Annotated in this window: 54 protein-coding genes and 1 pseudogene (2 of these 55 only partly in view); 18 read left to right on the top strand and 37 right to left on the bottom strand. The window is 60.2% G+C overall.

The features are described 5' to 3' along the window. Positions 1-737 carry the 5' portion of a hypothetical protein gene (locus tag EL217_RS00570; protein WP_126317993.1) on the bottom strand. The gene continues 172 nt to the left of window position 1, outside the view, so only the first 737 of its 909 coding nucleotides appear in the window; the start codon lies at positions 735-737; its stop codon lies beyond the left edge, outside the window. A gap of 9 nt (positions 738-746) precedes the next feature. Beyond that, on the bottom strand, positions 747-1211 hold the full coding sequence (locus EL217_RS00565) for a hypothetical protein (RefSeq protein WP_005280650.1): 465 nt from the start codon (positions 1209-1211) through the stop codon (positions 747-749). 34 nt (positions 1212-1245) lie between these two features. Here EL217_RS00565 and EL217_RS00560 point away from each other — a divergent pair, with 34 nt between their 5' ends. From EL217_RS00560 to EL217_RS00540, 5 genes are all read left to right on the top strand, one after another. Beyond that, positions 1246-1521 carry a hypothetical protein gene (locus tag EL217_RS00560; protein ID WP_005280647.1) on the top strand — a complete coding sequence of 92 codons (276 nt, stop codon included), beginning with the start codon at positions 1246-1248 and terminating at the stop codon, positions 1519-1521. Between the two features lie 127 nt (positions 1522-1648). Beyond that, the gene (locus EL217_RS00555; protein WP_126317991.1) at positions 1649-3064 is read left to right on the top strand and encodes an FAD-binding oxidoreductase; all 1416 of its coding nucleotides are present in this window, start codon (positions 1649-1651) and stop codon (positions 3062-3064) included. Between the two features lie 45 nt (positions 3065-3109). Beyond that, positions 3110-3868: a decaprenylphospho-beta-D-erythro-pentofuranosid-2-ulose 2-reductase gene (locus EL217_RS00550; RefSeq protein WP_005280641.1), complete on the top strand. Its 759-nt coding sequence runs from the start codon at positions 3110-3112 to the stop codon at positions 3866-3868. Positions 3869-4012: 144 nt separating this feature from the next. Further along, entirely contained in the window at positions 4013-5989 is a 1977-nt protein-coding gene (locus tag EL217_RS00545) for a galactan 5-O-arabinofuranosyltransferase (protein WP_126317989.1), read from the top strand. A gap of 74 nt (positions 5990-6063) precedes the next feature. Continuing rightward, entirely contained in the window at positions 6064-9528 is a 3465-nt protein-coding gene (locus EL217_RS00540; protein WP_232018331.1) for an arabinosyltransferase domain-containing protein, read from the top strand. On the opposite strand, the gene EL217_RS00535 is transcribed toward EL217_RS00540, so the two are convergent. The 3 genes from EL217_RS00535 to EL217_RS00525 form a co-directional block, all read right to left on the bottom strand. Next, positions 9467-10888 carry a PepSY-associated TM helix domain-containing protein gene (locus EL217_RS00535; RefSeq protein ID WP_126317987.1) on the bottom strand — a complete coding sequence of 474 codons (1422 nt, stop codon included), beginning with the start codon at positions 10886-10888 and terminating at the stop codon, positions 9467-9469. The two genes, EL217_RS00540 and EL217_RS00535, sit on opposite strands and share 62 nt — an antisense overlap. Positions 10889-10953: 65 nt before the next feature. Further along, on the bottom strand, positions 10954-11832 hold the full coding sequence (locus EL217_RS00530) for an alpha/beta hydrolase (RefSeq protein ID WP_126317985.1): 879 nt from the start codon (positions 11830-11832) through the stop codon (positions 10954-10956). A 58-nt stretch (positions 11833-11890) separates the two neighbouring features. Beyond that, positions 11891-13825, bottom strand: coding sequence for a M13 family metallopeptidase (locus tag EL217_RS00525; RefSeq protein WP_126317983.1), 1935 nt, complete (start codon positions 13823-13825; stop codon positions 11891-11893). Positions 13826-13867: 42 nt separating this feature from the next. Here EL217_RS00525 and EL217_RS00520 point away from each other — a divergent pair, with 42 nt between their 5' ends. The 3 genes and pseudogenes from EL217_RS00520 to EL217_RS00510 all read left to right on the top strand — a co-directional run bounded on the left by EL217_RS00520 (position 13868) and on the right by EL217_RS00510 (position 16861). Further along, positions 13868-14449, top strand: coding sequence for a hypothetical protein (locus EL217_RS00520; RefSeq protein WP_232018329.1), 582 nt, complete (start codon positions 13868-13870; stop codon positions 14447-14449). A gap of 2 nt (positions 14450-14451) precedes the next feature. Next, the gene (locus EL217_RS00515; RefSeq protein WP_126317979.1) at positions 14452-15303 is read left to right on the top strand and encodes a PrsW family intramembrane metalloprotease; all 852 of its coding nucleotides are present in this window, start codon (positions 14452-14454) and stop codon (positions 15301-15303) included. A gap of 225 nt (positions 15304-15528) precedes the next feature. Beyond that, positions 15529-16861: pseudogene (locus EL217_RS00510) on the top strand (septum formation initiator). An 18-nt stretch (positions 16862-16879) separates the two neighbouring features. Here the strand turns inward: EL217_RS00510 and EL217_RS00505 are convergent. The 9 genes from EL217_RS00505 to EL217_RS11285 form a co-directional block, all read right to left on the bottom strand. Continuing rightward, on the bottom strand, positions 16880-17728 hold the full coding sequence (locus EL217_RS00505) for a hypothetical protein (protein ID WP_232018327.1): 849 nt from the start codon (positions 17726-17728) through the stop codon (positions 16880-16882). A 72-nt stretch (positions 17729-17800) separates the two neighbouring features. Continuing rightward, positions 17801-18109, bottom strand: a complete 309-nt coding sequence (locus EL217_RS00500; RefSeq protein WP_005280613.1) for an MGMT family protein — start codon at positions 18107-18109, stop codon at positions 17801-17803. A 20-nt stretch (positions 18110-18129) separates the two neighbouring features. Continuing rightward, positions 18130-18957, bottom strand: coding sequence for a VOC family protein (locus tag EL217_RS00495; RefSeq protein ID WP_005280611.1), 828 nt, complete (start codon positions 18955-18957; stop codon positions 18130-18132). Continuing rightward, complete coding sequence (locus tag EL217_RS00490) at positions 18958-19239, bottom strand: RNA-binding S4 domain-containing protein (protein WP_005280609.1); 282 nt, start codon at positions 19237-19239, stop codon at positions 18958-18960. A 57-nt stretch (positions 19240-19296) separates the two neighbouring features. Continuing rightward, entirely contained in the window at positions 19297-19626 is a 330-nt protein-coding gene (locus EL217_RS00485; protein WP_005276253.1) for a YbjQ family protein, read from the bottom strand. Positions 19627-19635: 9 nt separating this feature from the next. After that, positions 19636-20283, bottom strand: a complete 648-nt coding sequence (locus tag EL217_RS00480; protein WP_005276251.1) for a LysE family translocator — start codon at positions 20281-20283, stop codon at positions 19636-19638. 106 nt (positions 20284-20389) lie between these two features. Continuing rightward, complete coding sequence (locus tag EL217_RS00475) at positions 20390-21073, bottom strand: LysE family translocator (protein ID WP_005276246.1); 684 nt, start codon at positions 21071-21073, stop codon at positions 20390-20392. Positions 21074-21145: 72 nt separating this feature from the next. Beyond that, complete coding sequence (locus EL217_RS11290) at positions 21146-21778, bottom strand: IS3 family transposase (RefSeq protein ID WP_232018325.1); 633 nt, start codon at positions 21776-21778, stop codon at positions 21146-21148. Further along, on the bottom strand, positions 21690-22052 hold the full coding sequence (locus EL217_RS11285) for an IS3 family transposase (RefSeq protein ID WP_232018323.1): 363 nt from the start codon (positions 22050-22052) through the stop codon (positions 21690-21692). Before EL217_RS11285 ends, EL217_RS11290 begins: the two co-directional genes overlap by 89 nt. 413 nt (positions 22053-22465) lie before the next feature. Here EL217_RS11285 and EL217_RS00465 point away from each other — a divergent pair, with 413 nt between their 5' ends. Beyond that, positions 22466-23203 carry an NAD-dependent epimerase/dehydratase family protein gene (locus EL217_RS00465; protein ID WP_232018321.1) on the top strand — a complete coding sequence of 246 codons (738 nt, stop codon included), beginning with the start codon at positions 22466-22468 and terminating at the stop codon, positions 23201-23203. Between the two features lie 83 nt (positions 23204-23286). Further along, positions 23287-24525 carry an IS256 family transposase gene (locus tag EL217_RS00460; RefSeq protein ID WP_172596690.1) on the top strand — a complete coding sequence of 413 codons (1239 nt, stop codon included), beginning with the start codon at positions 23287-23289 and terminating at the stop codon, positions 24523-24525. A gap of 480 nt (positions 24526-25005) precedes the next feature. Here the strand turns inward: EL217_RS00460 and EL217_RS00455 are convergent, their stop codons facing one another. The 5 genes from EL217_RS00455 to betA all read right to left on the bottom strand — a co-directional run bounded on the left by EL217_RS00455 (position 25006) and on the right by betA (position 29925). Beyond that, positions 25006-26898: a heavy metal translocating P-type ATPase gene (locus EL217_RS00455; protein ID WP_005280600.1), complete on the bottom strand. Its 1893-nt coding sequence runs from the start codon at positions 26896-26898 to the stop codon at positions 25006-25008. After that, the gene (cmtR, locus tag EL217_RS00450) at positions 26895-27254 is read right to left on the bottom strand and encodes a Cd(II)/Pb(II)-sensing metalloregulatory transcriptional regulator CmtR (RefSeq protein WP_023016478.1); all 360 of its coding nucleotides are present in this window, start codon (positions 27252-27254) and stop codon (positions 26895-26897) included. Before cmtR ends, EL217_RS00455 begins: the two co-directional genes overlap by 4 nt. 113 nt (positions 27255-27367) lie before the next feature. Then, positions 27368-27577: a hypothetical protein gene (locus tag EL217_RS11435; protein WP_023016477.1), complete on the bottom strand. Its 210-nt coding sequence runs from the start codon at positions 27575-27577 to the stop codon at positions 27368-27370. Between the two features lie 253 nt (positions 27578-27830). Then, positions 27831-27959 (bottom strand): hypothetical protein, encoded by a 129-nt coding sequence (locus EL217_RS00440; RefSeq protein ID WP_005280591.1) that lies wholly within the window; start codon positions 27957-27959, stop codon positions 27831-27833. Positions 27960-28149: 190 nt separating this feature from the next. Further along, positions 28150-29925 carry a choline dehydrogenase gene (betA, locus tag EL217_RS00435; protein ID WP_023016475.1) on the bottom strand — a complete coding sequence of 592 codons (1776 nt, stop codon included), beginning with the start codon at positions 29923-29925 and terminating at the stop codon, positions 28150-28152. Positions 29926-30258: 333 nt separating this feature from the next. Between betA and betT the strand changes: the two genes are divergently transcribed. After that, positions 30259-32499 carry a choline BCCT transporter BetT gene (gene betT, locus EL217_RS00430; protein WP_126317975.1) on the top strand — a complete coding sequence of 747 codons (2241 nt, stop codon included), beginning with the start codon at positions 30259-30261 and terminating at the stop codon, positions 32497-32499. Positions 32500-32544: 45 nt separating this feature from the next. Beyond that, the gene (locus EL217_RS00425) at positions 32545-34122 is read left to right on the top strand and encodes an aldehyde dehydrogenase family protein (protein ID WP_005280580.1); all 1578 of its coding nucleotides are present in this window, start codon (positions 32545-32547) and stop codon (positions 34120-34122) included. Between the two features lie 68 nt (positions 34123-34190). Here the strand turns inward: EL217_RS00425 and EL217_RS00420 are convergent, their stop codons facing one another. The 3 genes from EL217_RS00420 to EL217_RS00410 are packed head-to-tail and all read right to left on the bottom strand — an operon-like array spanning position 34191 to position 36215. Further along, positions 34191-34910 carry an SDR family oxidoreductase gene (locus EL217_RS00420; RefSeq protein ID WP_005280577.1) on the bottom strand — a complete coding sequence of 240 codons (720 nt, stop codon included), beginning with the start codon at positions 34908-34910 and terminating at the stop codon, positions 34191-34193. 36 nt (positions 34911-34946) lie between these two features. Beyond that, positions 34947-35486 carry an NADPH-dependent FMN reductase gene (locus EL217_RS00415; protein WP_005280576.1) on the bottom strand — a complete coding sequence of 180 codons (540 nt, stop codon included), beginning with the start codon at positions 35484-35486 and terminating at the stop codon, positions 34947-34949. 39 nt (positions 35487-35525) lie between these two features. Then, positions 35526-36215: an alpha-ketoglutarate-dependent dioxygenase AlkB family protein gene (locus EL217_RS00410; protein ID WP_005280573.1), complete on the bottom strand. Its 690-nt coding sequence runs from the start codon at positions 36213-36215 to the stop codon at positions 35526-35528. A gap of 39 nt (positions 36216-36254) precedes the next feature. On the opposite strand from EL217_RS00410, the gene EL217_RS00405 reads away from it, so the two are divergent. Both EL217_RS00405 and hrpB read left to right on the top strand, forming a co-directional pair. Then, positions 36255-36920: a sugar O-acetyltransferase gene (locus EL217_RS00405; protein ID WP_005280571.1), complete on the top strand. Its 666-nt coding sequence runs from the start codon at positions 36255-36257 to the stop codon at positions 36918-36920. Further along, positions 36921-39191 carry an ATP-dependent helicase HrpB gene (hrpB, locus tag EL217_RS00400; RefSeq protein WP_126317973.1) on the top strand — a complete coding sequence of 757 codons (2271 nt, stop codon included), beginning with the start codon at positions 36921-36923 and terminating at the stop codon, positions 39189-39191. 1 nt (position 39192) lies between these two features. On the opposite strand, the gene EL217_RS00395 is transcribed toward hrpB, so the two are convergent. Next, a complete protein-coding gene (locus tag EL217_RS00395) occupies positions 39193-39963 on the bottom strand; it encodes a TSUP family transporter (RefSeq protein ID WP_005280566.1) in 771 nt (256 codons plus the stop codon). A gap of 58 nt (positions 39964-40021) precedes the next feature. On the opposite strand from EL217_RS00395, the gene EL217_RS00390 reads away from it, so the two are divergent. Then, positions 40022-41128 (top strand): AbrB family transcriptional regulator, encoded by a 1107-nt coding sequence (locus tag EL217_RS00390; protein ID WP_126317971.1) that lies wholly within the window; start codon positions 40022-40024, stop codon positions 41126-41128. A gap of 22 nt (positions 41129-41150) precedes the next feature. On the opposite strand, the gene EL217_RS00385 is transcribed toward EL217_RS00390, so the two are convergent. Together EL217_RS00385 and EL217_RS00380 are read right to left on the bottom strand one after the other, a co-directional pair. Further along, positions 41151-42821 carry a DUF885 domain-containing protein gene (locus tag EL217_RS00385; RefSeq protein ID WP_126317969.1) on the bottom strand — a complete coding sequence of 557 codons (1671 nt, stop codon included), beginning with the start codon at positions 42819-42821 and terminating at the stop codon, positions 41151-41153. A 71-nt stretch (positions 42822-42892) separates the two neighbouring features. Continuing rightward, positions 42893-43462, bottom strand: a complete 570-nt coding sequence (locus EL217_RS00380) for a TIGR00730 family Rossman fold protein (RefSeq protein WP_126317967.1) — start codon at positions 43460-43462, stop codon at positions 42893-42895. Positions 43463-43570: 108 nt separating this feature from the next. On the opposite strand from EL217_RS00380, the gene EL217_RS00375 reads away from it, so the two are divergent. Beyond that, positions 43571-44704 carry an ROK family transcriptional regulator gene (locus tag EL217_RS00375; protein WP_126317965.1) on the top strand — a complete coding sequence of 378 codons (1134 nt, stop codon included), beginning with the start codon at positions 43571-43573 and terminating at the stop codon, positions 44702-44704. On the opposite strand, the gene EL217_RS00370 is transcribed toward EL217_RS00375, so the two are convergent. From EL217_RS00370 to amn, 6 genes are all read right to left on the bottom strand, one after another. Further along, the gene (locus EL217_RS00370; protein ID WP_005280553.1) at positions 44687-45283 is read right to left on the bottom strand and encodes an HAD-IA family hydrolase; all 597 of its coding nucleotides are present in this window, start codon (positions 45281-45283) and stop codon (positions 44687-44689) included. The two genes, EL217_RS00375 and EL217_RS00370, sit on opposite strands and share 18 nt — an antisense overlap. 12 nt (positions 45284-45295) lie before the next feature. After that, positions 45296-45649: a hypothetical protein gene (locus EL217_RS00365; protein ID WP_005280551.1), complete on the bottom strand. Its 354-nt coding sequence runs from the start codon at positions 45647-45649 to the stop codon at positions 45296-45298. A gap of 74 nt (positions 45650-45723) precedes the next feature. Beyond that, entirely contained in the window at positions 45724-46212 is a 489-nt protein-coding gene (locus tag EL217_RS00360; RefSeq protein WP_005276181.1) for a ferritin, read from the bottom strand. Between the two features lie 285 nt (positions 46213-46497). Further along, complete coding sequence (locus tag EL217_RS00355) at positions 46498-47979, bottom strand: SulP family inorganic anion transporter (RefSeq protein WP_126317963.1); 1482 nt, start codon at positions 47977-47979, stop codon at positions 46498-46500. Between the two features lie 21 nt (positions 47980-48000). Then, a complete protein-coding gene (locus EL217_RS00350) occupies positions 48001-48513 on the bottom strand; it encodes a phosphoribosyltransferase (protein WP_005276176.1) in 513 nt (170 codons plus the stop codon). A 72-nt stretch (positions 48514-48585) separates the two neighbouring features. After that, positions 48586-49989, bottom strand: coding sequence for an AMP nucleosidase (gene amn, locus EL217_RS00345; RefSeq protein WP_126317961.1), 1404 nt, complete (start codon positions 49987-49989; stop codon positions 48586-48588). 440 nt (positions 49990-50429) lie between these two features. On the opposite strand from amn, the gene EL217_RS00340 reads away from it, so the two are divergent. Beyond that, a complete protein-coding gene (locus EL217_RS00340; RefSeq protein ID WP_005276173.1) occupies positions 50430-51443 on the top strand; it encodes an esterase/lipase family protein in 1014 nt (337 codons plus the stop codon). Here the strand turns inward: EL217_RS00340 and EL217_RS00335 are convergent, their stop codons facing one another. From EL217_RS00335 to bioB, 4 genes are all read right to left on the bottom strand, one after another. After that, entirely contained in the window at positions 51444-52367 is a 924-nt protein-coding gene (locus EL217_RS00335) for a Sir2 family NAD-dependent protein deacetylase (protein WP_126317959.1), read from the bottom strand. A 10-nt stretch (positions 52368-52377) separates the two neighbouring features. Continuing rightward, the gene (locus EL217_RS00330) at positions 52378-53430 is read right to left on the bottom strand and encodes an ATP-binding protein (protein WP_232018417.1); all 1053 of its coding nucleotides are present in this window, start codon (positions 53428-53430) and stop codon (positions 52378-52380) included. A 289-nt stretch (positions 53431-53719) separates the two neighbouring features. Beyond that, the gene (locus EL217_RS00325; RefSeq protein ID WP_023028069.1) at positions 53720-53983 is read right to left on the bottom strand and encodes a hypothetical protein; all 264 of its coding nucleotides are present in this window, start codon (positions 53981-53983) and stop codon (positions 53720-53722) included. Beyond that, complete coding sequence (gene bioB / locus EL217_RS00320; protein ID WP_005276160.1) at positions 53983-54963, bottom strand: biotin synthase BioB; 981 nt, start codon at positions 54961-54963, stop codon at positions 53983-53985. The genes EL217_RS00325 and bioB overlap by 1 nt, the downstream gene beginning before the upstream one ends. A gap of 77 nt (positions 54964-55040) precedes the next feature. On the opposite strand from bioB, the gene EL217_RS00315 reads away from it, so the two are divergent. Then, complete coding sequence (locus tag EL217_RS00315) at positions 55041-56348, top strand: M20/M25/M40 family metallo-hydrolase (RefSeq protein WP_126317957.1); 1308 nt, start codon at positions 55041-55043, stop codon at positions 56346-56348. A gap of 13 nt (positions 56349-56361) precedes the next feature. On the opposite strand, the gene EL217_RS00310 is transcribed toward EL217_RS00315, so the two are convergent. Together EL217_RS00310 and EL217_RS00305 are read right to left on the bottom strand one after the other, a co-directional pair. Further along, positions 56362-56667 (bottom strand): CHY zinc finger protein, encoded by a 306-nt coding sequence (locus EL217_RS00310; protein ID WP_126317956.1) that lies wholly within the window; start codon positions 56665-56667, stop codon positions 56362-56364. Beyond that, positions 56645-57241, bottom strand: the 3' portion of a protein-coding gene (locus tag EL217_RS00305; RefSeq protein ID WP_005276150.1) for a hypothetical protein. 234 nt of this gene lie beyond the right edge of the window; the window shows 597 of its 831 coding nt (coding positions 235-831); its start codon lies off the right edge, out of view; the stop codon is at positions 56645-56647. The genes EL217_RS00310 and EL217_RS00305 overlap by 23 nt, the downstream gene beginning before the upstream one ends.

Genomic DNA, 57241 nt, shown 5'->3' with positions numbered 1-57241 from the left:
GTGGTTTCCACCACAGAATCGGTGAGCTCATCACCGCCCATGCAGGATAGCGCCAAGGCCATGGACCAAAAGGCATCCTTTTCCTCGTTGGTAACCTCGCGCGGCAGGCTAGCCAGTGCCTCGGCGGTGGCCGCCGGTAGGTCGCTTCCACGGTTTAAGTCCATGGCCTGTAAGAGGGGAACAAAGTCATAAAGCTTGGTGCGCTCGATGAGCGCCCTTACCTGGGGTTTAACCTGTGCCAAGACTTCATCGGTGATCTTTTCACCGGTTAATGCCCGGTTCACCGCGGTAAGTTCAAAGGGTGCAAAGAGGCTGCCCGAGCCGCCCACGCACAGCGCGCTGGGGGTGCCATTATCGCGGGGATAGATTTCCGCGACCACCAGCTCAAAGTCCCAGAGCCCCCACACAAAATCGATCTGGTCTCCCTCGCGCCAGAGGAATTCGGAAGCTTGACGCTCTGGATCAAGGCGCGGACCGCGGGCATCGGTGTGTTCATAAAAATGCCACGGGGACTTTTCATCCGGCAGCCCAAAGCAGATGTGCAGTACTTTCTGCAGCTCGTGCAGGGTAAGTGCATCGCTAAAGCCGATTTGGCGGTGGACCTCCTCATCCGCGCGGATATTGGAGGCTTGGCAGATGACGGTGAGCGGTTCCCGCTTTAATGACAGCAGCGGGTCAGCACGGCGAGCCCGTGCCTGTCCAATATCGGTGACCCCTGCATTCATGGGCCCCACCATACGCAAATTTTAAGAAGCCAGTTTTTCTATATCGCGCGCTTCGAGATCGCTGATGATAAACGTCGCCGCCGCGCCGATTGCTCCCAACAGCGTCCACGGGCGCTTAACGCCGCGCTTGCGCAGGAAAGACACCACCTTGCGGGATACGGCTACATCGGCCCACAAAGCAAGGCCCACCAAGATGAGCACCGCGGCCAAAATGGCCCAGAGCTTTAGGCCCTTATCCGCAAATTCCTGCGGGGAGCGCGGTTCATCGCCGTCCTCTTCGGCCTGGGCGTTGGTATAGGCCACCAAGGCGCCAAACCCAATCGTGGACAAAACATAGGCGGTGATAAGGCCCTTTGTGGATTTGATCCAATCCGGGTAGGAGGTGACGATGCCCTGTGCGGCCGCTTGGGTGATTCGGCCTGCCAAGGTGTCATCGAGGGCGTAATTATCGCGGGATTTTTCTGCTGCTTCGTGGTTGTTTGTCATAGCGACCACTCTAAGCGGCGGTAAGCTATTGCGCATGTACTCGGAAAAGACAGAGCATATGACGCCCGCCCAACAAGCCGCTCAGGATGAGCGTGCCGAGGACGATAAGCGCAACGGGCATTTTGAGGCAACAGAGCACACCAATCTGCCGCTCAGCCCCTTTATGACGCGCCTGATGGCAGAGGAAATGCCGATTTTGGATTCCACTTCGCGGCGCCGTGTGTACGAGATTTTAGGCGCCTACGAAGGGCCCACCATTGAGTCCCAAGCAGGCCTGCCGGAAGAAATCCGCGAGATCATGGATCTCTGAAACACACCATTCGGGGCCGCCTGTGTGCCCCACGATGTTTTAAATATCACGAACGTCACTCCAGCCACCGCACTATGAGCTAGGTAGGCTGGTACATCGATACAATCCGTCGAGCAAAGAGTAAGAGATGGAACTACATACCACCGAAAAGTCCCTGCACGGCTGGGGCCGCACCGCCCCCACGACCGCCCATGTGCTGTCCACGGAAGACGTGGACGTCATCAAGAATGCAGTGGCACAGGTTGCGGACGATAACTCGGACAAGCCCGCCCACCTGCGCCGCGGCGTCATCGCGCGCGGCATGGGACGCTCCTATGGTGACCCCGCCCAAAATGGCGGCGGCCTGGTCATCGACATGCAAAAGCTGAACAAGATCCACTCCATTGACCCGGAGTCCGCGCTTGTTGATGTCGATGGTGGCGTCACCCTTGACCAGCTCATGAAGGCCGCGCTGCCCTATGGCCTGTGGGTTCCGGTCCTGCCGGGCACCCGCCAGGTCACCATCGGCGGCGCCATCGGCCCCGATATCCACGGCAAGAACCACCACTCCGCTGGTTCCTTTGGTAACCACGTAGTTTCCATCGAGCTGCTGGTTGCTGATGGCCGCGTACTCCACCTCACCCCAGAAGGCAGCGAGGATGACCCCAGTGGTGAGCTCTTCTGGGCCACCATCGGCGGCATGGGCCTTACCGGCATCATCCTGCGCGCTACCATCCGCATGACCAAGACGGAGACCGCCTACTTCATCGCGGATACGGATCGCACCGATAACCTGGAAGAAACCATTGCCTTCCACTCGGATGGTTCGGAGCACAATTACACCTACTCCTCCGCCTGGTTCGATGTCATCTCCCCAGAGCCGAAGTTGGGCCGCTCCACCATTTCCCGCGGCTCCCTTGCCACCTTGGCGCAGCTCGAGGAATTGGCCCCCAAGCTGGCGAAGGATCCGCTGAAATTCAACGCGCCGCAGCTGATGACCGTGCCGGATATCTTCCCGTCCTGGACGCTGAATAAGCTCAGCCTCTCTGCTGTGGGCTTGGCCTACTACACCATGGGCGCGCCGGCGAAGAACCAGGTAAAGAACTTGACGCAGTTCTACCAGCCGCTCGATCTCATTGGCGAGTGGAACCGCGGCTACGGTTCCAAGGGCTTTTTGCAGTACCAGTTCGTCGTTCCCACGGAGGCCGTGGAGCCGTTCAAGGAGATCATTCGCGATATCCAGCGCTCCGGCCACTACTCCGCGCTGAACGTATTCAAGCTCTTCGGCGAAGGAAACCGCGCGCCGCTGAGCTACCCGATGCCTGGCTGGAACGTCTGCGTGGACTTCCCCATCCGCCCGGGCTTGGGCGAGCTTCTCGATGACCTGGATCGCCGCGTCATGGAGTTTGGCGGCCGCCTGTACTTGGCAAAGGAATCGCGCACCTCCGCCGAGAACTTCCACCAGATGTACCCGGGCCTAGAAGGCTGGCTCAAGACCCGCAATGACATCGACCCCACCGGGGTCTTTGCCTCCGATATGTCCCGCCGCCTCGAGCTGCACTAATCACTGGACTCATCACCACCCTCATGAAGGAGATTTTTTTAAACCATGCTTAATGCAGTAGGCCAAGCCCAGCACATCCTGCTTTTGGGCGGTACCTCTGAAATTGGCCTCGGCGTCGTCGCTGAGTTCCTTGAGCGCGGACCTGCCAAGGTCACCCTGGCTGCCCGCGCCCAGTCCCCGCGCATCGAAAAGGCGCAGGCTGACCTGGAGGCCCGCGGCGCGGATGTCGAGGTCGTGGACTTTGATGCCACCGACTTTGACTCGCACCCGGCGGTCATCGATAAGGCCTGGGAGCGCGGCGATGTCGATATCGCCATCGTGGCCTTTGGCACCCTAGGTGACCAAGAAGAGCTGTGGCAAAACCACGACAAGGCCGTAGCTTCCGCCCAGACCAACTACACCGCGCCCGTCTCCGTCGGCGTGCTGTTGGCCGAAAAGTTCAAGCAGCAGGGCCACGGCACCATCGTGGCGATGTCCTCGGTGGCCGGCATGCGCGTGCGCCGCTCCAACTTTGTCTACGGCGCCTCCAAGGCCGGCGTGGATGGTTTTTACATCAACTTGGATGAAGCACTGCGCGGTACCGGTGCCAACGTGCTCGTCGTTCGGCCGGGCCAGGTTCGCACCAAGATGTCGGCCGAGGCCGGCGATGCCCCGCTGACCGTCAACGTCTCTGACGTGGCCAAGGCCACCGTGCAGGCGGTACTGGATGGCAAGCAATCCATCTACGTCCACCCGCTGTTCAAGTACGTCTCGTTGGCATTCAAGTTCATCCCGCAGCCTATCTTCCGCAAGCTGCCGTTCTAACCGCGGTTCCGGCGTGCCTCGCAGCGCGCAGGGTACGCAGGGCCCCTAAAAGGCCCGCGGCCCTGCGCACTTTGCTAGTTAATAAGCCAGCTCACACCGCGCCTTATCCCAGAAGTGGGATTAAGGTATGCGAAACTAAAGGGCATGACAAGCCCAGCTACGCCTTCCCAAAAAGCTCCAGCGAGCGAGAAGAATCGCACCACCGCGTATCACGCAGATGCACTCCCCCACCGCTCTACCCTGCTGGGTATCCTTTTCGCCGCCCTCGGTGGCGGCATCGTCACCCTCCTTGGTTGGTATGCCTTCAAGGCGGTATCCCTGCCGTCCTTTAATACCTCCATGGTCACCCGCGCGCTATCTACCGTCGGCGTCGTCATCACCTTGGTTCTAGCCGGTGGATTTAGCGCGTGGTGGATTTATGACCACTACAAGGAGACTTTCTCCAGGCCGCGGTGGCGCACGTGGGTGACGTACGCGGTGACCTACCTATCGCCGGCCCTTCTCACCCTCGCGTCTATCGGCCTGCCGCTTTCTGCTTCGCGCTTGTGGCTCGATGGCGTGCAGGTAGACCAAGCATTCCGCACCCAGTTCCTTACCCGCTCGGTGGATCAAATGGGCTACGCGGACATGAACTACCTGGACATGCCCACCTTCTACCCGCTGGGCTGGTTCTGGCTGGGCGGGCGCCTCGGCTCGTTGCTCGGAGTCCCAGGCTGGGAGGTCTACCAGCCCTGGTCGCTGATTTCCATCGCGGTAGCAGGCTGCATCCTCGTTCCCATCTGGCAGCACCTCACTAAGTCCCTGCCCGTGGGAACCGCTATCGCGCTGACCACCACCGCCGTCACGCTCACCATTGCGGCGGAAGAGCCATACTCTGCCGTTATCGCCATGGGCATCCCCGCCATTGCGGTCTTGAGCACTAGGGCTTTCCAGGGATCGCGCTTATCCATCCTTGCGGTGGCGCTGTACCTGGGTATTTCCGCCACGTTCTACACGCTATTTACTGGCGCGGCCGCGCTTACCGTCGTGAGCCTCATTGCGGTATTTACCGCATTCTATGAGCGCACGTGGCGCCCCATTATCCGGCTTATCATCATCGCGGTTATCTCTATCGCCATCGCGCTGATTGCATGGGCCCCCTATCTCTGGAGCGTGCTGCACTCCTCTGCCCCGCTGCAAACCACCGCGCAGCACTACCTGCCGGAAGAAGGCACACAGCTTCCGGTGCCCTTCTTGTCCTTGAGCATCGTCGGATTCCTCTGCTTGATCGGCCTGGTCTACATCGTCATGCGCCTGCAGAACGCGGAGATGCGCGCGCTCGGCCTTGCCCTCATCGGCATCTACGGGTGGATCATCTTATCCATGGTGGTGACCCTGGCCGGCACCACGCTGCTGAGCTTCCGCCTCGAGGTCATCGTGGTGCTGCTCTTTGCCACCGCCGGCATCCTCGCCCTAGGGGAGGTGCGCACCGTCGGTATTCACCGCCTGTATCCCGCCAGCTTCTCCAGCGCGGCTAATAAGCGCCTGACCGCCGTCTTCGGCGTCATTTTGACGCTGGCGGGTGTGTTCTATGCCCAGCAGATCCCGGAGGAAAATGAGGATGCCATCGACTACGCCTACCGCGATACCGATGGCTACGGTGAGCGTGGGGACCGCTTTACCAGCGATTCCTCCCACCATTACCTCGATATCCACAACTTCATCCAGGACCAGGGCTATACGGCCAATGAAACCGTGGTCCTCACGGATGAAAAGACGTTCATGGCCTACTACCCGTACTGGGGCTTTAACGCCTTTACCAGCCACTATGCCAATCCGCTGGGCGAGTTTACGACGCGCAATGACCAGATTGAAACCTGGGCGAATGACTCCTGGGAGCAAAGCCCCGAGGAATTCAAGGAGTCGCTGGATTCCACCCCATGGCGCGGGCCAGATGTCATGATTTTCCGCGGCGATCTGGACAATAAGGACGATGGTTACAAGCTGCACTTGGCCGAGGATATTTATCCCAACCAGCCCAATATTCGCTTCCGCGCGGTCTTTTTCAACGCCGAGGTTTTTGACAAGGGCTGGGAGCTCAAACAAACCGGTCCTTTCGTAACAGCGGTACGAACCCAGTAAGTTCACCCACACTTCGCCCGTGTTATCGGGCGTGCACCCAAGAAGTACGGCTTATCTGACGTACACTAATCGCCGTGTCAGATAGCCTAACTGTGAATTCGAATAAAGCGAGATCTTCCGGCTTGAGCTTTTCCACCGCCCCTAAGGGGTTGCGGTGGACGGCGATCATTGCCGGATTGATTGGCTTCTTGTGTTTTATAGCCACCCCGCTGCTGCCGGTGGATCAGACCCAGTCGTCTTATGATTGGCCGCAGCATGATTCGGTGCAATCCATCAACGCACCGCTTATCTCCGTGGCTCCCGAGTCGCTAGAGGCCACCATCCCCATGTCCGCGGTCAATGAGCTGCGCGATGGCCAGAACATGGTCTATGGCACCGTGCCGCCGGAGTCAAAGAAGGCCTCGAACCGCGGGCTCTTCGTCCGCGCCAACGATGACGGCTTATCCGTCGTCTCGCTCGATGAGGTGCTGCTTACCCTCAACGCCAAGGAGGTAGCGCAGCTTGACGATGCCGCCAAGCTCAAGATCTCCGCCACCGGCGACGGCACCACCGTCAGCGTGGGCAAGCATAAAAAGACCACCGACGACGATCTGCGCCCACAGGTAACCGGCGTCTATACCGAATTGGACGATAAGGCCGACGTGCAGCGTTTGGTTGATGATGGCCTCAATGTCCACGTCGATATCAACTCGCGGTTTACCTCTTCGCCTTCGCCGGTTAAGACCATCGCCATGTGGCTGGGCGGCGCCATGGTCATTGTGTCCCTCTACTGCCTCTGGCGCATCGACCGGCTTGATGGCCGCCGCTTGAAGTTCATGCCGGAATCGTGGAAGAAGGTGCGCCCGCTTGATGGCGTGGTCGCCGCCATCTTGGGATTCTGGTACATCTTTGGCGCCAATACTTCAGACGATGGCTTCATCTTCTCCATGAGCCGCGTCTTCGATAACGCCACCTACATGGCCAACTATTACCGCTGGTACGGCGTGCCCGAGGCGCCTTTCGGTGCGCCGTATTACGACCTCGTCGCGCTGCTGTCCCAAATCTCCACCGCGTCCGTGTTCGTGCGCCTGCCGGGCTTAATTGCCGGGCTTATCACCTGGTTTATCCTCTCGCGCGAAATGCTGCCGCGGTTTGGGGAGGTCATCGACAAGCGCCGCGTTAGCCACTGGACGGCCGCGCTGATGTTCCTGGCCTTCTGGCTGCCGTATAACAATGGCATTCGCCCGGAGCCGATCGTGGCCTTCGGCGTCATGCTGACCTGGGCGTCGTTTGAGCGATCCATCGCCACGCGCCGCCTCTTGCCCGCCGCGGTGGGTACCATCGCCGCTACCCTGACGCTGGCCGCTGGGCCAACCGGCCTATTTGCAGTCGGCGTCTTCCTCGTGAGCGTGCCGCACCTTTTCCGCGCCATGAGCGAGCGCGTTCCCGCCATGGGCGGCGGCGCCACCGGCTGGCTTTCCCTTATCGCACCATTCTTGGCGTCTGGCACCGCCATCATGGTCGCAGCATTCGGCGATCAAACCTTGGCCAATGTCATGGAATCCACCCGCGTCCGCTCTGAGGTCGGCCCGTCGCTGCCGTGGTATTCGGAATACGCCCGCTACTCCACGCTCTTCCAAGAATCCGTGGACGGCTCGCTGACCCGCCGTTTCGCCGTCTTTACCATGCTGTTTTGCCTGGCACTTATTGCGGCGGCGGTCATTAAGGATCGCCGAATCAGCGGCATCGCCGTTGGCCCTACCCAGCGCCTGCTCATCATCGTGGCGCTGTCCATGTTCTTCCTCATGTTCACCCCAACCAAGTGGACGCACCACTTTGGCATCTATGCCGGAGTAGCCGGTGTCATCGCCGCGCTCGCCGCCGTTGTCCTCTCCCGTTTCGCGCTGCATTCGCCGCGCGCCCGCACCTTCAGCATCGCGGCGGTCATCTTCTTGCTCGCGCTAACGTTCGCGGGCTGGAACGCGTGGTGGTATGTCTCCTCCTTCGGCATCCCGTGGTGGGACCGCACGGTGCAGTTCAAGGGTGTTGAGGCCAATAAGATCCTGCTGGCCATCTCTTTAGTCGTCCTCGCGGTTGGCGTGGTGCAATCCCTGCGCCACGATCACCGCAAGCTGCAGGCGCAAGAAGACGGCACGGTGGAACAGTTCAAGGACGACGCCGCGGCCAAGGTATCGCGCTCGGCCGGCATCATGTCCGCGCCCATCGCGCTAGCCTGCGCCATTGTGGTGGCTTTTTCCATGGCCTCTTTTGCCAAGTCCACCATCGCCCAGGCGGATTCCTACTCCGTGGGCAAGGGCAACCTCGCGTCCCTGCGCGGCGATACCTGCTCGCTGGCCAACGAGACCCTGGTGGAGACCAATACCAATGACTCCTTCCTCACTCCAGTCAGCGGTAGCTTGGGCGAGTCTCTCATCAATGAGGACGAGACCCATGCTGGCTTCGGCCCGAATAATATCCCTGAGTCGATCGAGCCAGAGGACCAGAATTCGGCTTCCGTCGGTGCCATCGGCGGCAGCTCGGGAGACTCCGATTCTGCCTCTCAGGACAACGCGACCACGGGCTCGGAAACCGAATTGGGCGCCGATGACTCCGATTCTTCGGGTTCCTCTGATTCGCAGGAGACCAAGCGCAAAAAGGATGAGCACGCCCGAGAGACCACTAATACCTCTGAGGGCGGCGTCCGCGGCACCGAAGGCGTCAATGGCTCCACCATGCATTTGCCCTTCAACTTGGACTACACCACCGTGCCGGTCTTGGGCTCGTACTCAGAGGACCAAGAGGCCACCTCGCAGGTAACCACCCAGTGGTATAACCTGCCGGAGGCAACCGAGAAGACCCCGGTGCTCGCGGTTTCTGCGGCCGGCAATATCTACCACCATGACGTCAACGGTGTGGAACAAGACGGAATGGAGCTCACCTTGGAATACGGCACCATCGATGAGGATGGCAACGTCAGCAATAAGGGCGAAGAGGAGATGTCCGCCGCCGGTGCGACCCCCAAGTGGCGCAACCTGCGCATCCCGATGAATAAGCTGCCTGACGATGCCAACGTGGTTCGCCTCGTGGCCAAGGATGACTCCACCGATGAGGATGACTGGATTGCCTTTACCCCACCGCGCGTGCCGGAGTTGGACACCATCAATAACCAATTCCCCAAGGAAACCCCGGCCTTGCTGGACTGGGCGGTGGCGCTGCAGTTCCCCTGCCAGCGCACCTTTGACCACTACGCCGGCGTGACCGAGATTCCGGAGTATCGCATCCTGCCGGATGCCTCGGCGCAGACCTCGCTCACGGAGTTCCAATCATTCGCCGGTGGTGGCGCCATGTCCACCGCGGAAGCGGTGAATTACTCCTACGAAATCCCGAGCTACCTCAATAACGATTGGGCGCGCGACTGGGGTGCCATTGAAAAGTACGAATTGCGTACCGATTCGCAGGGCAATACCCCGGCCGACGCGGAGATCGATTACGAGGACGTTACCCGTTCTGGACTGTGGAAGGAATCCGAGATGAAGATTCGCCCCGAGGACGAGCAGTAGGCCCACTGTCCTCGTTGCTGCGGCCCGTTCCGGACTGAGAGCCGGACCGGGACCGGGATCGGGACTGGGGCCGCAGCCGGTGTACCAGCCAATCGCCGGCGAAGAAGAGTAGCAGCGATGCTCCAAAAAGCGGCGCAATGATCGAGTAGATCACAACCCCTGCCACCACGGCGGGGGTTATTTTTAGCTCGGGGAGGCGGCGGCGCGGCTTATTCCACCACATCCACAACCCGGCAATGCTGATGACGAGAAGGCCCAGCGCCAGCGCGGCCAAGGCCACCTGGCTGTAGATGCCGAAGAGGGTGCCCATGTGCAATTGGATAAGCCAGGAGGTCAGCTGGGCGGCCAGCGGCCAATCCGCCGAATTGATGCGGTCAATCACGCGGCCATCTGCGGTAACCGCTACGGCATCGCTACGCAGCTTGTATGCCGCGCGCCCCTCGCGCACCGTCCAGGCATCGCCGGCCTGCTCCGGCGGGGTCATCCGCAGCACCCCGGTAAGCCCCTCACTGCGGGCGGTGGACAAGGCCGTCTGCGCACCCTCGAGCACGTCGTTGTCCGTGACCTCACCGCCGCTATGTCCAGCATGACCCTCGTGGCCTTCGTGACCCTCGTGGCCGTTGGCGCCAGCACCGGCACCGGCACCGGCTTCTGCCACAGAGGTTGCCACGGACGGTTCCTTCCAGTTGAGCTCCTCGCGCACCTTGCCAATATTGCTGCCGGCGACCATCGACCAGGTCAAGCCGGTGATGGTGAGGAATAGGAAACCGGGCAGCAACCAGCTGCCCAAGCGGGCGTGTATCCGCAGCGCCTTATTGTTTTTCTTCTGGGTTTTCTTCCTGCGCTTGAGCCAGAGGTAGACACCGGCGATGGTCAGCGCACCGAGCCAGGACGCGGCGAGCTCCGCATAGATGCGGCCGGGCTCGCCCAACCACAGGGTGCGGTGGCCGTTGGATAGCCACGTGCGCAGCGGCAGGGCCCGCGAACCGCCGTATTGTTGTTCTTCGCCGGTGATGCGCAGGTCTACTGGATCGACGAATACGGCGTGGGTGTAGCTAGGACTCTTGGCATCTGGATCCGTGAACAGCACGCGGGTGGTCTCTTCCGGATCTTCAGATGCCTCCACCGCGGCCACCGCGGCGCCGGGGTGTTGGCGCTGCGCCGCGGCGATCTGCTCATCCAAGCTGCGCGGGCTGCCCTGCGCGGTGGCGGTGATTTCATCGTGGTACACCCACTGCTCAAGGGTGGGCGCGAGCGCGTAGAAAAAGCCACTGAGCGCGGCAACAATGAGGAACGGCGCGACGATCACGCCGGCAAACTTATGCAGGCGCGATAGCGCACCATGAGTTGTAGTCTTCATGGCTCACTAGTCGCAGCCTTATTGGCATAAGTTCCCGATTATCGCTGAAATAATGGAGCCCTAACCTATTGCGCCAGCTCACCGCGCAAAAATTCGGCGGCGTCCTGTACCCGTTGGCGCGCCACGGCCGGGGTGGACACGCGGTGGGTGGAAACGTAATCGCGCTCGTGCGCCTGCGGGATGTGGACGCGATCGGCTATCTCATCCTCGGTCGCGGTCTGCACGAAGGTCTCAGGGAATTGTTTAGGCAGCTCATAGCCCACGCGGTAGTCCTCCGGCAGGTTGGCCAGGGCGCCGAAATCGGGGAAGGTGAGCAAGAGGGCATCGGCAGGCGCGAGCGCTGCCAATGCACCGCCGGAAGAATATCCCCACGTGGTGACGTGGGAGGCACCCTGCTCGCGGGCGTAATCAATGGCGCGGTTGACCGCCGCGACCATGTCTTTGACCGTATGCTCCGGCGCGAGCGGATAATCCACGTCAATGATCGTGGTGCCGGAAAGCTGCGCGGCGGCGGCAACCTCGGGGCGCCACTGCATTTCCAGCGCCTTCCCATCGCCGCGCCACCAGCCGCCGGAGTGCAGCGATACTGCCCACCGGCCAGTGGGCTCAGAGGGGCGGAAAATGGCGCCGACCTCGGCGGAGTCTACGGTAATGCCGTCCGTAAACGCCGTGCCGGGCAGCGCGTGATTAACGCCGGTGCCCAGAACCATCATGGCGGCGTGGGTGATGCGGTCTGGCAGCAGTGCGCAATACTGATCCGCCTCCGGCGAGCCACCGCCGGCCCAGGGCGGGCGGAAATCCGGCGTCTCATAATGGGCGTCGATATAAGAAACCAGCTGCTCTAGCTGTTCTTCCTCGCTCATCTGGCGGTCTTGCCCGCCGATGCGCCATTCTTGGCCGGGATCTAGCGGCCGGTGCGGATCTTTATCGTGTGCATCAGTCATATCCCCGAGCCTACGCGTGCACATGATGCGCACAAGGTGGGCTCGGGGGAGAACCGATTTACCAGATGGTGACGCGGTCCTCAGGGGCCAAGTACATCGCGGAGTCTTTGTCTACGTCGAAGGCCTCGTAGAACTCGGCGATATTCGCGGCGATGAGGTTGCAACGAAACTCCGCGGGCGAGTGCGGGTCAATGGCCAGGTACTGGGTCGCCATCTCCGGGCGGATGGCCGTGCGCCAGACGCGGGCCCAAGACAAGAAGAAGCGCTGCAGGCCGTTGTAGGTATGCTCGGCCAATTCCGGCTCGGCACCGTCGACCTCAAATTCCTCTTCTTGGCCCAGTAGGTCAATGCCCTTATCGGCGCAGTAATTCTTGTAGGCCACCACGGAAATGCCCAGTCCGCCCAGGTCACCAATGTTTTCGCCCAAGGTGAACTTGCCGTTGACGCCGGAAGATTCGGTGCCAGCATCCTTTAGCACCGTAGGCACCTGGCCATCGAATTGCTCCACCAGCTTTGCCGTAAGCGCCTCGAAATCCGCGCGATCCTCATCGGACCACCAGGAGTTCAGGTTGCCCTGGCCGTCGAATTGCGAGCCCTGGTCATCGAAACCATGGCCAATTTCGTGCCCAATGACAGAACCAATAGCGCCGAAGTTCTCAGCGGCATCCGCATCCGGGTTATAGAACGGCGGGCGCAGGATGGCGGCTGGGAAGGTAATGTCATTGACCACCGGGTTATAGAAGGCATTGACGGTCTGCGGGGTGGTGACCCACTCATCGCGGTTGGCGGGCTTGCCAATCTTTGTCAGTTCATAGTCGTGGGAAAAGGCGGACCCGGCGCGGGCATTGGCAATCAGATCTGCGCCCTGGTCAGAAATTTCCAGCCCGGAGTAGTCGCGCCAGGTATCGGGGAAACCAATCTTGGCCTTGAACTGGGAGAGCTTTTCTAGGGCGCGCTCGCGGGTCTGCGGGGTCATCCACTCCAGCTGGGAAATGCGCTCGCGGTAGGCGGCGATAAGGTAGTCCACCAGCTCATCCATCTCGCGCTTAGAGGATTCTGGGAAGTGCGCGTCCACGAACTCCTTGCCAATTTCCTCTCCTACCAGGCTCTCGGCCAAGCCCACCGCGCGCTTCCAGCGGTCGCGCTGCTGGGTGGCACCAGAAAGGCGGGTGCCGTAGAACTCGAAGTTCTTAGCGCCCACTTCCTCCGGCAAGAGGGCGGCGCGGGAGCGCAGGATGTGCCAGGTGGCCCACAGCTGCCAATCGGCCATGCGGTCAGCGGTAAAGAGCTTTTCCAGGTGCTCTAGGTAGGACGGCATCATATTCACCACGCGGTGCTCCGGCAGCTTCCCGCCGGCGAGCAAGGCTTGGGTGATGGAAGGCAGCTCAGAAAACTCGCACGGGTTATTGGTCTTTACCGCATCGCGGGTAGAAACCACGTCCCAATGGCCCGCCGCCAGCTCTTTTTCCAGGCCCACGATGCGCTCGGCTGCAACCTCGGTGCCGAGGCCAAACAGGCGGGTGGGCTCGATAAAGCCCAGCATCTCCGCGACGTGCTTCTCATAGGCGGCCAGCGTTTCAGCGTGCGCTTCTTCGCGGTAGTAGGCCTCATCCGGCAGGCCCAAGCCGGATTGCACGATATAGGCAACGGCTTCTTCCGAGCCGGAGTCCTTTTCCACCCAGAACGTCGCCGGCGCCCCCACGCCCTCGCGCTCGAGCTCGCCCAAGCGGTGCGCCAATTCCGTGGGGTCGGCAGCGCTCAAGCGGTCAAGGTCCGCATCCAGCGGGGCCATGCCGGCGTTATTAACGCCCTCTGTATCCATGAAGGATGCATACAGCTTGCCGGGGCGGCCATCGTTATCTTTAACGATGTCATGAACCAGTTCTTCTGCTTCATCGCGCAGGGCGTGGAAGGTGCCATCCACACCGCGATCATCTGGGACAACGTGATTTTCTACCCAAGGTCCATTGACCAATTGATAAAGATCTTTCATGGTTGCCACTGTAGGCCAAACCTTCCAGTTAAGGTATGGACTATGGAAAAATTCCGGTTTCCACCAGCCCGGCCGCGCAGCCTATTTATTGCCATCATCGCCTTCGTGACGGTGGTCCTTGCCTTGCCCGCTATCGTCCACGCGATGCTACCGACGCACCACGCCGATGTGGAGCAGGTGACCCTGTCTGATCCCAGCCACGACTGGGACATTACCGTCTCCGATCTGTACTGCGAGCGCGATTATGCTTCGCTGGCCAGCGTTGGCTGGACCTGCGGTGACACCTCCGTGCAGGCGGTCATCGTGGAAGATACCGACGACGATGAGCACACCCTGCGCCGCATGGTCCGGGCCTATGGCATGGCCCCAGGCCTTCCCGAGGGCGAGGTCTACGAAGGAAAAGATGGCGCCCTCGCGCTTGCCGATGCCCCCTCCTCCACCGCCGCCATCTCCATCAACGGCACCGGTGCGGACGAGAATAAGGACTGGGTGGTCACCGTCACTGGGGAGTCCGCCGCAACGCGCACGACCACTCAACGCCTCTGGAAGGCCTTCGGGCAAGACGAACTACCAGAAGAAGTCACTGCTGATATCGAGGAGTTTTCTGGAAAGGCCCTGGTGTAAAAATGTCTAAGCTCTTTCGCACCGCGCTGTGGATTTTCTCCGGCCTGGGGCTTATCGGATTTATCTCCCAGTCAGTCATTACGCTGTTTATCTCGCCGCTAATGGGCATTATCAGCTTCCTCATCGCGGCGGTCCTCGTCGCGGTAATCATCGCGCTATTGCGCCTGAGCCCGATGTGGGCGCGCCCGGCGCGCGTATGGGCACCGCTTGCCTTTTTATGGGGCTCCGGCATGGCCATTAGCTTGGCATCTATGAGCTCCCCGGCGGTCATGCAGCTCGCCATCAATTCAGGCTGGATCGATTCCTTCATGTCATGGAGCGGCGCCTATCCCGAAGAGATTTCCAAGGCCGCCGGCGTTTTATTCGTCCTGATGTCCTTCCGCCAGCTCAACCGCCCCTGGCACGGGTGGATGGTCGGCGCCGTCGTGGGCCTTGGCTTTGAAGCCAACGAAAACATCCTTTACGGCTCCATGGGCACTACTACCCACCCGGATAGCGATTTCGCCGGGCTCATACAGATGTGGGGCCTGCGCCTTATCGCCGGCCCTGGCCTGCACGTTTTGCTCACGGCACTGGCCGGTTGGGGCATCGGCTGGGCCCTCTACGCTGCCGCCAAGCCGCTCTGGTGGCGCATCGGCGTGGCACTCGGCTGCCTCGCGGCATCCTTCCTCCTCCACTTTGGCTGGAATTACCTGCACGATTCCGATATCGCGGCCGTCATTCAGGCCCTTGCCGTAGCTATCATCTTGTACCCGCTGAGCGTCTGGCTCATCCTGCGCGGCAATAAATACGCCAAAAACGATGACAGCTACAGCCACAGCACCGCAGAGGAGGCGCTAGCCTTCACCCGCTAACCCCAAGCCGTGCTTGTTTCTCCCAAAATGTCCAAAACAACCGCGTTCCGCCAAAATTTCCCCCGATTTTTGGACAAACGCGGTTGCTTTGAACGCCTGAGCCTTCTGGTGCTCTCTCGGGCGCATAAATATGTGGTTTATGGCACATGCCGGTAGTGACTTTCGCTACACTCGCTTCAAGGCGCTTTTGCCACCTATCCTCCACTTAAAGGACTGAAGACCTTCATGAATGCCCCAACTTACGAGTCCCGCACGGATAACAGCACGGAAAGTACAGAGGGGGCAGCTCCCGAAAACTCCGCAGAGGAAGCCAACCGGCAGAAGGCAGTGGGCTCCACCCTGTCTTGGGTCATCGCGCTTTTTGGCACCGGTGTTGGTGCCGGCATCCTCTTCTTGCCGCTCAACGCAGGTGCCTTCGGCTTTTGGCCGCTCGTCTTCGCCACCGTCTTCATCTTCCCGTTGGTGTATTTTTCCCACCGGACCTACGCCCGCATAGTTAGCGGCGCGCCACCAGAACAGCACGGCAAGGACGTCCTGGAGCTGGTGCGTTACTACCTGGGCCGCAATAGCGGCCTTTTCATCGCCGTATTGTACTGTCTGGCCATCGTTCCGACGGTGCTCATTTACGGCATCAGCATTACCAATGTGGTCGATAGCTTCATCGTCAACCAGCTCGGCGGGCCGAGCATCAATCGGTGGATACTATCCATTGCCTGCGTAGGCGTCATGACGGGCCTTTTTGCCATCGGCCGCCGCCCCATGCTGTGGCTGGCACAGATGCTGGTCTACCCGCTCATCATCGCCCTGGCGGCAACCTCCATTTACTTGATCCCCAAGTGGGATTTCGAAAGCTTCCTCAACGTTGAATACGAAGGCGGCATCTGGGGAATCCTTAAAGGTATTCTGCTCATCCTGCCGGTTCTGGTCTTTTCCTTTTCCCACATGGCCGCGCTATCGCAGTTCTCCGTCGACGTGCAGCCGGCCTACGGCAAGAAGACGGAGAAGTTCGTCTCCCGCGTGGAGCTCTATACCGCCGCAATGCTCGTGGTATTTACCATGTTCTTCGTCTGGTCCTGCGTCCTCGCGCTCGGCGCGGACGGATTGAAGGAGGCAGCCCGATCAAAACATCCCGGTGCTGTCTTATTTCGCCAACGTCACGGGCACGCCGTTCATTGGTTATATGGCACCGCTAATTACCATGTGCGCGATCATCTCTTCCTACTTCGGGCACATGCTTGGTTCCGAGGAAGGCACCGAGTACCTCCTGCGCATTGCCGTTCCCCGCATGGCCAATAAGCTCTCGCGCCGCGCGCTGCTCAACACCATTTATGTCATCGTATTCGTGGCAACGACCCTCGTGTCAGTATTCAACCCCTCCATCATGGACATGATTTCAGTGGTCGGCGGCATCTTCGTGGCATTCTTGGTCTACCTGCTGCCGGTTTACATGTTTAAAAAGATCGATGATTATTGCCAGTTCAAAAACGATATCTGGAACTACTTCGTCTTTGGCATGGGCCTTGTCATCATGGCCGTAACCGTCTGGAACCTCAGCTAAAGGCCGCTTCCTCGGCGCTTATTTGCACACCCGGATCGGGCTTACCTGCGCTAGGGCTTGGTTAGCGTTCGCGCACGCTTGACGCTCAAGGTCGGCGGCGGTGCGGGTGGCATCGCGAAGCGCCTGCTGCGCAGGTTCTGGCAGGTTGAGGTCGTGTTCAATGCGCGCGCCTATGGCCTCACTGGATCCGCCGGCTGGGGCATTGCCGATGCCGCGCGTAACGTCCGCGGTATGGGTCTGCGCATCGCCGTAGGTATTGGCGGCTACGGTAAACCCATGCCCAGTAGATACGGAGGCGTGGATGGTGCGATCATCGGACCAGCCGAATTTGGTGCCCCATACTCCGGGAATATGGTCTGTGCCGAAATCCTGGCGGTACCCATCCGCGGCCACGGGAGCCGCGGTGGCCATTCCCGCGAAAATGGGCGCAGCGATGGGGTCGTGCTGGATCTCCGCGGTAAACCGCGCGATATCTTCGGTCGAGGTCTGCGTGGTTCCCCAGTAGCCGGTGTAGTGAGTTTCGCTCAGCCCGAATTCCTGGATGATGCTGGGAATGGCCTGCGGGTAACGCCGGTCCAGGTCGCTCGCCACGGCATCGCCGCTGTAGCGGATCATATGTTCTACCTGGGCTTTATCGCTGACAGAACCGTACTTGAGCACCCAATACCCCAGGTAAATTTTGCTCAAGGACAGCGCCGGGCGGGACTCATGACTATTAGCGGTAGAGACGGTGGCGCCGGAATCATGCCTGACGGTGATTTGCGTGCGCGCGGGCACGGACTGGGAATCGAGGCTGACCGCCTGGGCAGCGGGAATGGTCACGAAGGAAAGTGCGGTAACGAGAGAACTTATTGCCAGCTTTTTCATAACGCATTTAGCGTAGCCGGGGCCGTGCATCGCCGCAGGCTATAAGTGCAAAAAGTTTCCCTATTGTACTATCTATTGCAGCAATACTTCTAGGTCCCGCGCATCCATGCCGTGCTTATGCATGGCGACGCGCCCGTGGGAATGCTCGATGCCCTCGCGGTCCCAGTATTCTTCCGCGCGAACGGGATCGTGGCAGGCGCCATTGGCGCGGACCACGCGCCACCAGGCGACGTTACCTCCATGCCTATTCATCACGGTGCCGACATTGCGGGCCCCGCACCCGGCGAGCTTTGCCACCTCCCCGTAGGAGGACACATTCCCGGGTGGGATAATGGCCACGATAGCTAGCACGCGCTGTGTTAAATCAGAGGAGTCTGACATAAACGCCTCTTCCCTGCGGCTTAGCCCCTGGTGGGGTTGAGCACGTCGTCGGATTCGGTGGGCTCATCCTCGGGTGCGTCTTCAACCTCGGTCAGGGTGATGGTCGCCCCGGTGGAATCCGCGAGCAAGCACATGCGGCCAAAGGGGGAATCCCATGGTTCACGGATGATTTCACCGCCGAGCTCTACCGCTTTCTTAGCGGCGGCATCGATATCGCGCACCCCTAGGTAGGTCTGCCAGAAGCTCGGCACCTGGGGTGGGAACTGGCCTTCGGCATTCCACAGGCCCGCGAACGGGGCGCCGTCTTCTTCCGCGGTGGCGTAAATGAAATTCTCGTCCTCAGACTCCATAGCGCGAATCTCCCAGTTGAATAGCTCGCCATAAAAGTCCATGGCCTGCTGGAATCGCGTCGTGGCGGTCAACTCGTGCCATACCGGGGTGCCGGGTTCGCCACCGGCAACGAAGTGCTCCGGGCCGGAGGGCTGAATGAGGCCGAACATGCCACCGGCGGCATCGGCAAGCAAGGCCATGTGGCCCAGTTCCACGGGCTGGGGCGCGGCGAGGATGCGCCCGCCGAGGTTCTCCGTGCGCTGGCAATCGCCGTCGATGTCCTTGGAGAGGAAATAGGTCACCCAGGTATCCGGCATCGGCGCCTCGTCCGGCTGTGGGATGAGGCCAGCGATGGGAAGGCCCTGCAGGCGCGCCATCTGGTAGGGGTTTTCCTCCTGGGTCTCGGCCGAGATTTCCCAGCCCAAGACCTGCTCATAAAAGTGGGCGGACTTGCGCGGATCTGAGGTGGTCAGATCGATCCAGTAGGGCATGCCTACTTCGGCTTCAAATGCGGGCATTTATAGATTCCTCCACTTTTCCGGATCAAAGTCATCGTCTGCGGTGGCTTCATCAAAATAGTCATCATCGTCGGGTTCGCCCACGCGCGCGCAGGTACCTTCGATGCACACCTCATCGCCAATCTGCAGCGTGGCGCCGCGGCGGGTTTCGGTTTCACCGTTGACCGTCACCGCACCTTCTGCGATAAGTTCCTTGGCTTCACCACCGGTGCCGACCAAGCTAGCCAGTTTAATAAACTGGCCCAATTTGATGGACTCGCCAGAAATTGCAACCTCAAGCATGCCGCCCAGCTTACCCAGAGCCCGTTCCCGCGCGGCTATGGGTGGGGGTGGACAAACTTAGTCACGCGCGCGCAGCGAGACCGCCGTGCCCGTGGCGGTGACCAAGAGCATGTCATTATTGGTGCCCATTGGTGAATAGTCGAAGGCGATGCCCACCACGCCATCGGCGCCCAATTCCTGGCCGCGGCGCCACAATTCATCCAACGCCGCCTCGCGGGCCTTGATGGCTTCGCTTTCATAGCCAGAGGCGCGACCGCCGGTGATATTGCGTATCGATGCCCCGAAGTCTTTGAGCATATTGATACCGGTAACGGTCTCACCAGCGATGATGCGCAGGTATTTGGTGATTTCATAACCGTCGACGGTATTTGTGGTAGTAAAAATCATAACTTCAGGCTACATCGCAATAAGCCCGCGGATGCCTTCAAAGAGGATAACCACGCCGAGGAGCAGGAAGACGATGCCACTGACGATGTCCACCCACGCCGAGTTCTTGGCCATCCACTTCGATACCGCGCGCGTGCTCAAGCCGACGCCGACGAAGAGCACCAAGCTTTCCAGTACCAGTACCGCGGCGACGACGACGTTTCCGCCCACGCCCATTCCTGGGTCGATGAAATTGGCAAAGATGGCGCCGAAGAAGATGACCACCTTGGGGTTGGAAAGATCGCAGACCAACCCCATGCGGTAGGCCGTCTTTGCCTTGATGATGCCGTCCGGGGTGAATCCGCGCGGTTGGGGTGCCTGCTTTTCCGTGCCCACGACGGTGGCGGGTGCGCGCCGTTCCCGCAGGCCGGAGGAAATCGCGCTATAGGCCATCCACAGCAGATAGCTGCCGCCTAGGACCTGCAGGAGCACCAGGATGCCCTCATGCGTAGAGATCAATGCCGAAAGCCCGGCGAGCGACGCGATGGTCCAGAGGGCAAGGCCTGTCGTGCTGCCAATGGCCACCCACACCGCCGCGCGGGTGGACCGCGCACCCAGGCGGATAATCTGCACTACATCCGGCCCCGGCGAAGCCATGGCCGCGAACCATACGCCCATCAGGGTCACAAGGGCACCTATAGCCACCTAACACCTCCACATTCGTATGCATTTTTACTAACGCATTCAACTGTAGGAAGTGTCTCACCTGCAGCGAAACAGGTAACTACTGTGACTTCAGCAGCGCGGTGGCGCCCTCCCCGGCCATCACCACACCGAGCAGGCCAAAGACGAGGCCTGAGACCATATCGATGCCGGCGGAATACCGCGCCGTCCACCGCGCGGCCGCGCGCACGAGCAGCGCAAAGGCGGAAAACCACGCGAAGGACATGGCCGCGAGGATTAACGCCACCGCGATAGTCCACCCCACGGACATATCCGGGCGGATGAATTGGGCGAATACCGCACCGAAAAATACAAGAGCCTTGGGGTTCGACAGGTTAGTCACCAGCCCCAGCTTGAAGGCCCGCCAGTTGGTCATGTCTTCGACGTCGGCATCGCCAGCCGCCCGCGCCTGGTCCGCATAGTCTTCCGTGTCCACCTCGCGGGCGGGTGCGCGCCGCGCGGCTAACCCACTGCGCAGGGACGATACGCCCATGTACAGCAAGAAAAGCCCACCGAGCAATTGCAAGATGCTCAGCACGCCCGGCCGCGCCGTAATTAGCGCCGATAACCCGGCCAGGGAGGCGACAATCCAAAAGACCGTCCCGCTAAATACCCCCACCGCGCACAATAGCCCGGCGCGCGTGGATCGTGGGGCCACGCGGATGACCTGCACGATATCCGGGCCCGGAGACACCAAAGCCGCGAGCCAAATCCCCATCAGGGTAAGAAGTGAGGAAATGGTCATGAACTAGATCCTTGTACCAGATAGAGGTTTCAGTCTGTAAATAATAGTAGTGAAGTGTCCCGAGTTTTGTTCCTAGGCATTTGCCTTGATTTCTATTATTCCCTGTTGCGGGTTTTTCTTCCACAATTCGGTTTCCACCTCGACCGGGGTTCGGTATCCCAGGCTTTGGTGGAGCCTTACCTCGTTCCACCATGACACCCACTCGAACGTCGCAATTTCTACCTCGATAACATCATTCCACCTGCGAGTATGGATGAGTTCGTTCTTATGAGGGGCCGTTAACGTTTTCAGCCAGTGCATTGTCATATAAGTCACCACACTTCCGGTGGAAGCAGTGATCCCGTGTTGGGCAAGTCGCTGGTTGTAGACCACGCTGACATACTGCGATCCGTGATCCGAATGGTGAATGAGACCTGTTGTTTCCTCAGCACACACGATTGCCTGGTTGAGAGCTTGCAGCGGCAGTGCTTCGGTGCGCATCGAGTCTGATAACGCCCACCCAACGATCCGTCGGGAGTAAACGTCGGTGACAAACGCGGCATACACAAAGCCTTTCTTCGTGCGCACGTAGGTAATGTCGGCCACCCACAGCTTATTCGGGCCCCGGGCTTTAAATTCACGCTCGACCAAATCCGGGCGCAGATCCGGCACGTTGAGGTGTACGCGTTGTGATTGGTGATCCGCCTGTGCCTGTGCCAGAAACACCAGCCAGGCGCATCAGCCGAGCGGTTTGTTCACGACCGATATCGATTCCGTCACGGTGAAGCGCATGCCACATTTTCCGCACGCCGTAGACACCATAATTATCCCGATGAACAGCACTAATGCGTTCAACCAACGCAGCATCGCGAAGTCGACGAGCACTTAACCCACGGGCCTTGGACTGGCGATACCCACGCGAGGTGATAAACCCACCAGCCCGGTTATTCTTCAACGCCAGTGCAGATGAACTCGACAGAGAAATAATTCCGGTTTTCATCGATGAACCGGATCATTTCTTAACGTTTCGGGTCGAGTCATGAGGCGAAAAAAGCCAAGGCAGCCTTCAACAACTCATTAGTATCGCGTAGCTCTTGATTTTCACGACGTAGCCTCGCGTTTTCGGCAGCCAAATCTTCACACACAGGTTCTGGGATGCTCCCCGCACGACGGGCAGGCTTAAGTCCATTGACGAGCCGTGTGCCATGAAACCCCAACTTTGCAGCTACTGCCTGGCACGCGGGGTGCATCGACATATTTTCCGCCACGATGCGATCTTCCACGAGACGGACCACACGATCCTTTGCATCCTGGTCAAATTTTCTCGGCACGTTCCAGATTTTCCCATCTACTCAAACGGAACAAAACCTGGGACACTTCACGTGTGAGAAGGTTTCGTGCACAACTAGTGACATGAACTTTTTATTGCTCGGTGGTACCGGTTTCCTTGGAGGACACATAGCGACTGCAGCAGTCGAGCGAGGACATGAAGTTACTTGCCTTGCAAGGGGTAACGGGAAGGTTCCCAACGGAACTGACTTTGTGAGTTCGGACCGTGACCGTGACGGTGCGTACGATGAGGTTGCGGGGAAAACGTGGGACACCATTGTGGATCTGACGAGTCAGCCGAAGCATGCGCGGGATGCGGCGGCGAAACTCGAGGCCAAGCATCGTATATTTGTGTCCTCGAGCAGCGTATATGAGGATCAGGGAAGTATTTCTTCTGAGTCTGATTCCGTAGTCGCTCCGCTTGAAATTGACTACATGAAGAACATGGGGCAGTACCCAGCCGCAAAGTCTGCTTGCGAAACGATTTATCGCAGCACAAATCGGTCGGTAATGGTAGTTCGATCCGGTCTGATCGCCGGCTACGGCGACGAAACAGGGCGCAGTGGTTACTATCCGTGGCGCTTCGCGCATCCCACGGGTGAGAACGTGATCGTCCCAGACCCGGCGTTTCCCGTCGCTATGATTGATGTGAAAGACCTTGCAGGCTGGATAGTTGAGTCTGCAGAAGTTGGGACTTTCGGAACCTTTAACGCTACGGGGTTTGCTACTTCCTTGTCCGATGTGTTCAAGATTTCGCGTGAGTTAACCGCATCGGAGGCTACGGAACGGTTACGTCCACTAGTGTGGTGTAACGCTTGCTGATGGTGAGCCCCGGAAATAGTGGGCGGCCACCGCCAGTTAACCTTTCGACTCAACTACCACATCTCACCGAAAGGCATATGACGATGACCGCTGCACCACATTCTATCGACCCGACAGCCTATCTGGATGATCTGCTCGCCCAAGCATCTCCGGATTTGATGCGCCAGATGCTGCAAGGGTTTATCAACCAAATCCTCTCCGCCCAGGCCGACACCGTCTGCGGCGCCGAATACGGCGTTGCCTCCACCGAACGCGTCAACCACCGCAACGGGTATCGCCACCGCGACCTTGACACCCGTGTCGGCACGATCGATGTCGCAGTACCGAAACTGCGCCACGGCGCATTCTTCCCGGACTGGCTGTTAGAACGCCGTACGCGGGCAGAACGAGCCTTATCGACCGTCATTGCAACCTGCTACCTCAAAGGGGTTTCCACCCGCAGAATGAACGACCTGGTAGCCACGTTGGGTATTGCCAACATGTCGAAATCCCAAGTTTCACGCATGTCAGAAGAACTCGACGAGATGGTCGCCGATTTCAAAAACCGTCCGCTCGATCCCGGCGGCTACGCCTACCTGTCCTGCGACGCGCTGACAATCAAAGTGCGCGAAGGCGGCCGTGTGGTCAAATGCTCAGTGCTGCTTGCCACTGGGGTCAACGCTGACGGGTATCGCGAGATGCTTGGCATGCATGTCGCCACCACGGAATCCAACGCGTCGTGGAAAGGCTTCTTCCAAGACTTAAAAGCTCGTGGGCTTTCCGATGTCTACTTGGTTACCAGTGATGCCCACGAAGGCATCCAGCACGCCATTTCCGAAGTGCTACCTGATGCGTCGTGGCAGCGCTGCCGCACCCATTTTGCGAAGAACCTTTACGAGAAGGTCCCGAAGACACAGTGGCCTATGGTCTCTGCAATGTTCCAGACCATCTTTCAACAACCAGATGCCCAATCCACCTGGTCCCAAGCCCGTGAGGTAGTCGATCTACTAGAGCCGAAGTTCCCGCAAGTTGCGACCTATCTGAAGGAATCACTCGATGAAGTATTAGCGTTTACCGCAGCCCCGAAGTCGGTGTGGTCGAAGGTCTGGTCGAATAACCCCACAGAACGGTTAAACCGGGAGATCCGCCGGCGCACCGACGTCGTCGGCATCTTCCCAAACCGTGAATCCATCATCCGGCTTGTCGGTGCGGTCCTAGCCGAGCAACACGACGATTGGATCCAACAAAAACGCTACATGTCACTGACCGCACTCGAACACACCAGACACCTCATGCACCACCCAGAAGAACATCGTGACGACCACCACCAGCTAACCGCCTGACCTCAAACACAGAACTGAATACCGAGCCGAAAGCACAAACGGCTACACCACTACACGGGACTTGACTCAACGCTGATGAGGGTGGGGTCTTTTGTCAAACACACTGCCCAGGTAGTCGCGGGCTGTGTCGATGAGACTCGGCAGCACTCTGAATAGATGTCCGTGGTATCAAGGCCGCTGAACTATTCAAGTTGCGGGACGAAAAGAGTCTCGCAGTGACGCTTGGTCCCTGAGCAAGTTCGATCCTTCCACGATCTGCACTGGAGACGCCGAGCGCTCGGGGGCCCTTGACCGGCTGGGGCACGTGCCGGGTGGTGGCTCGCCCACAGCCCCCGTGCCCACACGCACCGAGAACGGACAGGCCACCGGGTACGATCCCAATTCCACGGAGACGGACCGTGAACTCGAATGACGTTCCTGGCCCAAGGTGTGTCCGCTCGGCGTGTGGTTTAACCCTTATGAGACTTGCCGGTCACAGCCTCAGCGCTTCGCTTGCGCAGCCCGCAGGCCGTTCAAGATCACGATCACTTCGGCGACCTCGTGAACCAACACGACGGCGGCCAGGCCCAGCACGCCGCTGATCGCCAGTGGCATCAACACGATGATGATGGCCAGAGACAGCACGATGTTCTGGTTGATGATCCTGCTTCCTCGGCGGGCGTGCTGCAGCGCCTTCGGGATTAGCCGGAGGTCGTGGCCGGTGAAGGCGACGTCAGCGGACTCGATCGCGGCGTCAGAGCCGGTCGCTCCCATCGCTATGCCCACCGTCGCACCCGCCAGTGCCGGCGCGTCGTTGATGCCGTCGCCGATCATCGCCGTCGGCGTCTTGGAGGAGAATTCGGCGACGATGCTTGCCTTGTCCTCAGGGCGCAGCTCGGCGCGCACGTCGTCGATTCCGGCGATTCCAGCCAGCGCCCGGGCGGTGCGAGAGTTGTCGCCGGTGAGCATGCTTACTTCCACGTCGTTGGCGTGCAGGGCCTGCACGGCTTCGGGCACCTCGGGCCGCAACTCGTCACGGACCCCGATCGCCCCGGCGAGAGCGTCATCGACGGTGACCAGGACGCAGGTCTGGCCCTCGGACTCCATGCGCTCAACGTCTGCTTTCAGTGGCCCGGCGTCGATCCATCGGGGGCTGCCCACCAGCACCCGTCGGCCTTCGACGGTGCCGCCGATGCCATGCCCAGCTTCCTCGCTGATGTCCGAGGCGGTGGGCGCTTCGGGCCCCGCTGCCGCGATCGCCGCAGCGAGGGGGTGTGTCGATTGCTGCTCAACTGCTGCCGCGAAGGAAAGCACCTGCGGCCGATCGAATCCGTCTGCCGGGACCACTCCGGTAACCTCAGGCTGATTGCGGGTAAGGGTTCCGGTTTTGTCCACTGCCAGGTGACGGATGCCGCCGAGTCGCTCGAACGCCGCGCCGGACTTGATAACCACTCCGAACTGGCTGGCCGCGCCGATCGCGGCCACGACCGTCAGCGGCACGGAGATTGCCAGCGCGCACGGCGACGCTGCGACCAGGACTACCAGCGCACGGGTGATCCACGTCTCAGGGTCGCCCAGCAGCGAGCCGATAACGCCGACCAGCACCGCCAGGATCATCACCCCGGGCACTAGGGGTTGGGCAATCCGGTCGGCGATCCGGGCGCGGTCGCCCTTTTCCGCCTGCGCTTGCTCGACTAGGTCCACGAGTGTGGTCAGCGAGTTGTCCGTTCCAGCTGCGGTCGTCTCGACCTCCAGCACCCCGGCGGAGTTGATCGCTCCCGCAGGCACTTCGTCGCCGGGCGCAACCTCCTCCGGAATGGATTCTCCGGTGATCGCTGAGGTGTCAAGGCTGGAGCGCCCGGACCGAATGATGCCGTCCGTGGCGATCCGCTCCCCGGGGCGCACGAGCATTAGCTCGCCAACCTCGAGGTCCTTCGCTACGACCTCGGCCGCTGTGCCGTCGCGCAGCACCGTCGCGGTCTGCGGTACCAGCTTCAACAGCGCCCGCAGTCCGCCTTGGGCCCGGTCCATCGCCTTGTCTTCCAGTGCCTCGGCGATCGAGTACAGGAACGCTAGCGCCGCGGCCTCTCCGACGAATCCGAGGATCACCGCACCGACCGCGCTGATCGTCATTAGCAAGCCAATGCCGAGCTTGCGCTTCATGACAAGGTTCCGGATCGCTCCAGGCGCGAACGTGTAAGCGCCCAACAGCAGCCCAACCCAATACAGTACCGTCGCGGGCGTCTCCAAGTCGGACCAGTCCAGCGCCAGTCCTGTTATGAGGGCTACGCCGGAGAAGATCGGCAGCAGTAGCTCAGGGTCCTTCCACCATGGCCGATCGAGCTCGTCGATCTCCGTGGCGGGTTCGTGTTCGCATCCACATGCTGAACTCATACGTCCGCTCCTTTCTCGCCGCAGCCGGGCACCGAGCACTCAGTGTCGATGCAGGGGGCATTCTCGTCGACGGCCAGTGTCGCGTTGACTAGCGCTTCGAGCGCTGCCGCGAGGTGCGGATCGGCGATTTCGTAGCGGGTTTTACGGCCCTCCGGCTCAGCGACGACAATGCCACAATCGCGCAGGCAAGACAGGTGGTTCGAAACGTTCGAGCGGGTCAGATCCAAGCTTTGCGAGAGCACAGCCGGGTAGCTCGGACCGTCTAGTAGGGTTATCAGGATTCGGGAGCGCGTCGGATCAGCCATGGCCCGGCCGAGCCGGTTCATGACGTCGAGGCGCGAAGCAATAGTCAGCATATGCTGAACTATACAGTGTTCGGTGAACTATTTAAAATGGGCTGAACTAACAGTCACGCGAAAGTCCTGCGACCTGCAAGAATTAGTCGATGGGATAGGCGATGACTGGTCCTTCACGGTTCGGCTGCCAACAACGAGGGGGCGACGTGGGCGGCGAAATTCTCCAGAATCTTCACGTGAATGTCCACACCCACCCCTGTGGGGATGGTGATGAACAGGGTGTCGGCGGGCATGACGGCGGCGTAGGTGCGGCCAGCGACACTGACACCAGGTTCTCCCTCAAGGGCTAGACACTCACGGACATTGCGTACGGGTCGAACCACACGTAGCGAAGCTTTCTAATAGCCAAATGACTAACTCTTTTCGCTGGTATCCGGGAATGATACTTCCTTGAAGTCGGCGGTGTTGGCTACCCCACGTACGAAGTACTGGAACTGCTGCTTGGAAACCACTTAGGTCTACGAAGCCATAGCCTTCAAGCTACATCGCAGGAAAATTCCATTTCACGGTCGGTATGGGCCTTTTGCAGTTGGTTAATTCGAAATTCGTTCACCATCTCCTTAGCCACCCGCACGATTAACGCGGTGTTTCGCCATCTTCGCGCGCGGCGAGCAGCTCCTTCAGGTGCGTATCGATGTCATCGAGCTTCTTAATAACGGCAACGGCGAAAACGATACTAATGACTACAGCGATAATGCTGAGCATCACTGACCTCCTTTACTCTGGCGCTTCATTCCAGCTTCATTCCATTGGGGCCGATTCCTTGCCCGGCGATTAAATCATGGTTCTGGCCAGGCGGAGGGGTGCGCGGTGGGGAAAGGGGGACGTCGGCAAGCAAAAGCGCCGCGCCCCACAATGGGAAACGCGGCGCTAGAGCAATCCCGCGGGAGGGTGCTTAGTGGTCAGCGCCCTGGATGGAGTGCTTGTGATCGCGGACTGCTTCGCCCTCAGCGTAGAGCGGCATATCCTGCTTAGCCTTGTACCACTCGGCGTGGTTCGGCTCGAGCGGCGTGCGGCCGGCAATAAGGTCCGCAGCCTTCTCGCCCACCATCATAGTCGGGGAGTAGATATTGCCGTTGGGAACCGAGGGGAATACGGAAGCATCGGCAATATACAGGCCATCGATACCCCATACGCCCATGGTCTCTGGGTTCACCACGGCCATGGGATCGGACTCATCGCCCATCTTGGCGGTGCAGGATGGGTGCAGTGCGGTCTCGCCGTCATTGCGGACCCACTCCAAGATTTCCTCATCGCTTTGGACCTCTGGGCCCGGGCTGAACTCGCGGGCGCCAACTTCTTCCATTGCCTTGGTATCCAGCAAGGAGCGGGCGACGCGGACGGCTTCTACCCATTCGCGGCGGTCCTGCTCGGTGCGCAGGTAATTAAAGAGGATGGAGGGCTTTTGCCGGATATCGGAGCTCTTGATGTGCACGTGGCCCTTGGTATCGGAGAACATCGGGCCAACGTGCCACTGGAAGCCGTGCTTAACGTCGGCCTTTTGGCCGTCATAGCGCACCGCCATGGGCAGGAAGTGGAACATCAAGTTCGGGTAGGCCTCATCCTCGTTGGAGCGCACGAAACCGCCGCCCTCAAAGTGCGAGGTAGCCACTGGGCCCTTCTTCGTCAGCAGCCACTGCAGGCCCATAAACGGCCAACGCCACTTATCCAGGTAAGGCTGGGAGGAAGCGGTGGACTTGGTGGTCTCGTACTGGATGTAGACCTCGAGGTGGTCCTGCAGGTTCTCACCCACGCCTGGCAGGTGCTTGACCACATCGATGCCGTGCTTTTCCAAGATCTCGCGGTCGCCCACGCCAGAGACCTCTAGCAGCTGCGGGGTATTGATGGCACCGGCGGACAAGACGATCTTGTCTGCGAAAACGCGGTGGGTGCCACCCTGCCACTCGTATTCCACGCCCACTGCCTTGGTGCCTTCAAAGAGGATCTTGGTGGTAAATGCGCGGGTACGCACCTCAAGGTTGTCGCGGTCCTGGTTGGGGTACAGGTAGGCGCGGGCAGCAGACCAACGCTTGCCGTGCTTGATATTGCGATCGAAGGGGGCAAAACCTTCCTGGCGGTAACCGTTGACGTCATTGGTTAGGTTATAGCCAGCCTCTTGTACCGACTTGAATAGCGCCTGGAAAAGCTCCGAGGTAGCAGGTCCGCGGGACAGGTAGAGCGGGCCATCGTGGCCGCGGCGCGGATCATCGTCTTCTGCGGCAGCGGTGGTTTCCATGCGGTTGAAATACGGCAAGCAGTGGGCAAAATCCCAGTTATCCATGCCCGGGTTCTGACCCCACTTTTCATAGTCCATGGGGTTGCCGCGCTGGTAGATCATGCCGTTGATGGAAGAGGAACCGCCAAGCACCTTGCCGCGCGCATGGTAGATGCGGCGACCATTCATCTCCGGTTCCGGATCGGATTCATACATCCAGTCATAGTTCTTTGCCCCGATGGGGAAAGAGAAACCGGAAGGCATGTGGATGAATAGGTCCCACAGGGAATCCGGGCGTCCGGCCTCAAGAACGAGCACGCGGGTGTCTTTGTCCTCGGTCAGGCGAGCCGCGATGACGGAGCCGGCAGAGCCACCGCCGACGACGACCACATCGCTGACCTCATCCGTCGCCCTCTTTGTCGAGCGCTTCTTAGTCAACTTATCCACAATACCCATAAATCCCCTTCCTTCTGTGAGCCATCTCACGCGTAGTTCTCGCCGTATTTCGGGCGGATCCATTGTATCCTGCGCAAAAAATCTGCGCTTTTTCGCTTTCATTTATGCACAATAGCGCCCCCAGAATACACATCTGGTGGACGTTTTCCCAGATTAATGTATATTTACGGTGTTCGGATATGCATCTAAGCAGATGAAATCCGGGGTCTTTACGCATAGATTGCCCGCATATGATTTATGCCACCAACCTATCTCTCACCCCTCTTTTTCGGGGGCTATGGGGCACTCGTGCGAAGGATTCGGTACTTAATCGATCAAGACTAGGAGAAGTAGATGGCTAACCTTGGTCCGCACGACCATGAGGAGTCCCGCACAGGGGACTCCGACACCTCTCTCGCTCGCTCCGCTGGGGATACTCGCTCAGCTGGGGACAAGGGCCGTAAACCGCGCAACCAAGTCCGCGCCATCGTCGGCAGCTACAAGGCCGAAACCGGCGATGATGTCGGCGCCGATGAGGTAGCCGCGCCCAAGCCCAATTGGCCGGTCTTTATCATTTCCGGTGTTCTCATCATCGCCATGGCGCTGTACGCGGGCTTCGGGCAGGAGTCCGCGGCGAATACCCTCGCCAGCGTCACCGGATGGATCGGCACGAACCTGGGATGGTTCTACGTCCTGACCGCCACCATTGCCGTGGTCTTTGTCCTCTACATCGCCTTTTCCAATACCGGCAGCATCCGCATGGGCCCGGACCACTCCCGACCCAAATTCAATACCTTCTCGTGGGTATCCATGCTCTTTGCCGCCGGCATCGGCGTGGACCTCATGTTCTTCGCCGTGGCCGAGCCGGTCACGATGTACATGGATCCGCCGGTGGGCGATGGCGAAACCATGGAGGCCGCCAAAGAGGCCGTGGTCTATGCCATGTTCCACTACGGGCTTACCGGCTGGGCGCTCTATGCACTGATGGGCATGGCCTTTGGGTACTTCGCCTACCGCCTGAATATGCCGTTGGCTATCCGCTCGGCGCTGTACCCGCTCATCGGCAAGCGCGTGCATGGGCCCATTGGTTCGGCGGTGGACATTGCCGCCATGCTGGGCACCGTCTTTGGCGTCACCGCCTCCCTGGGCATCGGCGTGGTGCAGCTGTCCTACGGCTTCCACCTCATCTTTGGCATCGAGCAGGGGCTGGGGCTGCAATCCGCACTCATCATTGTCGCGGTGGTCATTGCGACGCTATCGGCCGTATCCGGCGTGGATAAGGGCATTCGCTTCCTCTCTGAGCTCAACGTGTACCTGGCCATCGCGCTGATGGTTTACGTCGTGGTCTTTGGCAAGACCGCCTACCTCTTCGACGCCATCGTCACCAATATCGGTGACTACGTCTCCAAGTTCCCCTCCTGGACGCTGGAGACCTTCGCCTTTGCTGAGGACCAAGCCAGCGTAGATACCTGGATGCAGTCCTGGACCCTCTTCTTCTGGGCCTGGTGGATTGCCTGGGCAACCTTCGTCGGCCTATTCCTGGCCCGCATTTCCCGCGGCCGCACGCTGCGCCAGTTCATCCTGGGCACGCTGACCTTCCCCTTCCTGTTCATCTTGATGTGGATGTCCTTCTTTGGCAATACCGCCCTGGACATGGTGCGCTCCGGTGATTATCCGGAATTTGCGGAAAACGCCATCAACGTTCCGGAGCAGGGTTTCTATGACATGCTCCAGGAATTCCCTGGCTCCGCCATCGTCATCTTCCTGACCACCTTCATCGGCCTGCTGCTGTATATCACCTCGGCGGACTCCGGTGCGTTGGTCATGTCCAACTTCACCTCCCGCATCACGGATAACCGGCAGGATGGCGCCCGGTGGCTGCGCATCTTCTGGTCCATTACCGTCGGCGCGCTTACCCTGGCGTTGCTGCAGCTCGATGGCATTGCCACCGTGCAGTCCGCGACCGTGGTCATGGGCTTGCCCTTCGCGTTCGTGGTCTACCTCATCATGTTCTCGCTCTGGAAGTCGCTGCGCTTGGAAATCGTCCAGCGCGAGGCCCGGAAAACCGCATTGCACGGCGCCATCAGCAGCCGCACCGAGCGCGAGCCGAGCGATTCCAACCTGTGGAAGAACCGCCTGGACCGCGCCAACTCCTTCCCCACCAAGCAGGACATGGATGAATACCTGCGGGGAACTGCCGCCTACGCCCTCGAGCAGGTGGCCACGCAAATGCGCACCCGCGGCTACGACGCCATCTTGCTCACCAGTGAGCTTCCCGATGCCGAATTGCCCCAGCTCGATCTCGAGGTCCGGCTGCACAACGAGCGCCAATTCCGCTACCAGCTCTTCCCGGTTTCCGCGGAGCGACCGGACTTCTGCGAGGGCGACGGCGAGTACTACCGCCTGGAGGTCTACGACATGACCGGTTCGCTGGGCTATGACGTCTACGGCTACTCCGAAAACCAGATCATCAATAACGTGCTGGACCTGTACGAGCGCCACCTGGCATTCCTCTACATGCAGCAAAGCCAGCCGGGCGATTCCGATGTCTCCGATGGCGCCGAGCCGGAACGCACCTGGCGCGAAGATAGTTAAACTGGCGGGCGATACCGCCTCAATTAGAGAAAGGTTGCTTTCACTTTGAGCACCCAGAACACCTTGTTCGATCCCACTACCACCGAATTGCTCCAGGGCGTGCACTCCGGTGGTGCCCCCAAGTCGCTCTTCATCAACGGCCAGTGGGAGGCCGCCCAGGATGGCGAGACCCGCACCATTATCTGCCCTGCCGATGGCTCCACCGTCGGCGTCGTCTCCGAGGCATCCGAGGCAGATACCCTGCGTGCCATCCAGGTTGCACGTGAAACATTCGATAAGGGCGAGTGGGCCGCAACGCCGTCCGCCGAGCGCGGCAAGATCGTCATCCGCCTGGCGGATTTCATCCGTGAGCACAAGGAACTTTTCGCCCAAGCCGAATCCGCGGATACCGGCAAGCGCTACGAGGAATCCCTGGGCGATATGGACGATATTGCCAATGCTTTCGAGTACTTTGGCACCTTGGCCCAGCACCAAGCCGGCCGCGTGGTCGACCCGCAAGATCCCAACCTGCGCTCGCGCATCGACGCCGAGCCGGTGGGCGTCTGCGGCCTGATTACCCCCTGGAATTACCCGCTGCTGCAGGTGTCCTGGAAGGTTGGCCCAGCACTTGCTGCCGGCAATACCTTCGTGCTCAAGCAAGCGGAACTGACCCCGCACACCGCGATGCTGCTCATGGCGGCGCTAAAGGAATGCGGCCTGCCGGATGGCGTGGGCAACCTCATCACCGGCGCCGGCGCTAACTGCGGCAATCCGCTCTCCCAGCACCCCGACGTGGATATGGTCTCCTTCACCGGCGGCCTCGTTACCGGCAAGCTGATTGCAAAGAACGCGGCCGAAACCGTCAAGCGCACGGCGCTAGAGCTCGGCGGCAAGAACCCGAACGTTATCTTTGCTGATGCCAACTTCGACGTCGCCGTGGATAATGCGCTCAACGGCGCCTTCTTCCACTCCGGCCAGGTCTGCTCCGCCGGCTCGCGCATCGTGGTGGAAGAGTCCCTGCACGATAAGTTCGTTGCCGCACTGGTCGAGCGCGCCGAGAAGATCAAGATCGGTGGACCCACCGATGACAAGGCCGAGACCGGTCCGCTTATTTCGGCCGACCACCGCGAGAAGGTAGCAGCCTACGTGGACAAGGCCCGCGAACAAGGTGCCAAGATCCTCACCGGAGGCCGCGCCGCCACCAGCGAGGACACCAACGGCCAGCACGGCACCGGCACCACGGATCTGGGCCAGGGCGTGTACTACCTGCCCACGATCATCGATGGCGCTACCCGCGAGATGGACTGCGTCCACGATGAGGCCTTCGGCCCGACCGTGACCATCGAGACCTTCACCACCGAAGAAGAGGCCATTGAGATCGCAAACGATACCGAGTATGGCCTGGCTGGCGCGGTGTACACCTCCGATGCCGGCCGCGCCGAGCGCGTTGCCCGCGCCCTGCGCCACGGCACCATTTGGATCAATGATTTCCACCCGTACCTGCCGCAGGCGGAATGGGGCGGCTACAAGCAGTCTGGCAACGGCCGCGAGCTGGGCCCCACCGGCCTTGCCGAATACCAAGAGCACAAGCACGTGTACCAGAACCTGGCCCCTGCCGCATGGGATCAGTTTGGCCTGCAATAAGGCTCAAGCAGGAAGATAAAGCCTAGGCCCCGCCCCGCCGCTGCTCTTTTTAAGAGCCCCGCGGGGCCTTAGCTTTGCGTGCGCGGCTTAATGGTCATCGTATCCACGTTGACGTGGGCCGGTTGGGCGGCGACCCAGCGGATGGCCTCCGCAATGTCCTCTGCCACGAGGTTGAGCTGGCCGTCATACACCTTGGCCGCGCGCTTTTCATCGCCCTTGAAGCGCACCAAGGAAAAGTCCGTGGCCACGCGGCCAGGATCAATCTCGGTAACGCGCACATCGTGGTTTTCTAGGCGCAGCGCGCGAGAAATCACGCGCACGCCGTGCTTAGCGGTGTTATAGCCGGAACCGCCTTCGTAGACGGTCCAGCCAGCAATGGAACCGACGTTAATAATTAGCCCGGAAAGATCTGGCACCCGCTCTAACTTGGGCATAAGCGCCTGAATCATGCGCACGGTGCCGAGCACGTTGGTCTCGTACATCCACTGCCAGTCCTCGATGGAGGTATCGACCAGCGGCTCCAAGCCCTTGGCACCGCCGGCGTTATTGACCAAAAGATCTACGCGGTCGAGGTGGGAGACGAACTTGGAAACAGAAACATCGGAGGTAACGTCCAGCTCATAGGCCTCGCCACTGATCTCAGAGGCAAGCTGCTGCAGGCGGTCTGTGCGGCGCGCGCCCACGACAACGTGCCAGCCGTCCTTGGCCAAAGAACGCGCGGTGGCCTCCCCAATGCCAGAGGAGGCGCCGGTTACTACTGCTACTTTCTTTTCAGTCATGCACCCCATGCTACGCAGCGCGCTGCGCGGTGCAGGGCCTTTTACTTAAAGTGCGTCCTCGAGCTCAGCAAGCAGGGAGTTTGCGCGCTCGTAGGAGTCATCGCTGGGGCGGAATTCGCCATCGTTCCAATCGGTGAAGATATTAAAGTCCAGCTGGTTGCGCAGCTGCGGCATGGAGAAGTTAGCCACGACATTGCGCCATGCCTCGACCGCGCGCACGCCGCCGACGGAGCCATAGCCCACGAAGGCTACCGGCTTGCCGGCCCATTCCGCGCCGAGCGAATCGTAGGCATTCTTGAACGGACCAGGCACGGAGTGGTTGTACTCCGGGGTCACGAAGACAAAGCCATCGCAGGCATCGACGGCCTTGGACCACTCCTGCACGTTGGCGTCATCGTACTGCTTATTCGCCGCACCCGGAACAACCTCGCTGGTAAGGATGGGAACATTGAACTTCTTGAGCTCCAACAGCTGGTACTCCACACCGTTCTCGCGGCCTTGGGCGAGGTCATTGACCCACTCGCCTACTGCCTGGCCCGCCGCCTTATCGCGGGTAGAGCCGATGATGATGCCAATTCGGGACATAAGAAAAACCTCTTTCCTTCAACCTTTATGTAACCCGCCCTAGCCTACCGCGCTCGCCGAAACTTGTCTGATGGTGATATTGATTCTGCCTTCCTGCAGCCCGCATCCCTCCGGCAGCGTGCCATCATTTACCCGCACGACCCCGTGGTAGGCAAAGCGCTTCGGCCCGCCAAAGACCACCAAATCACCCGAGCACAAAGTCACATCGTCCCAGGGCTTAGTGCGATTTTCGGTATGACCTATGCGGAAGAGGGCCTCATCCCCAATCGAAAGCGAAATCACGGGTGCGGGCGATTCCTCAGAGTCATCCACGTGCATGCCCATCGCCGAGCCGGGCGGATAATAATTCACCAGCGCCATCTCCGGCACGAAGTTATCCACCCATGGTTCAAGCTCCGGGGCAACCTGGGCCGCCTGCCGCAGCGCCACTGGGGCCAATTCCCGCAGGCTATCCGGCACCGGCGGCACCCGCGTGCCTTCCATATTGTCCACGTACCGGTAGCTGGGATAATGCCAATACCGGCCAAGATGCAGCTGAAATACGCTCATCTGTCCACCCGATTTCAGCCGCGGCTGCACCATCGCCATCGGCGTATGCGCATACGCGCGAGCAATCTCCCGCGTCTCTTCTACAAGGGCCTTTTGCTTGCCGATGCCCACCCACCCCGGCACGTGCCCCACGCCCGGCGCGACGTACGCATTCGGCCGCGGCAGTGAATCAAAAAGCATTCCTCCACTCTAATCGCCACCGCCGTGGAGGCCTCTACAATGGCTCACATGGATGAACAAAAGCTGCACGACCTGCAACGCTACGGCACTTGGGAGCGAATGACCGGTGGGCAGTGGCACCTGCCGGGCATGGGGGACATCGATAAGGAGCACCAGCGCACCTTTGGGCTGATTGGGCAGTTCAACGATCTGCACAACACCGATAAGGAGCAGGCGCAGGCAATCTTGCGGGAGATCCTGCCGGACGAATCGCACGTGCCGGGGGCGCACGCGCCGCTGAATATGGAATACGGCTGCAATATCGTCTGTGGGGAAGGCGTCTTCATCAACTTTGGCAGCAGCATTTTGGCCCAAGCCAAGGTCACATTCGGTGACCGCGTGTTGATTGGGCCCAATTGCTCGTTCATTACGGTGGGCCACCCCGTCAATGATCACGCGATGCGCGAGGGCGGGTGGGAAATCGCCCACCCCATCACCGTGGGGCGCAATACGTGGTTTGGGGCCAATGCCACCGTCATGCCGGGGGTTACCATTGGTGAAAACTGCGTTATTGGTGCCGGCACGCTGGTGACCAAGGATATCCCGGATAACTCCCTGGTCCTGGGCACGCCCGGCCGCGTGGTGCGCACCCTGGACGGCGATGAGGATTCGTGGGAGCGCAAGGATTTGGACGGCCCCGTGGAAGGTTTCGGGGCCGCGCAGTAAATGTTCGATCTCGCCAGCATTGGCGCGGGGCTGCCCGTAGCCGAGACCATCGATTCGCTTCCCCACACCGGAAACGTCGTCATTCAGGCACCGCCCGGCACGGGTAAAACCACGCTCGTGCCACCGGCGCTAGCCAATCATTCCGCAGGGCGCGGCAAGGTCATCGTCACCGCCCCGCGCCGCGTCGCCGTGCGCGCGGCCGCCCAGCGATTGAGCACCCTCAGCGGCACCCCGGAGAAGGTCGGCTTCGCCATCCGCGGCGAATCCCGCACGGGCAGCGAGGTCGAATTCGTCACCCCAGGCGTACTGCTGCGCCGCCTACTCAAAGATCCGGAGCTCGAGGGCGTGGCCGCCGTGGCCATCGATGAGGTCCACGAGCGCCAGCTGGATACGGATCTGGTGCTCGGCATGTGCCTGGAGCTGGCCGAGCTGCGCGAAGACTTCCGCGTCATCGCCATGTCCGCAACGGTAGACGCGCAGCGCTTTTCCCAGCTCATGGGCGCGCCCGTCCACACCACAGAGGCGGTGACCTATCCCCTGGATATCCAGTACGCGCCGCAATCGGGGCGCGCGGCGGGGTCGCGGGAGTTTTACGGGGGCATCGCCAAGCAGGCGGCCCGCCAACACGAATCCACGCTGGTCTTCGTGCCCGGCATGCGCGAGGTCAACCTGGTGTGCGAGGAGCTGCAGGGCCATAATGTTTTCCCGCTGCACGGCAAGCAGACCACCGCAGAGCAAGATGCCGCGCTTTATACCGATGAGCAGCGCATTGTGGTGGCGACGTCCATCGCGGAATCCTCGCTGACGGTGCCTGGCGTGCGTGTGGTGGTAGATGCCGGGCTGGCCCGCGTTCCCCGGCGCGATGCACAGCGCGGCATGTCTGGCCTGGTGACGGTCTCCACATCGAGGTCGAGCGCGGACCAGCGCGCGGGCCGTGCCGGGCGTGAGGCGCCGGGTACGGTCATTCGCTGCTATTCCCAGGACGATTACCAGCACTTTTCCCCGCACACTACGCCGGAGATCCTGTCCGCGGATCTCACGCAGGCTGCGCTGTTTTTGGATTGCTGGGGCGCGGGCCCGGATTTCCCGCTGCTCGATCCGCCGCCCGCCCAAGCCCTTGCGGCCGCGCGCGCCACCCTCGAGCGCATTGGTGCGACGCAAGAGCTCGCCCTCCTGCCCACCGATCCCCGCCTCGGCGCGGCCCTTATCCGGCACGGCAGCCAGGCGGCCCCCACCATCGCCGCGCTTGCCGATGCCCCCACCAACACCACCGATCTCACCCGTCGCCCCGCACCGCAGAAGGAAGTCAAGCGCCTGTCCCGCCTGGTGGAGGATCTCGGCCCCGCAGACCCCGGCGAGGTCGTCGCCACCGCCTATCCCGAGCAGGTGGCCAAGCGCGTGGGCGAAGACTACCTGCTGGCCAGCGGCACCCGCGCCCGGCTGCTGGATAACTCCGGGCTGGCCGGCTCGCCGTGGCTCGCCATCGCGGAGGTCACCCTCTCCAATGCCGGAAACCCCATCATCCGCACCGCCGCGCGCATCGCAGAATCCGCCGCGCTAGATGCCATCGGCGTGACCGAAGAAACCCGCGCCTTCCTGCGTGGGGGCCGCGTGCGCGGGGTCAAAGTCCGGGCGGCCGGGGCGATTGTGCTCTCCGAGACCCCAGTTAAGATCACCGGCGATGCCGCCGCGCAGGCCCTCGCCGCCGGCATCCGCGAAGAGGGCCTCGGCCTATTTACCTTCAGCGAAAAGGCCCAGATCTTAAAAGATAGGCTCCGCCACTTGCGCGCGCACTACGGCGACCCCTGGCCAGATGTCGATGCCGCCGATCCCGCCGAGTGGCTTGGGCCTGAGCTGCACCAGATTGCCGCGGGAACCCCCACCGCCAAGATAGACATGTACCCCGCCCTGCAGCGCCTGCTTCCCTGGCCGGAAGCCACGCGCCTGGATGAGCTCGCGCCCGAACGCCTCCCAGTGCCCTCCGGCCGCGATGCCAAAATCGATTGGTCGGGCGATCGCCCCGTGGTCCACATCAAGTTGCAAGAATGCTTCGGCCTGGCAGAATCCCCGGAGTACTGCGGCAACCGCGTGCAATTTCACTTGCTCTCCCCCGCCGGCCGCCCGCTAGCGGTCACCGATGACCTCGCAAGCTTCTGGTCCGGCCCCTACGCCGGGGTGCGCGCCGATATGCGCGGGCGCTACCCCAAGCACCCGTGGCCCGAGGATCCGTGGAATGCCATTGCCACCGCGCGGACCAAGAACCGGATGTAGCTTAACCCCACTGCTGCCAGGATAGATAGCAGCTCATGACCACGACCAAGGTAAGAAGGGCGTAGCGGATAAGCTTCGTCCCGCCGCTGAGCACCGTCCGCGCGCCCACCTGGGCGCCGAGGATATTGGCGGCGGCCAACGCGATGCCAAGGGTCCACCACACGTGGCCGCCAAGAATAAAGGTCACCAGCGCGCCAAGGTTCGTGGCGGTATTGACCACCTTGGCCATCGCCGCGGATTTCAAGAAGTTCTGGGAGAAAATAAAGGTAAAGGCCATAATCAGGAACATGCCGGTACCCGGGCCAAAGATGCCGTCATAAAAGGAGATGGACGCGACCGCCACAATCCCCGCCCAGGTGCGCCATCCGCCGCGGATCCCGGGTGACTCGGTAGTGCCAAAGCTCGGCTTAAAGGTCACGAAGACGCCCACCACTACTAACAGCACGATGATGAGCGGGCGCATGATATCGCTATTTAGATTCGCCGCCACGCTCGCGCCCAGCCCGGCGCACACGAGGGCGATGAGGGCGTAACGAACGAGCTCCCCTGCGGGCGGGCGCACCCTGCGCACCAAGGTCACGGCCGCCGATGCCGTGCCCGATACCGCCGCGAGCTTGTTGGTGGCCAGCGCCGTTGCCGGTGCCAGCCCCGGCACAACGGCAAGCAATAGCGGAATAAGCACGAGGCCTCCCCCGCCAATGACCGCGTCGATCCAGCCTGCCCCCGCCGCTCCCATAAGGAGCACCGCCCACTGCGCCACGTCGATATCCATGAGGAGATCATAAACCCCGCGGCGGGGAGGTCTAGACTCGATCGGAGACGAGCAGAAGATGGGAGAATACGTGGCTAAACGGCACTGGGGAATAAGCGTAGACACCCACACCATCCTGCGGTGGGGCATCGTGGTCCCCGTCTCCGTCCTCTTGGGCTGGCTTTTTAGCATGTGGCACGTGCCGGCCGCGTGGATTTTGGCCGCGATCATTGCCTCCGGCGCCATGGCCCTTATCACCGGCGAGGACCTCAAGGTCAACCGCAAATTTTATGGGCTATCGCGCGGATTCATCGGCATCATGGCCGCGCTGCCGCTAACGGTGGTCTCCTTTGGCCAATTGGTGGGGTACCTGCCGGCGGCCATAACCATGTCCTTTGTCACCATCGCGCTGGGCATCTTCTGCGGCGTTATGCTGCACCGCCAGCAGCCACGGGACGTCTCCTCCGAAACCGGCATCCTATCTATGCTTCCCGGCGGTGCCTCGCTCATGCCCGCGCTTGCCGATGAACTCGGTGCCGACTACCGCTACGTCGCGCTCACCCAATACCTGCGGTTATTGATCGTTTCCGTATCCCTTCCCGCCGTCGTGACCTTCCTCGATACGCCGGCCGGAAGGGGCGGCGACTTAAGGCTGGAGGCGGAAACCACCTGGTGGATCATCGCGTTGGTGCTCGTTATCGCGCTGGTCGGTGAAAGCCTTGGCAAATTCCTGCACCTGCCCGCAGCGGCCGTGCTCGGCCCGCTGATCTTGACGGTGCTGGCCTCGTTCTTCCTGCCGGAGGGCCATACGTTAGAGCCTATCTATGCCTTTAAGGTCATTGCCTTTTTATCCATCGGGTGGGTCTGCGGCGGCGGGCTTTCCCTCCCATCGCTCAAGGCCTTTGCCAAGCAACTTCCCGCGACGATTCTTTCCATCGCCGCCGTCCTCGGCCTGTGCGCGGCCACGGCGTGGCCGCTGATGCACTGGCTGAATATCAGCTACTTCGAGGCCTACCTAGCTACTAGCCCCGGCGCGCTAGAAACCGTGCTCGCGCTCTCCGCGGAAGGCGGCGCTGGCCCCGTGGTAATCGCGGTGCAGCTTACCCGCCTCATCGCCGTGCTGGTCATTGCCGGGTACCTGCCGCAGCTCATTAGGGCCGTCGGCAAGTTTGCTAAAAGGCGCTAGCGTGCGCGGCTAGCCTGCGCGTTTAGTTATTGAGCACGGCTTCACGCAGTACCGACATGGGCACCGAGCCAAGAGCCAAGGCCTCGGAGTGGAATTCGCAGGCGCTCATGCCCTGCTCCTCGGCGGCGGCGCGGGTTTCTTGCCATAGGCGCTGACCCAGGGCATAGGACGGTGCCTGGCCCGGCCAACCCAGGTAGCGGTTGACCTCAAAATTGAGGTTCGCATCATCCATGGCGGTGTTTTCGCGCATGTAGGTCTTCACGTGGGCCTTATCCCACACGCCGGATACTGTGCAGTCCGGCAGCTTCTTGCCCAGGTGCAATCCGATGTCCACCACGACGCGGGCCGCGCGCAGGCGCTGGGCATCAAGCAGCCCCATCCGCACGCCAGGATCGTCCATGTAGCCCAGCTCGGCCATGAGCTGCTCAGCGTACAAGGCCCAGCCCTCGCCGTGGCCGGAGTTCCAGGTCACCGCGCGGCGCCACAGGTTCAAATCCTCTTGTACCAGGGCAGAACCCAGCTGCAGGTGGTGGCCCGGCACACCCTCATGGTGCACGGTGGTCAGCTCCTGCCAGGTGTGGAAGGTATCTTGGCCCTCCGGCACGGACCACCACATGCGGCCTGGGCGCGAAAAGTCATCGCTGGGCGGGGTGTAGAAGATGCCACCGGTGCCCGCTGGGTCGATGCGGCACTCGATCTCTTCGACTTCTTCCGGAATGTCGAATTCCTTGCCGTTGAGCTCGGCGATGACCGCATCGGCCTTGCTCTGCATCCACTCCACCAAGGCATCAGTGCCGCGCAGGGTATAACGCTCCTCGTGGTTCAGCTTGCGCATGGCAGAGCGCACCGAGCACTCGGGGCCATAAAGATCGTGCGCAATCTTTTCCTGCTCCCCGCGCAGGTAGCGCACCTGGTCAAGGCCCCATTCATAGGCCTCATCCAAGTCCACGGAATCGCCGAGGAACAGCTTGGAGAAACGCTCGTAGCGCTCGCGACCCACAGCGTCCTTATTGGAGGACTGCGGCTGCAGGTCATTAGACAGCCAATCCGAGAACTCGCCAAAGGCCTCCTTGGCCTTCTTCACCTCAGCGGAGTCGGGGTCGAGGCCGAGGCCCTCGAGCATAGAGTCGGCATCGGCAAGCCGCTCGCACTGCACAATGACCTCAGAAATCTGGCGATGCGGTGCCACCATGCCGTGGGAGGCTGCTTCCTTCAGGGACTCGCGGTAGCCATCAAGGGAGCCCTTGACCTTGGACAGGCGGGAGCGAATGGCCTCGCGGTCCTCTTGAGTATCCTGCGGCATAAGCAGCAGGGAATCCCGGATGGTCTGCACGGGCGAGGCAATATTATTAAGGCTGCGAATATCCTCGCCGTGGTGGTGCAAATCCAGATCTAAACAGAGCCGATCCCGCAAGACGGCTGCGGTGACATAATCCACGTCATCGAAGTCATCCTCATCATCGGATTCATCGGTGGTGTCATCCAAGGCATCCAGATCCGCAACCATATCGCGGGTGCGATCAGCGACAGCCTCAAAATAGTCGGGGGAAAAATCCTGCAATTCGCCTTCAAAACCGTCAATGCCCCACGCGGTTGCATCTGTTGGGGATAGCTCGGCTAGGTCGTGAACGAAGTTATCGCACGAAGCGTCCAGTAGAGAGGGCTGGCGCTTAGCGGTCTGCTCAGAACTCATAAGAGGGAAGTCTAACCCTTTATCTTGTTGATAGGCCACCCAGGCCCACCCAAATGTTGCAAACTTGTTAGCTAATCGTTGTTCCACTTCGTGCCCGGGTAGTGCCACTGGGCAAAACCATCCAGCACTGCCGCGGAATTTTCCTCTATGACCAGTGCTTTTACAAAGCGGGGCAGGATGAAGCCGGCCTCGGCCATGGCGGCATACATGTCATAAAAGGGCTGCCAAAAACCTTCCACATCAACCAAGCCAACGGGCCCGCGAATGCTGCCCAGCTGTTGTTGGGTCAGTACCTCTGTTACTTCCTCCAACGTGCCCACGCCGCCGGGCAAACAAATAAAGGAATCCGCCAGCTGCTCCATCCGGGTTTTCCGCTCGGCCATAGAATCCACGACCTCGAGGCGGGTCAAGCCTGGGTGGGAGATCTCTAAATCCACCAGGGATTGCGGCATGACGCCAGTGACGGTGCCGCCGGCCTTCAAGCAGGAGTTGGCAACCTCACGCATGAGGCCGATATTTCCGCCGCCATAGACCAAGTTCAGCCCGCGACGGGCAAGCTCGCCGCCCAAGTGTTGTGCCGCTGCGCTATAGGCGGGCGAATTGCCCACGGCGGAGCCGCAATAAACCGCTACTGATTTCATGCGCCCCAGCATAGAGAATTTTCGGCCTACCTCCACCTTTAGACCATTCGGTACATATACCTATGAATAGATTAGACAAAGCAGTCTGTGACACATATACTTTCTTTCATGATCAAACCTGGCCCCGTGTTCACCCGCCCCCGTACACCGGCTGCTAAGTGCCTTCACCTGGTGCGTCTGAACCCGATCATTACCCGTAGTGAGCTGGTAGAAGCCACCGGGCTCTCCCAGCCCACCATTACCCGCGCTACCACCGCGCTCCTCAACGCAGGACTCATCCAAGAGCGCACCGACCTCACCCAATCCCAGGGCCGGGGCCGCCCTACCGTTCCCCTCGAGGCCGCGGATAATAACTGGGTGCTCGGCGGCATCGCTGTCGGCACCTCTGAGACCTACATCGGCCTCTATGACATCAAGGGCCGCACCGTGTCGGAAGAAGAAATCGCTACTCCTGTTGCCCGCCTGACGGAGGAAGACTTTCTTGAACACATCATGGCCGGCATCAACCGCATGATGACGGGCCTAGATCGCCGGCTCGTGGCCTTGGGGATTACCACCTCGGGCACCGTGGATGAAGAGGGCCTGGTCACCGCGGATAACCTGGGCTGGCACGGCGTGGATATCGCCGCGCGCCTGCGCTTCCAATTCAGCGTTCCCGTGGTTGTTACCTCTGCCATTTCCGCCATTTTGGGCTCGGAGACCCAGGCTGCCGAGATTGGCACGAACGAGCGCGTTCTCCTGCTCTTCGCGGATGATTCCTTAGGATCTGCGCTCTCCGTCGATGACGAGGTCAATTCCATCATCCCGCTCCCGCAGACCCACTCTGACGTGCTGGGCCACGGCGCTTCCGAACACCTCTTGGCCACCCAGTCCATCCTGGAGGCCGTGCGCCGCCACGGTATCCAGGCCAGTACCCTGCACGAGGTCGCTACCATCGCCGAGTCCAATTCCGCCGTGCGCGCCATCTTGGACGAACGCGCCCGCCAGCTGGGCCAGATTACGGCGGAGATGGTCCACGAATACTCGCCGAAAACCGTCGTCATTGCCGGCGGGGCCTTTACCGGCGATTCCCGCGCGCCCCAGCTTTTTGCCTCCACCGTCCGAGGTTCCACCTCGGAGGACCTGGAACTGCGCATGATTCCAAGCCACAAAGAAATCGTGCGAGCCGTCGCCCGTACCGTGGCCACCGATCAACTATTGCGCGAGCCATTGGAGCTCGGCCGCTCACTCCAGACCGCGTAATACCTCGCGCGCGGAGTCGATGCCGGTAAACAGGTGGGATTGCAACCCGCAATAGGTAGCGCCCTCGATGTAGTCGATGCGGTCATCAAAGAAGTGCGTGTCCTTAGGCTGCGCCGCGAGCGCGTCCACCGCCACCCGGTAGGCCTCAGGATGCGGTTTGGCCACCCCGATATCGCAGCTCAACGTTACCGCCGCACACTCTGCCAACCACGGATGCTGCGCGCGCACCTGTTCCGCCAGGGTCGTGGGTATATTGGATAAAATCCCGACGCTAAAGCCCTCCCCGATGAGCCCTTTGACCAGCGCTACCATCTCTGAGTCCGCCTCGAGCAGGTACTGATTCTCGCAGGCCACGGCCCCAGCGCAGTCAATGGGCTCCATACCCGCACGGGCGGCTATCTCGTTCCAGTAGTGGCTATCGCTAAAAATTCCGGCATCGTAATCGGGCCGGAAATAGTTATAGGCCTCCCAGAATGCCTCCGGGTTCGCAGGCGCGAGGAAGCGCTCCAGTTCAACGTGCGCTTCCGGCGTGGCGGGGCGCAGCAGCACGCCGTACAGATCAAACAGCAACTTCGGCATAATGCGTCCAGTTTATGCGCGCCTAGTAGCTTGGGTCTGCACGGCCACAATCCCCACCGCGGTACCGGCGATAAAAATCACCAGCGCCGCCGTTGCCTGCGCCATCGGTAACACGATGAGCACGGCCAACGAGGCCAGAATCAGCATTCCACTCAAGGAATATAAGGAGCGGTTGACCAGCCCGCGCTTGCCGATGACCCCACACGCCAGCATCACCACCCCCGCAAACGGACTCAGCATGAGCGCCGCGGTGGTCAAAAAGATGCCGAGGGTCACGTGGCTTGAGATGACCGCAGCACCGATGATGAGGCTTAATGCCAATACCGCCAGGGTGGCAGAGAGGGTTGCTTTGAGGTGTGCAGACATACGTCAATCCTCCCACAGCAGCCCAGTGCTATGGGAGGATTGATTTAAATCTTGATGTGTTTGTTATTCACAACTTAGGAGTTGCGGTTAGCCAAACGGGAATCGATGCGCAGCAGGCCAGCGCCATCGTTGCCCACCAGCTTGATCTGGTCGATGATCTCAGAAACGGTGTCCTCTTCCTCGATCTGCTCAGCCAGGAACCAGTCAATGAGCTGACGGGAGTCCAGGTCCTGGATGTCAAGGGCAACGCGGGCGATCTCGCGGATCTGCTCGGAAACCTTCTGCTCGTGTGCCAAGGAAGCCTCGAACGCATCCAGCGGGGTGGCAGCCTTGATGGAGCCAACCGGGATATCGTTAAGCTCTACGCGGTAGCCGCGTGCCAAGAGGTGATCCGCAAGCTTCTGTGCGTGGACGCGCTCTTCGCTAGCCTGAGCCATGAACCAGTCGCGCATGCCCGGGAAGGACAGGTTGTCCATCTCGTAGGCCAGCTGGGTGTAGACCATAGCGGCGCCGTGCTCGTTAATGACCTGATTGTTTAGCAGAGTTTGCAGCTTCTCATCCATTGCTAAATCCTTTCTGTAGGAATCAATTAATTGGTTGTAGGCACTACAATACCCAAATAAAATCTCCCGTCTAGCAAGGTATGCTTAATCAAACCCGCACCTCAGGGGCATTTTTCAGGTTGGATCACCTAAGTTAGTTAAGACAAAGCTGCTCCACGGCACGAAGTTAATATCGCCTAATAGTTCGAGGTCATTGCCCTAAACGGTCAATCTCGCCGCGCTAGTCCACTCCATCCAACGCTTCTCAGCCGGTACGCTTACGCACATCACGCTCGCAATGTGATATTAATCACCCAGTTGCCCACTCAGGCGCTCCAGGCGCTGCGCGCTCGCCCCATCGAGGCCCCGAAACTCCACCTCAATGCCGCGATCCGCGTACTTTTTCTGCACCGCATCCAGCGTCGCCACCGTCGAGGCATCCCAGACCTCGGCATCGGAAAGGTCCACCACCACGAAGTCCGTATCAAGCGTGTAATCAAAGGCGTAAACCAAATCATTCGAGGAGGCGAAGAAGAGCTGGCCATGCACCACGTAGGTATATCCATCTACCAACTCAACCTCCACGAGGTGCGCCACCCGGCGGGCAAAGCCAATCGATGCAGCCACCACGCCTAAGACCACTCCTACCGCCAGGTTATGCGTGGCCAGCGTGCCCGCGACCGTCAGCAGCATGACGAGGATTTCAGAAAGCGGCATCAGCTTGAGCGTGCGCGGGCGGATGGAATGCCAATTGACCGTCGTCGCCGCCACGAGGATCATCACCGCGACCAGCGCGGCCATCGGAATGCGGCCTACCGCCTCGCCGAAAAGCAGGCACAGCACGAGGAGGAAGGCGCCGGCGAGGAACGTCGACAAGCGCGTGCGGGCCTGGGAGACCTTGACGCCGATCATGGTCTGGCCAATCATTGCGCACACGCCCATGCCGCCAATCGCCGCGGCCAATATATTGCCAATGCCCTGGCCAAAGGATTCGCGGGTCTTATCGGAGTGGGTATCCGTAATGTCATCGACAAGCTTCGCCGTAAGCAGCGATTCCATGAGGCCCACCAGCGCCATCCCAAAGGCGTAGGGCGCAATGATCTGCAGGGTCTCCAGGTTCCACGGAATATCCGGAATGAAAAGGCCCGGCAGCGTCGTGGGCAGCTCGCCCTGGTCCGCCACATCCGGCACCTTCCACCCCGCCGCGACGGCGATGATGCTTACCACCACGATGGTCACCAACGGCGCCGGAATTGCCTGGGTAAACCGCGGCAAAATGATCATGATGGCCAGGCCAATGGCCACCAGCACATAGACCATCCAAGGGACATCAATAAGGTGCGGCAGCTGCGCGGTAAACATCATTATGCCCAGCGCATTGACGAATCCCGTCATCACCGAACGCGGGATAAAGCGCATGAGCTTGGCGATGCCCACCCACGCCAACAGCACCTGGATGATACCGGCCGCAAGCACTGCCGCCACCACATAATCATGCCCATACTCGTGCGCGAGCGGGGCCACCACCAGGGCAACCGCGCCGGCCGCCGCGGAAATCATGGCGGGGCGCCCGCCGGTAAAGGCGATGGCCATCGCCATAATCACCGAGGAATACAGCCCCACCCGCGGGTCGAGGCCGGCGAGAATAGAAAAGCTTAAAACTTCCGGGATCAAAGCAAGCGCCACCGCCAGTCCGCCGAGCACCTCCTTGCGCAAACGCGCACGTGAGGAAAAGGCAAAGCGGAAACTGGCGATGACGCCGGTGGGTGCAGGCTGCTCGTTAATCACGCCTGCACATACTAGTAGCTACTACGAGCCTTCCTGAAAGGAGCCATCCGCCGTGATGACCGGCAGCACCGACCAAGCAAAGTTGATCCACTTATCCGTCTTCTTCCACGAATAATCCGGCTCAAAGATGGTCTTCGGCTTGGTATAGACCACAGCGGAACGCACCTCATCGGCAGTTTCTTCCAAGAAGTTCACCACCAGATCCAAGGTCTTGCCGGAATCGGCCACGTCATCAACGACGAGCACCTTCTTGCCCTTGAGGGAATCCGTATCCAACTGCGGGGACAAGATGATTGGCTCATCCAAGGTCTGGCCAATATCGGTGTAGAACTCCACGTTGATAGCGCCCATGGCCTTGACCCCGATGGCATAACCAATGGCACCGGCCGGGATCAGGCCGCCGCGGGCAACGCCCACGATCAAGTCAGGAAACCAGCCGGATTCCACGATTTGCTCCGAAAGATTCCGGCTCGCTTCGCCGAAGACTTCCCAAGTGAGGTTCTCCCGGTCCGGGTGGATCCAATTCTCAGTCACGATTGCGCGGCTCCTTTTGCGTCATGGGCTTTCTTTGTAGTTTAACTAGCGATACCTGCCAAGGGAAAGCAGCTACCGGAAAGGAACCTCTCCCAGCGTCCGCCGCAGCTTGCGAGTGCGCAGGCGCTCCGGATTTTCTGCCAGCTGTTCCACCGCGCGCACCGCGCACATGACGTGGGCTTCCTTGGAGTTGGAATAAAACGCCTGGGCCTGCGCCGGCAGCTTCGGCACGGCGTGCAGCGGCAGATCCGACACGGACAGCAGCGTGCCATAAGGCACGCGGTAGCGGTACCCATTCGCCGCCAAGGCGCACGATTCCATGTCCACCGCCACCGCGGTAGAAGTGCGCAACCACTCCCACAGATCCCGGCTGGTGCGCCACTCCCAATCGCGGTCATCGGTCGATAGCACCGTGCCGGTGCGCATGAGCGAATTATCGCTACCGTAGACCTCATCCACGGCCGCCTCCAGCATGCGCTGGACCTCTGGAATGGCCGGAATCGGTGTGGAAGAAACCACCTGCCGGTCCAAGATGTGGTCGTGGCGCTCGTAGGCATTGCCCAAGATCAGGTCACCGATGCGCATGCGCCCATCCATGCCGGCGCAGTGGCCAATCATGATCCAGGCCTCCGGCCGCAGCACGGCCAAGCAGTCCGTAATGGTCTTCGCATTCGATGGCCCCACCCCGATATTGATCATCGTGATGCCATCGCCGCCCGCGGTAATGAGATCGAACCGGGGCATCTGAAAGCGCGAGGTCAGCGTCAGCCCATCTAGGTCGAGGTCCACCGCATCATTAGGGTGAATGGTCTCCCCATTGGGCAATACCAGCGCCGTATACCGCGAATCCTCCTTGGTCAGCTCGCGCAGGCCGAATTTCACGAATTCCGTGGTATGCATCGCGTAATTGGTAAACAGAATGTATTTCTGCACCGTATCGACCTCGACGCCGGTGTAGTGCTCGATGCGCGCACAGGCAATATCGAAGCGCTGCGCCCCGAAGTGAAATAGCGGCTTTTCTTCGCCGTGGAAGGCATCCCACTCGCCATCAATAATCGCATCGTTGACCTCATCCAAGGTCGGGCGCGGAATGGGGCCGCGTTCCTGCGGCGCCGCCGGGGCATCTTTGATGTATTCCGGCGGAATGCGCTCATCCGATTGGCCCACGAAGATATCGCACGGATAGTTATTGGTCAGCCGCGTCAGCTGCTCGTGCAAGTACTCTCGGATGATGTGCGGCTTGGAGACGACCGCAGAATACTTGCCGGCCTCGTCCACATAGCCAAAGGGCTCGGAGCGGTCGATCGGCTGCCATTTACGGATCTCCACGGTCACCTTGGGATAAACCACATGGCGATAATCATCGAGGGTGCCGGAGGCAAGAGCCTCGCGCGCCATCTCGCACGAGGTTTCATAATGCTCAATTAAGCGAGTCACCGCTTCATCTACGGAGTGGACATGCTGCAGATCGGTCATAACCGCGAGTTTAGCGGGGACCGAGCAGCACGGCAGCTGAGTCTTTTCCAGCTCTGAATCCGGAACACCCACTTGGTATCGTTAGCTCTATGCCTGCCACTAATATTGGGGTGGAGCTTTTTGCCGCCAGCCGTGAATTTCCCGTTGATCTTCCCATTCCCCCGCGTGAGGATGAAGCACCCGCCGCCTGCTTCGACGACTAACCCTCCCGAGGCATAAACGAAGGCCCGCCGACTGCGCATCGGCGGGCCCTCTCCCCATGACTAATCTCTGGCACTTAGCGGCAAGGAGTGGAGCGCCCTACGCCGTAAGCACCGCCCGTGATTAGGCAAGCCTAAGTTTACAAAGATTATGGCGTGAGGTCAAGGGCTTTCTCCATAAATTTCTTCAACTTTTCTAAAGAGGCCATTTACCTGCATTAACGCGTATGATTGGAAGGCATGGCTGTCGAATCTCTTGCAGAGTTGAAAAGCATTATTTCTGAACAACTCCTCAAATTCGGGCGCGTGAACGAAGAAGATGCACCCGAAGAAAAAGATTCGCCACGCCTTGGCATCGCCTCCCCGGCCGCGGCCAGTGCTTTGCAGGATGACGTCGCCGACGAGATCGTTGACCGCCTCAAGGCCGAAAAGGACAAGTCCAGTCCCGGCGATTCCGCCCTCGATGCCGATGCCGCAAGGACCCTGCCCCTCGGCGCACGCACGAAGCCGCGCGGCGTTTTCGAAGACGATTGGGGCGCCCGCCCGAGCGACGAGCGCCCCTGGCCGGTCATCCTGATCCACGGCACCTGCGATACCAAGGGCGTCTGGCAAATTATGGGCAATATCTTGCGCCAAGACGGCTGGGCGGTCTTTGCCCCTGACTACGGTCACCGCGCCACGCAGACCATCCCGGAATCGTCGCAGCAGCTCGGCGCGTATATCGATACCGTGCTCGCCGTCACCGGAGCAGAAAAGGTCATCTTGGTAGGCCACTCCCAGGGCGGACTGCTCGCGCGGTACTGGATGCGCATGGACGGCGGCGCCGAAAAGGTCGTCCACCTCATGAGCATCAGCGCGCCTAATCATGGGACGACCCACGGGGGCATCGCCAGTCGCCTCATTCGCACCCAACGCCAAGAGGCGGTGATCCGCTCCATTATCGATGGCTGGTTTGGCCCCGCCGGCATGGACCAGGTGGTAGGCAGCGAGGTGCTTCGCGATGTCAACCGCGATGGCGACCTCGAATCCGGCGTGAGCTACACCTGCATCGCCACGCGTTCCGATGCCGTCGTCGTCCCGCCCGAAACCTGCTTCCTCGACCCAGAGGGCGCACCTGAAGGTGCGGTGCGCAATATCTATATCCAAGATTTCGACCGCCACGCGGTGGTCATGCACGAAGATATGCCCATGGATAGGCGCGTGCACGCCATCGTGCGCACGCTGCTCAGGATGGTAGAGCACACGCCGCGTTGATTAAATCTCCAACTCATCGAGCAGGGCATCAAAAGCCGGGCCCACCTGCGTGCGCCACAGCGTATCCACCTTCTTATCCCCGCGGCCTGGCCCGCCATTGATAACGGCCACGCGCTTGCCCTGCTTCTTCGCCTCAAGCACAAAGCGATAACCGCTCATCACCGCCAGCGAAGAACCGGCGACCAGCAGCGAATTAGCCTCATTCAATAGCGCAAAGGCGGCATCCCGCCGCGTGGCTGGCACGGGCTCGCCAAAATACACCACGTCCGGTTTGAGCAGCTCCGATCCGCAGCGCTCGCAGCCAGCCATCCGGAATGCCGCAACGTCTTTCTCATCCAGCGTCACGTCACCATCCGGGTTAACTTGGTCCCTTTCCACCACCAGGCGCTCCAGGTATCCCGGGTTCGCGGCCGCCAGGCGCGCATCAAAGTGCCCGCGATCCTCATAGTGACCACACAACAGGCACACCACGGTTTCCATATCACCGTGCAGCGTCACCAGTCTCTCCGTACCCGCCCGTTTATGCAGGCCATCCACGTTCTGGGTCACCACGCCATTGACCAGCCCGGCGCGCTCCAACTCCACGAGCGCATAATGCGTGCGATTGGGTGCCGCGGAATCCATCACGCGCCAGCCCACGAAGCTGCGCGCCCAATACCTATGGCTAGCGGCCGGATCGTGGCGAAATTCCTGATACGTCATCGGCCGGTGCCTACTCAGCGAGCCCCCCGGACCGCGATAATCCGGAACCCCCGATTCCGTCGATACCCCCGCCCCCGTCAGCACCATCACCGGCCCGTCGCGCAGCTGCTTGGCGATGTCCCCCAAAGCCTGCCCCGCCTCCGTATGCGGCGCCGTCTCCTCCACGACGCGCGCAATCGATCGCAGCGCGGACTGATGAGCATGGGCTACAGCGGGATCCATACCCACCAATCTAATCAAGCGCCTTCAAGTACTGCTCAACGGGGACTACCTGCGCACCATTCGCTTCGAAGGAATGCTGGCCGCGGTATAGCACTGTGCGGTTTGCGGGTTTGATCTCCAGCTCTTCACCTACAGTCGCGAGATGACGCGTGTATTTGGAATGATAGGTCTGCGATGCCTTGATTTCATAAGCCTTAGGATCGCCGCCCGTAAAATCCAATAGGTCGATTTCTCTTTTAGAACTATCCCGATAGAACCGTAGATCCGGCTTGCGACCAGAGTGAATATGCGTTTTCATGGTTTCTGCTACCACCATATTTTCACACACTGCACCTGACTGTGGATGCACAGAAAGTTCTTCTGGTGAAGAAATACCAAGAAGGTGGCACAACAGACCAGTATCATAGAAATACAACTTCGCGGTCTTAGTAAGCACCTTCCGGGGATTGGAATGGTGGCTGGGTAAAGAAAATATGATGAAACTAGACTCCAGAATTGAGACCCAATTTTTTACCGTCTGGAAAGAAACATCAATCTCATTTGCGATTGCGGAATAGTTGATTAAGTTTCCAGCTTGCAGCGCACAAACCTTAATGAATCGCCAAAAGCTATCACTATTCCGAACATTGAGTAACCCACTCACATCCCGTTGGAGATAAGTCTGCACGTAGTTTTCAAAATAGATTTCCGGAGGAATTTGAGCCTGGTACAAGCGCGGATATCCACCACGAACCATAAATTCATCAACGGTCAGATCAGCTGATATAGAGCGAGCTTCCATGAGGCCGAAGGGCAACAAATGACTGATCCCAACGCGGCCCGCCAGCGATTGCGTTATGGATTCCATAAGCAAGAAATTTTGCGATCCGGATAAGATATATTGCCCAGGGCTTCCCACTTCATCCGAACGAAGTTGGACAACGGAAAACAGATCCGGTGCATATTGAGCCTCATCTATAATCAACGGTCCACGTTGGCTCGAAAGGAAACCCACAGGATCTTCTTGTGCCACCCTTCGGATACTTGGATCCTCAAGATTGAGGTATGACAAGTCCGGAAACATTTCTCTCAGAAGAGTCGACTTCCCAGACTGCCGCGGCCCCGTCACGCTGACAACTGGAAACCATTTCATTAACTGCGTTATAGATCCACTGAGCTGCCGAGGAACAAACATATATTTACCAAATTTCGCAAGTAGGACGCACCAAATCTCTAAAGTAGAGAGTACCAAATCTCTAAAGTAGGACGCACCAAATTTCGCAAGTAGGATTACCTACCCGCAGTTCACGGCTGTTTTTCAATAGAAAAAAGAGCCGCCTGCCTTGCGGCAGCGGCTCCTTATCTTGGTAATGCTAGCTCTCTGGTAGCTGCTCTACGTATAACCACTCGGAATCTAGCTCCCCGTGGCGCGAGCACTTGGTGTGCCAGCCATCGGGGCGCACCTGGGCCACCATGCGGCGGCCGCAGATCTGGCAGTAGCGCGGCACGTCGAGGCCGGCGGCTGCGGCGGGGTGCAGCGCGAAGACCTCTTCGATCGGCTTGCCGGTATTGGGGTGGAAAATTGGCTCGTCCCCGGCCAGGACGGCGGTTGCCAACTCAGAGTTCGGCTCGGACACTACAGAGCCTTGATCGGGAGATCGATGCGGCCCAGCATGTCCACATCCTTTTCGATTTCCTGACCCAAGGTGGTCAAGTAGTTGCCGGCAATGATGGCGTTGATGCCGCCGAGCAAACCGCGCTCGGTGCCGTCATCGCCAAGCGAAAGCTCGCGGCCGCCAGCGAAGCGGAGGGTGGTGGAGGGCATCGCCAAGCGGAATGCAGCAACGGCGCGCAGGCCCTCTCCCAGCGGAACCAGCGGGCGATCAGCGAATGGGGTGCCCGGTCGAGGGTCGAGGAAGTTCATCGGAACCTCGCACGGATCGATCTCTGCCAGCTGGGCTGCAAACTCAGCGCGCTGCTCCAGGGACTCGCCCATGCCGATGATGCCGCCACAGCAGACTTCCATGCCTACCTCGCGCACGTAATCCAGGGTCTTCTTGCGCTCTTCCCAGGTGTGGGTAGTGACCACGTTGGGGAAGTAGGAGCGGGAGGTCTCCAGGTTGTGGTTGTAGCGCTGTGCGCCCATGTCCTTCAGGCGCTGTGCCTGCTCGCGGGTCAGGGTGCCCAGGGAGCAGGAAATCTCGATGTCAACGGCATCATTGATGGCGGCGATGGCCTCGCCCACCTGGTCCAGCAGGCGGTCATCCGGGGACTTCACCGCAGCGACGATGCAGAACTCGGTAGCGCCGGTCTTGGCGGTCTTCTGTGCCGCTTCCACCAGTTCAGGGATGTTCAGGCGCACTGCGCGCACTGGGGACTCAAAAAGGCCGGACTGGGAACAGAAGTGGCAATCCTCTGGGCAACCACCGGTCTTGATGGAGATAATGCCTTCCACCGATACGTCCGGGCCGCACCACTTCAGGCGGGTCTGGTGGGCGATATCAGCAATTTCTTCCAGCTGGGAATCTGGAACCTGCAGTACTTGTAGTAGTTCTTCCTGGTTAAGGCCTTTGCCTTGCTCCAGAGCTTTCTCACGGGCGATGTCGATGATGCTCATGCAGTGAACCATACTTGAACGCCGTTCAACTTTGGCCAAAATCACAAAATTTTTTTCGCGGGATTACCCTAAGGGGCATGACGCTTTACGATGACACCCTCGAACTCCTCCAAGAACTCATCCGCAATGCTTGCGTAAACGACCTCACCCCGGATTCCGGCTTTGAGGTGCGCAATGCCGATACTCTTGAGAACTTTTTTGCCGGTGAAGACGTCTCCATCGAGCGCTTTGAATCCCACCCGGGACGCGTGTCCATCGTGGTGACCGTCCCCGGCGATCCCGCCAAGGAGCCCCTCACCCTTATGGGGCATACCGATGTCGTCCCCGTCGACGAACCCAAGTGGACTAAGCCGCCCTTCGAGGCACTCATTGAAGACGGCAAGCTCTACGGCCGCGGTTCCGTAGACATGCTCTTTATTACCGCCACCATGGCCGCCGTCACCCGCGAGGTAGCGCGCGCCGGCAACCCCGGCGGAACGCTCGCCTTCGTGGGCATGGCCGATGAAGAGGCCCGCGGTGGCCTGGGCGTGCGGTGGATGGCAGAAAACCACCCCGATGCCTTCTCTTGGAAGAACTGCCTCTCCGAGACCGGCGGTAGCCACCTGCCCGGCGCGGTGGGCTTCAACGTGGGCGAAAAGGGTGCTGGCCAGCGCCGCCTCCACGTCACCGGCGATGCCGGGCACGGCTCGACTCCCTACGGCAAAGACTTTGCCATCGTAAAGATCGGCGAGGTCGCCCGCCGCATCGCCGAGGCCGAGCCACCCACAGCCTCCAACGAGATCTGGGAGGGCTTCGTCCGCACCTTCAAGTTCGATCCTGAGACCGAAAAAGAGCTTATCGATGGCACCGGTGACTACACCAAGTTCGGCAACCTCGATGCCTACGCCCACGCCTTTAGCCACACCACCATCGCCGAGACCGTCCTGCGCGCAGGCGGAGCCATCAACGTGCTTCCTTCCCACGCCTACCTCGAGATGGATATCCGCCCCTTCCCTGGGCAAACCCAGGAAGACTTGGACGATTTCCTCCGCAGCGCACTGGGCGATCTCGCCAATGAGGTAGAAATCGAGCACCTCATTACCGAAAACGCCACCCAGTCCTCCACCGATACCGAGCTCTGGCACACCATTGAGGCCACCGCCAAAGAGTTCTTCCCCAATAAAGACGTCGTCCCCGTCCACGCCACCGGTGGCTCCGACCTCCGCTTCGCTCGCCGCAAGGGCGGCAACGCCTACGGTTTCGCGATGCATGCCGAGGGCCGCGATATGGCCAGCGCCAACTCGCAATTACACAGCCACGATGAGCACCTCTACCTCGAGGACCTCGACCTCACCGTGCGCGCCTACCACAGCCTGGTCAACCGCTTCTTGGGCCTGAACCAGTAACACTGCTCCCGTTTTACGCGGTGACCTGAAAGTAGATCCCGGCATGCCCACTGCATCCGGGATTAAACATATGCCCACACTGCGGGCATGCCGCGACAGTAGAATACAGCCGGTAATCCATCTCGAGGCCGCAGGAACCGCAGAGGGCAGCGGGGGCATCGACAAGCATGGGCCCAAACTCATGATCCGTCAGCTCCGCATGACACAGCGCGCACGCGAAGTACTCGCCGCAGGTCGCGCACTTATTGGCCACCACGTCGAGCGGGGAATGCCAATGCTTGCACCGGCCCTCCGCATCAATCGCGCCGCGAATCTTCATGGTTCTGCCACTCCTTCTTCTTCGCCTCCGATTTCTTTGCATTGCGCACCGCCATCACCCCAATGGCGATGGCAATAACTATAGGCATCCACACCCTGCTGTAATCCATCAGGAAAACCACCCACTCCGGCGGTTCAAAGTGCACCGCAAACTGCGGCGCGGGCAAGGTAATCTGCGGTGGCTCCGGCAGGTTCGGCAAATTTGGCAGCGGAAGGTAAATCTCCGGAAAATCTACATCTGGCAGCTCCCAATCCGGCAGCAAGCGCGAGAGGATGCGGCTAATAATAGGAGCCAAAACAATCATCGCGATGGCCCACCCGGACTTCCCCAGCCCGCCGAGCAGTGGATACAGCACGCGCTTGAAGGGGCTTTCTTCCATTGCCCGGCGCCGCTTTTCACCCAAGGAGCCCGGCGGCGGATCAAAGGCCACGGCCTCCTCCCCATCGCGGTAGTAGACATCCTGTATCTCCCCAAAGGGCGTGGCTTGGATATCTACATAAGGCTTAGTCCGCGGCGCACTATTCTCACTGAATGAGAGATCGTTTTCCAGATTCTTCTGCAATGAATAACGGCC

It is taken from the genome of Corynebacterium segmentosum, from assembly GCF_900637825.1.
GTDB classification, from domain to species: Bacteria; Actinomycetota; Actinomycetes; order Mycobacteriales; family Mycobacteriaceae; genus Corynebacterium; species Corynebacterium accolens.
This window is presented reverse-complemented; position numbering and strand designations above follow the sequence as displayed.

Excerpts from the sequence above, each read along its gene's own strand:
- EL217_RS00565 (WP_005280650.1), bottom strand. The coding sequence starts at position 1,211 with ATGACAAACAACCACGAAGCAGCAGAAAAATCCCGCGATAATTACGCC.
- EL217_RS00560 (WP_005280647.1), top strand. The coding sequence starts at position 1,246 with ATGTACTCGGAAAAGACAGAGCATATGACGCCCGCCCAACAAGCCGCT.
- EL217_RS00555 (WP_126317991.1), top strand. The coding sequence starts at position 1,649 with ATGGAACTACATACCACCGAAAAGTCCCTGCACGGCTGGGGCCGCACC.
- EL217_RS00550 (WP_005280641.1), top strand. The coding sequence starts at position 3,110 with ATGCTTAATGCAGTAGGCCAAGCCCAGCACATCCTGCTTTTGGGCGGT.
- EL217_RS00545 (WP_126317989.1), top strand. The coding sequence starts at position 4,013 with ATGACAAGCCCAGCTACGCCTTCCCAAAAAGCTCCAGCGAGCGAGAAG.
- EL217_RS00535 (WP_126317987.1), bottom strand. The coding sequence starts at position 10,888 with ATGAAGACTACAACTCATGGTGCGCTATCGCGCCTGCATAAGTTTGCC.
- EL217_RS00530 (WP_126317985.1), bottom strand. The coding sequence starts at position 11,832 with ATGACTGATGCACACGATAAAGATCCGCACCGGCCGCTAGATCCCGGC.
- EL217_RS00525 (WP_126317983.1), bottom strand. The coding sequence starts at position 13,825 with ATGAAAGATCTTTATCAATTGGTCAATGGACCTTGGGTAGAAAATCAC.
- EL217_RS00520 (WP_232018329.1), top strand. The coding sequence starts at position 13,868 with ATGGAAAAATTCCGGTTTCCACCAGCCCGGCCGCGCAGCCTATTTATT.
- EL217_RS00515 (WP_126317979.1), top strand. The coding sequence starts at position 14,452 with ATGTCTAAGCTCTTTCGCACCGCGCTGTGGATTTTCTCCGGCCTGGGG.
- EL217_RS00505 (WP_232018327.1), bottom strand. The coding sequence starts at position 17,728 with ATGAAAAAGCTGGCAATAAGTTCTCTCGTTACCGCACTTTCCTTCGTG.
- EL217_RS00500 (WP_005280613.1), bottom strand. The coding sequence starts at position 18,109 with ATGTCAGACTCCTCTGATTTAACACAGCGCGTGCTAGCTATCGTGGCC.
- EL217_RS00495 (WP_005280611.1), bottom strand. The coding sequence starts at position 18,957 with ATGCCCGCATTTGAAGCCGAAGTAGGCATGCCCTACTGGATCGATCTG.
- EL217_RS00490 (WP_005280609.1), bottom strand. The coding sequence starts at position 19,239 with ATGCTTGAGGTTGCAATTTCTGGCGAGTCCATCAAATTGGGCCAGTTT.
- EL217_RS00485 (WP_005276253.1), bottom strand. The coding sequence starts at position 19,626 with ATGATTTTTACTACCACAAATACCGTCGACGGTTATGAAATCACCAAA.
- EL217_RS00480 (WP_005276251.1), bottom strand. The coding sequence starts at position 20,283 with ATGGGCGTATGGTTCGCGGCCATGGCTTCGCCGGGGCCGGATGTAGTG.
- EL217_RS00475 (WP_005276246.1), bottom strand. The coding sequence starts at position 21,073 with ATGACCATTTCCTCACTTCTTACCCTGATGGGGATTTGGCTCGCGGCT.
- EL217_RS11285 (WP_232018323.1), bottom strand. The coding sequence starts at position 22,052 with ATGAAAACCGGAATTATTTCTCTGTCGAGTTCATCTGCACTGGCGTTG.
- EL217_RS00465 (WP_232018321.1), top strand. The coding sequence starts at position 22,466 with ATGAACTTTTTATTGCTCGGTGGTACCGGTTTCCTTGGAGGACACATA.
- EL217_RS00460 (WP_172596690.1), top strand. The coding sequence starts at position 23,287 with ATGACCGCTGCACCACATTCTATCGACCCGACAGCCTATCTGGATGAT.
- EL217_RS00455 (WP_005280600.1), bottom strand. The coding sequence starts at position 26,898 with ATGAGTTCAGCATGTGGATGCGAACACGAACCCGCCACGGAGATCGAC.
- cmtR (WP_023016478.1), bottom strand. The coding sequence starts at position 27,254 with ATGCTGACTATTGCTTCGCGCCTCGACGTCATGAACCGGCTCGGCCGG.
- EL217_RS00440 (WP_005280591.1), bottom strand. The coding sequence starts at position 27,959 with ATGCTCAGCATTATCGCTGTAGTCATTAGTATCGTTTTCGCCGTTGCC.
- betA (WP_023016475.1), bottom strand. The coding sequence starts at position 29,925 with ATGGGTATTGTGGATAAGTTGACTAAGAAGCGCTCGACAAAGAGGGCG.
- betT (WP_126317975.1), top strand. The coding sequence starts at position 30,259 with ATGGCTAACCTTGGTCCGCACGACCATGAGGAGTCCCGCACAGGGGAC.
- EL217_RS00420 (WP_005280577.1), bottom strand. The coding sequence starts at position 34,910 with ATGGGGTGCATGACTGAAAAGAAAGTAGCAGTAGTAACCGGCGCCTCC.
- EL217_RS00415 (WP_005280576.1), bottom strand. The coding sequence starts at position 35,486 with ATGTCCCGAATTGGCATCATCATCGGCTCTACCCGCGATAAGGCGGCG.
- EL217_RS00410 (WP_005280573.1), bottom strand. The coding sequence starts at position 36,215 with ATGCTTTTTGATTCACTGCCGCGGCCGAATGCGTACGTCGCGCCGGGC.
- EL217_RS00405 (WP_005280571.1), top strand. The coding sequence starts at position 36,255 with ATGGCTCACATGGATGAACAAAAGCTGCACGACCTGCAACGCTACGGC.
- hrpB (WP_126317973.1), top strand. The coding sequence starts at position 36,921 with ATGTTCGATCTCGCCAGCATTGGCGCGGGGCTGCCCGTAGCCGAGACC.
- EL217_RS00395 (WP_005280566.1), bottom strand. The coding sequence starts at position 39,963 with ATGGATATCGACGTGGCGCAGTGGGCGGTGCTCCTTATGGGAGCGGCG.
- EL217_RS00390 (WP_126317971.1), top strand. The coding sequence starts at position 40,022 with ATGGGAGAATACGTGGCTAAACGGCACTGGGGAATAAGCGTAGACACC.
- EL217_RS00385 (WP_126317969.1), bottom strand. The coding sequence starts at position 42,821 with ATGAGTTCTGAGCAGACCGCTAAGCGCCAGCCCTCTCTACTGGACGCT.
- EL217_RS00380 (WP_126317967.1), bottom strand. The coding sequence starts at position 43,462 with ATGAAATCAGTAGCGGTTTATTGCGGCTCCGCCGTGGGCAATTCGCCC.
- EL217_RS00375 (WP_126317965.1), top strand. The coding sequence starts at position 43,571 with ATGATCAAACCTGGCCCCGTGTTCACCCGCCCCCGTACACCGGCTGCT.
- EL217_RS00370 (WP_005280553.1), bottom strand. The coding sequence starts at position 45,283 with ATGCCGAAGTTGCTGTTTGATCTGTACGGCGTGCTGCTGCGCCCCGCC.
- EL217_RS00365 (WP_005280551.1), bottom strand. The coding sequence starts at position 45,649 with ATGTCTGCACACCTCAAAGCAACCCTCTCTGCCACCCTGGCGGTATTG.
- EL217_RS00360 (WP_005276181.1), bottom strand. The coding sequence starts at position 46,212 with ATGGATGAGAAGCTGCAAACTCTGCTAAACAATCAGGTCATTAACGAG.
- amn (WP_126317961.1), bottom strand. The coding sequence starts at position 49,989 with ATGACCGATCTGCAGCATGTCCACTCCGTAGATGAAGCGGTGACTCGC.
- EL217_RS00340 (WP_005276173.1), top strand. The coding sequence starts at position 50,430 with ATGGCTGTCGAATCTCTTGCAGAGTTGAAAAGCATTATTTCTGAACAA.
- EL217_RS00335 (WP_126317959.1), bottom strand. The coding sequence starts at position 52,367 with ATGGATCCCGCTGTAGCCCATGCTCATCAGTCCGCGCTGCGATCGATT.
- EL217_RS00330 (WP_232018417.1), bottom strand. The coding sequence starts at position 53,430 with ATGTTTCCGGACTTGTCATACCTCAATCTTGAGGATCCAAGTATCCGA.
- bioB (WP_005276160.1), bottom strand. The coding sequence starts at position 54,963 with ATGAGCATCATCGACATCGCCCGTGAGAAAGCTCTGGAGCAAGGCAAA.
- EL217_RS00315 (WP_126317957.1), top strand. The coding sequence starts at position 55,041 with ATGACGCTTTACGATGACACCCTCGAACTCCTCCAAGAACTCATCCGC.
- EL217_RS00310 (WP_126317956.1), bottom strand. The coding sequence starts at position 56,667 with ATGAAGATTCGCGGCGCGATTGATGCGGAGGGCCGGTGCAAGCATTGG.